At 62.6% G+C, this 55,296-nt stretch carries 55 protein-coding genes, 1 pseudogene and 2 riboswitches (1 of these 58 cut by a window edge); of the genes and pseudogenes, 42 read left to right on the top strand and 14 right to left on the bottom strand.

Annotation, left to right across the window (positions count from 1 at the left end):
- Positions 1 to 56 carry the beginning of a Hint domain-containing protein gene (locus F8A10_RS21620; RefSeq protein WP_227493539.1) on the bottom strand. Its footprint begins 1,366 nt before the window's first position, so 56 of the gene's 1,422 nt are visible here — the first part of the coding sequence; the start codon lies at positions 54 to 56; its stop codon lies beyond the left edge, outside the window.
- 363 nt (positions 57 to 419) lie between these two features.
- Here F8A10_RS21620 and F8A10_RS21860 point away from each other — a divergent pair, with 363 nt between their 5' ends.
- Positions 420 to 1,112 carry a recombinase family protein gene (locus tag F8A10_RS21860; RefSeq protein WP_152368321.1) on the top strand — a complete coding sequence of 231 codons (693 nt, stop codon included), beginning with the start codon at positions 420 to 422 and terminating at the stop codon, positions 1,110 to 1,112.
- 414 nt (positions 1,113 to 1,526) lie between these two features.
- Here the strand turns inward: F8A10_RS21860 and ampC are convergent, their stop codons facing one another.
- Positions 1,527 to 2,681: a class C beta-lactamase gene (gene ampC / locus F8A10_RS20160; RefSeq protein ID WP_152368322.1), complete on the bottom strand. Its 1,155-nt coding sequence runs from the start codon at positions 2,679 to 2,681 to the stop codon at positions 1,527 to 1,529.
- Positions 2,682 to 2,808: 127 nt separating this feature from the next.
- Between ampC and F8A10_RS20165 the strand changes: the two genes are divergently transcribed.
- Complete coding sequence (locus F8A10_RS20165) at positions 2,809 to 3,696, top strand: LysR family transcriptional regulator (protein ID WP_085501608.1); 888 nt, start codon at positions 2,809 to 2,811, stop codon at positions 3,694 to 3,696.
- A gap of 20 nt (positions 3,697 to 3,716) precedes the next feature.
- Here F8A10_RS20165 and F8A10_RS20170 read toward each other — a convergent pair whose 3' ends face one another.
- Together F8A10_RS20170 and F8A10_RS20175 are read right to left on the bottom strand one after the other, a co-directional pair.
- The gene (locus F8A10_RS20170) at positions 3,717 to 4,574 is read right to left on the bottom strand and encodes a DUF2189 domain-containing protein (RefSeq protein WP_029372160.1); all 858 of its coding nucleotides are present in this window, start codon (positions 4,572 to 4,574) and stop codon (positions 3,717 to 3,719) included.
- Between the two features lie 238 nt (positions 4,575 to 4,812).
- Positions 4,813 to 5,070, bottom strand: coding sequence for a hypothetical protein (locus F8A10_RS20175; RefSeq protein ID WP_010396909.1), 258 nt, complete (start codon positions 5,068 to 5,070; stop codon positions 4,813 to 4,815).
- A 159-nt stretch (positions 5,071 to 5,229) separates the two neighbouring features.
- Here F8A10_RS20175 and F8A10_RS20180 point away from each other — a divergent pair, with 159 nt between their 5' ends.
- On the top strand, positions 5,230 to 6,135 hold the full coding sequence (locus F8A10_RS20180; RefSeq protein WP_176224518.1) for a LysR family transcriptional regulator: 906 nt from the start codon (positions 5,230 to 5,232) through the stop codon (positions 6,133 to 6,135).
- A gap of 23 nt (positions 6,136 to 6,158) precedes the next feature.
- Here the strand turns inward: F8A10_RS20180 and F8A10_RS20185 are convergent, their stop codons facing one another.
- Entirely contained in the window at positions 6,159 to 7,103 is a 945-nt protein-coding gene (locus tag F8A10_RS20185; protein ID WP_010396914.1) for a pirin family protein, read from the bottom strand.
- Positions 7,104 to 7,696: 593 nt separating this feature from the next.
- Between F8A10_RS20185 and F8A10_RS20190 the strand changes: the two genes are divergently transcribed.
- The 8 genes from F8A10_RS20190 (at position 7,697) to F8A10_RS20225 (ending at position 15,258) form a co-directional block, all read left to right on the top strand.
- Positions 7,697 to 8,911, top strand: coding sequence for a metallochaperone AztD (locus F8A10_RS20190; protein WP_152368323.1), 1,215 nt, complete (start codon positions 7,697 to 7,699; stop codon positions 8,909 to 8,911).
- Positions 8,912 to 9,116: 205 nt separating this feature from the next.
- A riboswitch (cobalamin riboswitch) is annotated at positions 9,117 to 9,317 on the top strand.
- A gap of 168 nt (positions 9,318 to 9,485) precedes the next feature.
- On the top strand, positions 9,486 to 10,505 hold the full coding sequence (locus F8A10_RS20195; protein WP_152368324.1) for an ABC transporter substrate-binding protein: 1,020 nt from the start codon (positions 9,486 to 9,488) through the stop codon (positions 10,503 to 10,505).
- Positions 10,502 to 11,542 carry a FecCD family ABC transporter permease gene (locus F8A10_RS20200; RefSeq protein ID WP_152368325.1) on the top strand — a complete coding sequence of 347 codons (1,041 nt, stop codon included), beginning with the start codon at positions 10,502 to 10,504 and terminating at the stop codon, positions 11,540 to 11,542. Before F8A10_RS20195 ends, F8A10_RS20200 begins: the two co-directional genes overlap by 4 nt.
- Entirely contained in the window at positions 11,539 to 12,306 is a 768-nt protein-coding gene (locus F8A10_RS20205) for an ABC transporter ATP-binding protein (RefSeq protein ID WP_152368326.1), read from the top strand. The genes F8A10_RS20200 and F8A10_RS20205 overlap by 4 nt, the downstream gene beginning before the upstream one ends.
- 3 nt (positions 12,307 to 12,309) lie before the next feature.
- A complete protein-coding gene (locus tag F8A10_RS20210) occupies positions 12,310 to 12,756 on the top strand; it encodes a pseudoazurin (protein WP_152368327.1) in 447 nt (148 codons plus the stop codon).
- 96 nt (positions 12,757 to 12,852) lie between these two features.
- On the top strand, positions 12,853 to 13,161 hold the full coding sequence (locus F8A10_RS20215; protein ID WP_193668351.1) for a cupin domain-containing protein: 309 nt from the start codon (positions 12,853 to 12,855) through the stop codon (positions 13,159 to 13,161).
- A 316-nt stretch (positions 13,162 to 13,477) separates the two neighbouring features.
- Positions 13,478 to 13,723: a glycoside hydrolase family protein gene (locus tag F8A10_RS21795; protein WP_010396939.1), complete on the top strand. Its 246-nt coding sequence runs from the start codon at positions 13,478 to 13,480 to the stop codon at positions 13,721 to 13,723.
- 23 nt (positions 13,724 to 13,746) lie between these two features.
- Entirely contained in the window at positions 13,747 to 15,258 is a 1,512-nt protein-coding gene (locus tag F8A10_RS20225) for a phosphomannomutase (RefSeq protein ID WP_010396941.1), read from the top strand.
- Positions 15,259 to 15,304: 46 nt separating this feature from the next.
- Here F8A10_RS20225 and F8A10_RS20230 read toward each other — a convergent pair whose 3' ends face one another.
- Together F8A10_RS20230 and F8A10_RS20235 are read right to left on the bottom strand one after the other, a co-directional pair.
- Positions 15,305 to 15,742, bottom strand: coding sequence for a 6,7-dimethyl-8-ribityllumazine synthase (locus F8A10_RS20230; protein WP_085501601.1), 438 nt, complete (start codon positions 15,740 to 15,742; stop codon positions 15,305 to 15,307).
- Between the two features lie 71 nt (positions 15,743 to 15,813).
- Positions 15,814 to 15,942: riboswitch (FMN riboswitch) on the bottom strand.
- Positions 15,943 to 16,023: 81 nt separating this feature from the next.
- Positions 16,024 to 16,425 (bottom strand): GFA family protein, encoded by a 402-nt coding sequence (locus F8A10_RS20235; protein WP_152368329.1) that lies wholly within the window; start codon positions 16,423 to 16,425, stop codon positions 16,024 to 16,026.
- 208 nt (positions 16,426 to 16,633) lie between these two features.
- On the opposite strand from F8A10_RS20235, the gene F8A10_RS20240 reads away from it, so the two are divergent.
- The 12 genes from F8A10_RS20240 to F8A10_RS20295 all read left to right on the top strand — a co-directional run bounded on the left by F8A10_RS20240 (position 16,634) and on the right by F8A10_RS20295 (position 28,936).
- Positions 16,634 to 18,109: a nucleobase:cation symporter-2 family protein gene (locus tag F8A10_RS20240; protein ID WP_010396947.1), complete on the top strand. Its 1,476-nt coding sequence runs from the start codon at positions 16,634 to 16,636 to the stop codon at positions 18,107 to 18,109.
- A gap of 533 nt (positions 18,110 to 18,642) precedes the next feature.
- Complete coding sequence (gene repA, locus F8A10_RS20245; RefSeq protein WP_010396950.1) at positions 18,643 to 19,830, top strand: plasmid partitioning protein RepA; 1,188 nt, start codon at positions 18,643 to 18,645, stop codon at positions 19,828 to 19,830.
- Complete coding sequence (gene repB / locus F8A10_RS20250) at positions 19,827 to 20,795, top strand: plasmid partitioning protein RepB (RefSeq protein ID WP_152368330.1); 969 nt, start codon at positions 19,827 to 19,829, stop codon at positions 20,793 to 20,795. Before repA ends, repB begins: the two co-directional genes overlap by 4 nt.
- A 185-nt stretch (positions 20,796 to 20,980) precedes the next feature.
- Positions 20,981 to 22,138 carry a plasmid replication protein RepC gene (gene repC / locus F8A10_RS20255; protein ID WP_152368331.1) on the top strand — a complete coding sequence of 386 codons (1,158 nt, stop codon included), beginning with the start codon at positions 20,981 to 20,983 and terminating at the stop codon, positions 22,136 to 22,138.
- A gap of 177 nt (positions 22,139 to 22,315) precedes the next feature.
- The gene (locus F8A10_RS20260) at positions 22,316 to 23,329 is read left to right on the top strand and encodes a LacI family DNA-binding transcriptional regulator (RefSeq protein ID WP_085501598.1); all 1,014 of its coding nucleotides are present in this window, start codon (positions 22,316 to 22,318) and stop codon (positions 23,327 to 23,329) included.
- A 68-nt stretch (positions 23,330 to 23,397) separates the two neighbouring features.
- Positions 23,398 to 24,066, top strand: coding sequence for an amino acid ABC transporter permease (locus F8A10_RS20265; RefSeq protein ID WP_152368332.1), 669 nt, complete (start codon positions 23,398 to 23,400; stop codon positions 24,064 to 24,066).
- A 1-nt stretch (position 24,067) separates the two neighbouring features.
- Positions 24,068 to 24,724 carry an amino acid ABC transporter permease gene (locus tag F8A10_RS20270; RefSeq protein ID WP_085501596.1) on the top strand — a complete coding sequence of 219 codons (657 nt, stop codon included), beginning with the start codon at positions 24,068 to 24,070 and terminating at the stop codon, positions 24,722 to 24,724.
- A 35-nt stretch (positions 24,725 to 24,759) separates the two neighbouring features.
- On the top strand, positions 24,760 to 25,557 hold the full coding sequence (locus F8A10_RS20275; RefSeq protein WP_085501595.1) for a transporter substrate-binding domain-containing protein: 798 nt from the start codon (positions 24,760 to 24,762) through the stop codon (positions 25,555 to 25,557).
- Positions 25,558 to 25,613: 56 nt separating this feature from the next.
- Positions 25,614 to 26,348, top strand: a complete 735-nt coding sequence (locus F8A10_RS20280) for an amino acid ABC transporter ATP-binding protein (RefSeq protein WP_010396966.1) — start codon at positions 25,614 to 25,616, stop codon at positions 26,346 to 26,348.
- Positions 26,345 to 27,265 carry an NAD(P)-dependent oxidoreductase gene (locus tag F8A10_RS20285; RefSeq protein WP_152368333.1) on the top strand — a complete coding sequence of 307 codons (921 nt, stop codon included), beginning with the start codon at positions 26,345 to 26,347 and terminating at the stop codon, positions 27,263 to 27,265. The genes F8A10_RS20280 and F8A10_RS20285 overlap by 4 nt, the downstream gene beginning before the upstream one ends.
- A 1-nt stretch (position 27,266) precedes the next feature.
- Positions 27,267 to 28,202, top strand: coding sequence for a sugar kinase (locus tag F8A10_RS20290; RefSeq protein ID WP_152368334.1), 936 nt, complete (start codon positions 27,267 to 27,269; stop codon positions 28,200 to 28,202).
- Positions 28,199 to 28,936 (top strand): fumarylacetoacetate hydrolase family protein, encoded by a 738-nt coding sequence (locus F8A10_RS20295; protein ID WP_010396975.1) that lies wholly within the window; start codon positions 28,199 to 28,201, stop codon positions 28,934 to 28,936. The genes F8A10_RS20290 and F8A10_RS20295 overlap by 4 nt, the downstream gene beginning before the upstream one ends.
- A 6-nt stretch (positions 28,937 to 28,942) precedes the next feature.
- Here F8A10_RS20295 and F8A10_RS20300 read toward each other — a convergent pair whose 3' ends face one another.
- Positions 28,943 to 30,058: a 3-hydroxyacyl-CoA dehydrogenase gene (locus F8A10_RS20300; RefSeq protein ID WP_152368335.1), complete on the bottom strand. Its 1,116-nt coding sequence runs from the start codon at positions 30,056 to 30,058 to the stop codon at positions 28,943 to 28,945.
- Positions 30,059 to 30,191: 133 nt separating this feature from the next.
- On the opposite strand from F8A10_RS20300, the gene F8A10_RS20305 reads away from it, so the two are divergent.
- The 14 genes from F8A10_RS20305 to F8A10_RS20370 all read left to right on the top strand — a co-directional run bounded on the left by F8A10_RS20305 (position 30,192) and on the right by F8A10_RS20370 (position 43,608).
- A complete protein-coding gene (locus F8A10_RS20305; RefSeq protein ID WP_029372173.1) occupies positions 30,192 to 32,477 on the top strand; it encodes a bifunctional salicylyl-CoA 5-hydroxylase/oxidoreductase in 2,286 nt (761 codons plus the stop codon).
- A complete protein-coding gene (locus tag F8A10_RS20310) occupies positions 32,474 to 33,214 on the top strand; it encodes an SDR family NAD(P)-dependent oxidoreductase (protein WP_152368336.1) in 741 nt (246 codons plus the stop codon). The genes F8A10_RS20305 and F8A10_RS20310 overlap by 4 nt, the downstream gene beginning before the upstream one ends.
- Complete coding sequence (locus tag F8A10_RS20315) at positions 33,211 to 33,648, top strand: MarR family winged helix-turn-helix transcriptional regulator (RefSeq protein ID WP_010396985.1); 438 nt, start codon at positions 33,211 to 33,213, stop codon at positions 33,646 to 33,648. Before F8A10_RS20310 ends, F8A10_RS20315 begins: the two co-directional genes overlap by 4 nt.
- A complete protein-coding gene (locus F8A10_RS20320) occupies positions 33,645 to 34,457 on the top strand; it encodes an enoyl-CoA hydratase family protein (RefSeq protein ID WP_152368337.1) in 813 nt (270 codons plus the stop codon). The genes F8A10_RS20315 and F8A10_RS20320 overlap by 4 nt, the downstream gene beginning before the upstream one ends.
- Positions 34,458 to 34,487: 30 nt before the next feature.
- Positions 34,488 to 35,636 (top strand): acyl-CoA dehydrogenase family protein, encoded by a 1,149-nt coding sequence (locus F8A10_RS20325; RefSeq protein ID WP_010396993.1) that lies wholly within the window; start codon positions 34,488 to 34,490, stop codon positions 35,634 to 35,636.
- A complete protein-coding gene (locus tag F8A10_RS20330; protein ID WP_010396995.1) occupies positions 35,633 to 36,052 on the top strand; it encodes an acyl-CoA thioesterase in 420 nt (139 codons plus the stop codon). The genes F8A10_RS20325 and F8A10_RS20330 overlap by 4 nt, the downstream gene beginning before the upstream one ends.
- Positions 36,042 to 36,440 (top strand): RidA family protein, encoded by a 399-nt coding sequence (locus F8A10_RS20335; protein WP_217809582.1) that lies wholly within the window; start codon positions 36,042 to 36,044, stop codon positions 36,438 to 36,440. The genes F8A10_RS20330 and F8A10_RS20335 overlap by 11 nt, the downstream gene beginning before the upstream one ends.
- Positions 36,441 to 36,506: 66 nt before the next feature.
- Positions 36,507 to 38,147 carry an AMP-binding protein gene (locus tag F8A10_RS20340; RefSeq protein ID WP_085501589.1) on the top strand — a complete coding sequence of 547 codons (1,641 nt, stop codon included), beginning with the start codon at positions 36,507 to 36,509 and terminating at the stop codon, positions 38,145 to 38,147.
- Between the two features lie 94 nt (positions 38,148 to 38,241).
- Positions 38,242 to 39,387: an ABC transporter substrate-binding protein gene (locus tag F8A10_RS20345; RefSeq protein ID WP_085501588.1), complete on the top strand. Its 1,146-nt coding sequence runs from the start codon at positions 38,242 to 38,244 to the stop codon at positions 39,385 to 39,387.
- A 60-nt stretch (positions 39,388 to 39,447) separates the two neighbouring features.
- Complete coding sequence (locus tag F8A10_RS20350) at positions 39,448 to 40,359, top strand: branched-chain amino acid ABC transporter permease (RefSeq protein WP_010397004.1); 912 nt, start codon at positions 39,448 to 39,450, stop codon at positions 40,357 to 40,359.
- Positions 40,360 to 40,362: 3 nt separating this feature from the next.
- Positions 40,363 to 41,355 (top strand): branched-chain amino acid ABC transporter permease, encoded by a 993-nt coding sequence (locus F8A10_RS20355; RefSeq protein ID WP_010397007.1) that lies wholly within the window; start codon positions 40,363 to 40,365, stop codon positions 41,353 to 41,355.
- Positions 41,348 to 42,112: an ABC transporter ATP-binding protein gene (locus F8A10_RS20360; protein ID WP_010397009.1), complete on the top strand. Its 765-nt coding sequence runs from the start codon at positions 41,348 to 41,350 to the stop codon at positions 42,110 to 42,112. The genes F8A10_RS20355 and F8A10_RS20360 overlap by 8 nt, the downstream gene beginning before the upstream one ends.
- On the top strand, positions 42,109 to 42,798 hold the full coding sequence (locus F8A10_RS20365; protein ID WP_010397011.1) for an ABC transporter ATP-binding protein: 690 nt from the start codon (positions 42,109 to 42,111) through the stop codon (positions 42,796 to 42,798). Before F8A10_RS20360 ends, F8A10_RS20365 begins: the two co-directional genes overlap by 4 nt.
- Positions 42,799 to 42,804: 6 nt before the next feature.
- Positions 42,805 to 43,608 (top strand): alpha/beta hydrolase, encoded by an 804-nt coding sequence (locus F8A10_RS20370; RefSeq protein ID WP_010397013.1) that lies wholly within the window; start codon positions 42,805 to 42,807, stop codon positions 43,606 to 43,608.
- A gap of 65 nt (positions 43,609 to 43,673) precedes the next feature.
- Here F8A10_RS20370 and F8A10_RS20375 read toward each other — a convergent pair whose 3' ends face one another.
- Positions 43,674 to 44,192, bottom strand: coding sequence for a MarR family winged helix-turn-helix transcriptional regulator (locus tag F8A10_RS20375; protein ID WP_085501587.1), 519 nt, complete (start codon positions 44,190 to 44,192; stop codon positions 43,674 to 43,676).
- Positions 44,193 to 44,324: 132 nt separating this feature from the next.
- Here F8A10_RS20375 and F8A10_RS20380 point away from each other — a divergent pair, with 132 nt between their 5' ends.
- A complete protein-coding gene (locus tag F8A10_RS20380; protein WP_227493540.1) occupies positions 44,325 to 45,884 on the top strand; it encodes an MDR family MFS transporter in 1,560 nt (519 codons plus the stop codon).
- A 47-nt stretch (positions 45,885 to 45,931) separates the two neighbouring features.
- Here F8A10_RS20380 and F8A10_RS20385 read toward each other — a convergent pair whose 3' ends face one another.
- Positions 45,932 to 46,996 carry a 3-deoxy-7-phosphoheptulonate synthase gene (locus F8A10_RS20385; protein WP_010397021.1) on the bottom strand — a complete coding sequence of 355 codons (1,065 nt, stop codon included), beginning with the start codon at positions 46,994 to 46,996 and terminating at the stop codon, positions 45,932 to 45,934.
- 365 nt (positions 46,997 to 47,361) lie between these two features.
- On the opposite strand from F8A10_RS20385, the gene F8A10_RS20390 reads away from it, so the two are divergent.
- Positions 47,362 to 48,795: an NAD-dependent succinate-semialdehyde dehydrogenase gene (locus tag F8A10_RS20390; RefSeq protein WP_085501586.1), complete on the top strand. Its 1,434-nt coding sequence runs from the start codon at positions 47,362 to 47,364 to the stop codon at positions 48,793 to 48,795.
- Here the strand turns inward: F8A10_RS20390 and F8A10_RS20395 are convergent.
- Positions 48,792 to 49,307, bottom strand: coding sequence for a cupin domain-containing protein (locus F8A10_RS20395; RefSeq protein ID WP_152368339.1), 516 nt, complete (start codon positions 49,305 to 49,307; stop codon positions 48,792 to 48,794). The genes F8A10_RS20390 and F8A10_RS20395 overlap by 4 nt on opposite strands.
- A gap of 263 nt (positions 49,308 to 49,570) precedes the next feature.
- Here F8A10_RS20395 and F8A10_RS20400 point away from each other — a divergent pair.
- Positions 49,571 to 50,727: pseudogene (locus F8A10_RS20400) on the top strand (aspartate aminotransferase family protein).
- Here F8A10_RS20400 and F8A10_RS20405 read toward each other — a convergent pair.
- Positions 50,664 to 51,635 carry a LysR family transcriptional regulator gene (locus F8A10_RS20405; protein WP_227493541.1) on the bottom strand — a complete coding sequence of 324 codons (972 nt, stop codon included), beginning with the start codon at positions 51,633 to 51,635 and terminating at the stop codon, positions 50,664 to 50,666. The pseudogene F8A10_RS20400 and the gene F8A10_RS20405 overlap by 64 nt on opposite strands.
- Before the next feature lie 90 nt (positions 51,636 to 51,725).
- Between F8A10_RS20405 and F8A10_RS20410 the strand changes: the two genes are divergently transcribed.
- Positions 51,726 to 52,937 (top strand): acyl-CoA dehydrogenase, encoded by a 1,212-nt coding sequence (locus F8A10_RS20410; RefSeq protein WP_152368341.1) that lies wholly within the window; start codon positions 51,726 to 51,728, stop codon positions 52,935 to 52,937.
- Positions 52,937 to 54,082 (top strand): CaiB/BaiF CoA transferase family protein, encoded by a 1,146-nt coding sequence (locus tag F8A10_RS20415; protein WP_152368342.1) that lies wholly within the window; start codon positions 52,937 to 52,939, stop codon positions 54,080 to 54,082. The genes F8A10_RS20410 and F8A10_RS20415 overlap by 1 nt, the downstream gene beginning before the upstream one ends.
- On the opposite strand, the gene F8A10_RS20420 is transcribed toward F8A10_RS20415, so the two are convergent.
- Both F8A10_RS20420 and F8A10_RS21630 read right to left on the bottom strand, forming a co-directional pair.
- On the bottom strand, positions 54,027 to 54,755 hold the full coding sequence (locus F8A10_RS20420) for an AraC-like ligand-binding domain-containing protein (protein ID WP_227493552.1): 729 nt from the start codon (positions 54,753 to 54,755) through the stop codon (positions 54,027 to 54,029). The genes F8A10_RS20415 and F8A10_RS20420 overlap by 56 nt on opposite strands.
- Before the next feature lie 12 nt (positions 54,756 to 54,767).
- Positions 54,768 to 54,977, bottom strand: coding sequence for a cupin domain-containing protein (locus F8A10_RS21630; protein WP_227493542.1), 210 nt, complete (start codon positions 54,975 to 54,977; stop codon positions 54,768 to 54,770).
- Positions 54,978 to 55,296: the final 319 nt, after the last annotated feature.

Raw genomic sequence — 55,296 nt, forward strand, 5'->3', positions numbered from 1 at the left:
CCCCACAACCATCGGCACCGCCGTGCCGAGAAACTCGTTACGATCTTGACAAGCACACTTCAGCCGCCAGCCGGATGAACTGGCAGGTCAGCTATTTTTCGAACAAAAAACTACGAGGCCACCGTCAGAGCAGACCCAAAAAATGCCGATTTCTGGCAAAATTTAGCCGGCATCCGTCCGCAGGCCCAAGGCCCGGAGCATTCATAAACGGTGGTTTTTGGCAATTGAGAAAAATCAGGTGTCAGCGAAAGGAATCGCTTGTGAAAACCGAAATTTTGGCGCGCGCGGCAAGACCGCCAAAAACCACCGTTTAAGTCAAGCCGACCCCTCAATTTACATTTTTAAAATACTTAGTATTAACAATTTCCTTGCTCTTGCATGTTTTGAAAATATGCCGTGCAGTATGGAGATATTTCTCAATGATCATTGGTTATGCCCGTGTTTCGACCGACGACCAGCGCCTGGATTTGCAGCTTGCCGCGCTGAAAGAGGCGGGTTGCAAAAATATCTTCCAGGACCACGGCGCCACCGGTTCACACATGGATCGTCCGGGGCTGGAAAACGTGCTGAGAGCGCTGAAACCCGGCGATACGCTGGTGGTCTGGCGGCTCGACCGCCTTGGCCGGTCGCTGACCGATCTGGTGAAATTCGTCGAAGAGCTGGGCAGAAAAGGGTGCGAGTTCCGGTCGCTCAACGAATCCATCGACACCCGCACCTCGGGCGGGCGGCTGATCTTTCACATCATGGCCGCCTTTGCCGAGTTCGAGCGCAATCTGATCAGCGAGCGCACCCGCGCGGGTCTGGTGGCCGCCCGCCAGCGCGGCAGCCGGCTTGGCCGTCCGCGCATCGTGCTGACCGAGGCGGAAATCAACGAGGCACGGCGCGCCATCAAGGAAAAGCGGCAGACGTTGGGCGAAATTGCCGCAGGTTATCAGATATCATCCACCACCCTGAGGCGGCGGCTGGACGCCAGCGCAGAGGGAAAACGCAAGCTTGTCAGACCCTTGCTGAGGGAAACAAAGGCATCTCACCTCCCAGCGCCCCATAAGCAGATGAGAAACGAAATGACTGGCAGGACACCACATAAGGTCGGCCCCTCGCGCCAGAGCTGAACAGCGACCTCGGTTTTCGCCACCAGGGAGGCTATTGCAAAGCCGGTCCTCGAATGGCGCGCAGCCGTATCCTCTGTTCCCGGGCAGGTTCATACCCTGGAAGGCCGATACAATGGGCTGACCCCGCGCCATGAGGTTGCAGGTGGCGAGAGGCCAAGTACCGGCCATACCTCTGTAAAGAGCAATGGCCGGACCGCCTGATACGTCACCGCCGCCGATCAGGTGGGATAAGGCACGGCACCCGGGACGCATAACAAAGCCGGGCCCGGCGGCCCGGCAACGGGCGCCCCTCGGGCTGAGAGTGACCGCAGGCACGCAGGATGCACCTCGGCCAGCAGAACCTAACGGCACGGCCCCTCACGTAATGAGGGGCCGGTCCATCCAGAGCCGACGCATCGCCGCAGGAACCTTGGGTTATTGGCCCGCCGGCAACACCGCCTTGATCAGCGCCAGCCCCGCCTCGACCCGAGCCGGGTTCGGGATGCTGCGGTTGGCAAGGATCACCAGACCCAGATCCTCACCCGGGACCAGCGCGACATAACCGCCAAAACCGTTCGTCGAGCCGGTCTTGCCAAGCAGCACCTCACCGCCCGGGGCTGGCTTCGGCAATCGCGTCGCAGGTTGGCTTTTCATCGCCATCCCGGGCGCGGCCCCGGCCAGAATCTGATCTAGCGGCATCGGCCACGGATAGCGTTCCCAGATCATCGCCTGCTGAAAATACTGCGTTTCCGTCTGGCCCGCATGGGTCTGTGCCATCGCCTTGCGCAGCTCAGGCGGCGCCCCGGACCCATCCAGGTTAAGGTGCAGAAAGCGCAGCATATCGCGCAGGTCGGACTTTATCCCGTAAGCCTCGTCATCCAGCATCCCCGGATTGACGCGGACAGCCCGATCATCCTGACGCGAGTAGCCCCAGGCATAGCGCGACATCTCGGCCTGCGGCACATCGACAAAAGTGCTGCCAAGCCCCAGCGGTTTCAGGACATGATCCTGCAGCGCCTTATCGTAAGTCGCGCCAAAGGACTGGGCTGAGATACGACCCAAAAGGCCGATACTGATATTGGAATAGGACCTCTCACCCCCCGGCACGGGCTGCCAGTCGTGCAGCCAGCGCATCAGGCTGGCGTCATCGCTGGCCTCATCGGGGACCTGAATGGGCAGGCCGCTGGTCTGATGGGTGGCAAGATCCATCAACGAAACCTTTCCGATCGCACTGCCCTTCAGGTCGGGCAGATGGGTCGCGACGGAATCGGAAAGTGACAGGCGCCCCTCGACCTCAGCCAAAGCGGCAAGGGTCACGTTAAAGGTCTTGCTGATCGAGCCCAGCTCGAAGATCGTCCGGTCCGTCACCGCGACACCGCCATCGCGGTCGGCGACACCGGCGGTAAAGACATAGTCCTGTCCCTGCCAGGTCACACCGACAGCAAGCCCGGGAATGTCGTATTCTGACATGACGGGGGCGAAAATCTCGCTTGCCACCTGCTGAAACTCTGCCTCGGTCATAGCCGATGCGGGCACGGCCAAGGCCGCTGCGATCAGGCCAATGCCCGCACATCCATAATTCATTTTCATGTTTCTGCTCTGTTAAAATTGGGGCAAACGCTGTGCCGCGTGCCATGTCTGCCAGTTAAGACAAAGCAAACGGCGGGCACAAACGATCATATTTCACTTTCGTCATGAGATAATCTAATCTCATCTCATGGACCGACCACAACTGCCCCTGAATGCCCTGCGCGCCTTTGAGGTGGCCTCGCGCCACCTGAACCTGACCCGCGCCGCCATCGAGCTTTGCGTGACGCAAGCCGCGCTTAGCCACCAGATCCGCGGGTTGGAAGAGCGACTGGGCGTCACCCTGTTTCGCCGCGTACCGCGCGGGCTGGTCCTGACCGAAGAGGGGATCATGCTCGCCCCGGTTCTGACCCGGATCTTTGACGAAATGTCGGGCGCTCTCGATCGCTTTTCCTCGGGACATTATCATGAGACGATCAACCTTGGCGTCGTGAGCAGCTTTGCGACCGAATGGCTGATCCCGCGGATCGAGGATTTCCAGCGCCTCCACCCCTCGGTTGACCTGCGCATCCACACCAACAACAACCGCGTCGACCTGGCTGGCGAAGGGCTGGATCTGGCGATCCGTTTCGGCGACGGCAGCTGGCATGGCGTGGCCGCGACCCGGCTGATGAGTGGCGCGATGATGCTGGTCTGCAGCCCCGAGACAGCAGGCCGCCTGCGCCGGATCGAGGACTTACCTTCGATACCCCTGCTGCGATCCTACCGCGCCAGCGAATGGGAACGCTGGTTCGCCAGTCAGGGCCTGCCCGCGCCACTGTTACGCGGGCCGGTCTTTGACAGCTCACTGGCGATTGCCGAAATGGCCGCGCGCTCGTATGGCGCGGGGCTGGTGCCGGTTGTTTTGTTTGCGCCATGGCTGCAGAACGGGCGGCTGGTGCGACCCTTTGATACCGTGCTTGCCGCTGGTGACTACTGGCTGACACGGCTGCATGCCAGCCCCGAAACCGCGGGGCAGGCCGCATTCCGCGAATGGCTGACCGCAGCCTGCGCAGAAGATGAGAGCGGCGCAATCTGAAAACACGCCGCCCCCAGAAGTCAGGCGACCGCGCGGCGGTACAGGTGCCAGGTCGCGTGGCCAAGGATGGGCAGCACGACGATCAGCCCGGCAAAAAACGGAATCATCCCAAGAAGCAGCGAGACGGCAACGATCACCCCCCATAGCAGGGTCGCGCCCGGGTTGCGGCGCGCGACGGCAAGCGAGGTCGCCAGCGCCACAGGCACGCCCACCGATCGGTCAATCAGCATCGGAAATGACACAAGGCTGACGCAAAGCACCACCGCCGCAAAGACAAATCCGACAAGAATGCCGATCACGGCCATGGTCCAGCCCGCCTCGGTGGTAAAGGTGGCGGTCAGGAATGCGCGCAGGCTTTCCTGTGGCATCGGCCCCAGCGTCGCGGCCCAGATCTCATGCGCGGCGAATAGCCACAGCACAAAGATCGCGACCAGCAGCATGCCCAATGCCAGAACAGGCCCCAGCACCCGACCAGTCAGGGCAGAGAGGGCCGCGCCCCAGCCGACCTCTTCGCCCCGTTCGCGCCTGCGGCTCATCTCATACAGGCCGATTGCCGCGACGGGGCCGATCAGCGGAAAGCCAGCGGCCAGCGGGAAAAGCAGATGCATTTGCCCTGCGTGAAAGGCCCAGACCGCCAGGACAAAGCCGATCACAGGATAAAGCGCGACGGCCGTGATCACATCTGTTCTCAGAGCGGCAAAATCGGCGATGCCCTTGCGCAACGCGATGCCGATATCCTCGGCGTCGATCTTGTTGACGGCGGGTGGGGCCATCTCATGGCTGCCGATCCCATCGACCGCCGCGCCGACGCCACGACCCACAAGGGCCAGCCTCTGCGCGCTCCAGCTTAACGGATTTCCTATAGTTTCTCGGTGCATGGCTGCATCCTCCCTTTCCCGAAGGGCCCGGAACCGGGCAAGGCATCAGCCAGAGAACCCGGCCCCCGCCCGTGCATATGCCGGGCCGAACCGTCCTCAGTATCAGTCTAGCAGATACAGCCGGAAATTGCATCCATCTAATCGGATGCCCATGCCATGGCAGCATGAATGCTGCGATTTTCTGAAATCAGACGGGCACAGCCAGCAGCCATGCCCGCGCAAGGCCCTTTGTTGCCAGCTACTTGCCCGCCGCCCGCAGGCTGGCGTCGATGTAGCACAGCGCCTCAAGCGCCATATCGGTGTTGACCCGCGTGGTCAGCTGTCCCGTCCCCGATGCAATCTGAGAGAGATACCGGCGCATGGCCTCCAGCGAAATTTCCCCATCCTCGGCGATGGATGCAAGGGCGATCTGCCCAACCGTAAAGGCGACCATGTCCGGGCTGCCCAGAAACTCGGGCGACCGGCGACGTGCGCGCAGGCTTACCGCTTCAATCATTAATCTCTCCTCGCATTGCAAAATATCGTTCGAAAAAGTGAAGGCATGGCCGCAAAGATGCGCCCAGGCCGAAAGTTCATATACTGCAGAAGCATCACTCTCTTGCAGCAGCTTGTTAACGAATTCAAATGAAGTAACGTTGCATGCGGAATGCACAAAATGAATAATAAGCGCCTGGACCTGAATCTGCTGACCGTGCTTGATGCCGTGGCCAGACGTGGCTCGGTCTCGGACGCAGCGCGGGAACTGCACCTTAGCCAGCCTGCTGTCAGCCATGCCCTTGGACGTTTGCGCAACCTGACCAAGGACCGGCTGTTCGTCAGGTCAGGCAACCGGCTTGTCCCCACATCGCGCACGCTGGCGATGATCAACCCGGTGCGCAGCCTTTTGCAGCAGGCCGCCGTCATGCTGGCGCCAGAACAGTTCGATCCACAGGCAAGTAAGCGCAGCTTTCGCATCGCGGCCTCGGATTATCCGCTGCTGTCGATCGTTCCGGGTTTTTCCGCTCGCCTGCGGCGCGAGGCGCCAGGCGTCAAACTGGCACTGCAACCCGCCAATCCCGAAAACCTTGCCGATCTGTCGGCAGGCAATCTTGATGCAAGTTTCTGGACCGGAGGCCCGCCGGGGGAGGGTTGGTCGCTGACCCCCCTGCTGGATGAAACGCTGATCGGGGTCTGCGGGCCGGACCATCCCTTTGCTGGTGGACAAGAAATCGGCATCGAGACCTGGGTCGCGCAGTCCCATGCCATCGTCGCCTATGGCAGCATGTCGCATAATCCGATCAACAGGGCGCTGGCGGCGCTGGGGATATCGGAACAGATCACCCTGATCAGCCCCTCATATTCGGGGGCAATGGCGGCGCTGGCGCCCGCGCGGCTGATCATGGCCCTGCCCCGCCGGCTTTTGCCGATCGCCAAGACCTTCCGCCTTGCGGCCTTCCCTCTGCCGGTCGAAATCCCGAGCTTTCCCTATGGCCTGTTACGCCATCGCCGGACGCTAGAGGACCCGGGCCTCGACTGGCTGACGAACCTGCTGGTCACGCATGTCCAGCAAGAGATCTGGTGACAGCGCAGCCTGCCGACAGCCGCTTAACGCAGGCTGTCAGGCAATGGGATGAATTCATTCTCATCACCCGGGGGCAGGCGAAAGCGGCCGTGATCCCAATCGCCCTCGGCCCAGGCCTGCTTGGCTGAATCTATCCGTTCGCGTGACGAGGCGACAAAGTTCCACGAAATATAGCGCGGCCCGTTCATCGTCTCGCCGCCCAGAACCATCAGCCGCGCGCCCGTCTCGCCCGCCTTCAGGCTGATGTGGTCACCGGGGCGGAACACCATCATCCGACCGGCCTCAAAGGTCTCTCCCGCTACCAGAATACTGCCTTCGACGACATAGACACCGCGGTCCTCATGCTCATCCGGCAGTGGCAATGCGGCACCCGCAGACAGGATCACATCGGCATAAAAGGTCTCGGTAAAGGTCTTGACCGGGGCGCGTTCACCCCACGCCGTCCCAAGGATCAGGCGGGCCTGCTTGCCCTCGGCCTCAAGGAAAGGCAGCGCTTCTTTGCCGTGATGTTCAAAGGCGGCGGGGCGGTCCTCCTGGCTTTCAGGCAGCGCAACCCAGGTCTGGATCCCAAAGAGCGAACCGGGACGCTGGCGCATCTCAGCGCTGGTGCGTTCGGAATGGGTGACGCCATTGCCGGCGATCATCCAGTTCACCTCGCCCGGATAAACCATCTGATCGGCCCCGGTGCTGTCGCGGTGGTGAAACTCGCCCTGATAAAGATAGGTCACCGTCGCCAGCCCGATATGAGGGTGGGGCCGCACGTCGATGCCGCCCCCGGTCAGGAACTCGGCCGGGCCCATCTGGTCAAAAAAGATGAACGGCCCCACCATCTGCCGGCGCGGCGCGGGCAAAGCGCGACGCACCTCGAACCCGCCCAGATCGCGGGCGCGCGGGATGATCAGCGTCTCGATCGAGTCGAGACCCATGTTTTCGGGGCAATCCGGGTTCTGAGTGGGGTTCCAGCTCATCCGAGCCTCCTGCTCTTGCTATGACGATGTCCGGGCCAGCCTAGCAGGTCTTGCAACGGACCGCATCAGCGTGGTCGAGATCGTAGCCAAACCGCCGCCATTGCCCGCACCGCCGGACAGCGACGCCCGCTTCTCGACCAGCATTCGGCGGCTCTGTGGCCTATCCCCGGCAAGCCTTTGTGCGGTAATTGGCACTGAACCGCCGCTGGCGCGGAAATGCTCCTGATCGGCCCTGCCCGTCAGGTCATGCGTGATGCTGTATCACGATCATGGTGAAAGGCGGGCTCAGAACCTCGCTACAGCGAACACATGTTGTCCGCCGCATGGAAGCTCCGATGGCGATCTCTGTTTTGTCCGGGAGTAAGCGGCGCTCCCCCTGATCCGCAGATCCGGCGGCATTTTCCCGAGGCAAGTCTCTTGTCGTTCCATTTTGTTAATGTAATAACATTACTAAACTGAGTCCGTCGCCAGCGATGCTCCGGTCCCGCCCCGGAACTGCAGTTTTCTGCAGCCGGTCCCTGCTGCCCTGCAGGGACCAGCGGAAACCGGGCAAGCTAACCGCAACCCATTCCGAACGACCAAGGAGGCTAATCATGCTCAGACAATTTGCGGGTGCCAGCGCCCTGACCCTGATCCTTGCTGGCACCGGCATTGCCCATGACCACAAGGATGACACCGTTTACCGTGTCTTTGTGGGCGATCATGAGAAAGGACAGATCACCGCCTTTGACCTGTCCAAGCCCGCGCATCGCTGGACTTTCCAGACCACTGGACAGGTCAAGCTTTATCCGGTCGCGGGCGGTGCGGTGGTCGCCGCAGTCCAGTCCGAGGCCGATACCGTGCAATTCATCCGCAGCGGTATCTCACTGCACGATCATGGCGATCATCAGGACCTTGAGGTCAAAGAACCCGCAGCCATCGACCTGCACCTGTCGGGACCCCGGCCCTTTCACCTTGTCGCCCATGACGGCAAGGTGGTGCTGAATTATGACAAGGGCAGCTATGCCGAGATTCTCGACAGCGCCGCGCTGGCCGCGGGCAAGGTCGAGCCGGTGAAGTTCCCACAGGCCCGCGCCCATCATGGCTTTGTCACGCCACTGGGAAAAAGCTGGCTTTCGACCGTCACCTCGGACGAACCGGTCGAGGGCGATGCCTCGGTACCGCGTCTGGGCCTGCAAGCCTTTGACGCCAAAGGCAACCCCACGGGCAATCTGGCCACCTGCACCGCCATCCATGGCGAGGCTTTCTCGGGCGCCTATCTGGCCGCCGGTTGCAAAGAGGGCGTGCTGACCGTCAAGGCGGGTGATCAGGGGCCGGAATACAGGCTTTTGCCCTATCCCGAGGATCTGCCCAAAGATGTGACCACCGGGACCCTGCTTGGCTCATCCGGGATGCAGATCTTTCTGGGCAATTTCGGACCCAAGGGCCTGGTTGTCATCGACCCCGAAGAGGCCCCGCATTATCGCTATATCGACCTGCCGTTCCGCCGGGTGGATTTCGCGCTAGACCCAGCCAGCCCCGCGACAGGCTATGTCCTGACCGAAGATGGCAGCCTGCACCGTGTGAACCTGCTTGACGCCGCTCTCAGCGACAGCACCAAGGTCACCGCGCCATATTCGATGGACGGCCACTGGAACGATCCGCGCCCGCGCATTGCCGTCGCCGGGGACGAGATCGTGCTGAGCGACCCGAATGCCGGGCTGATCCGGCGCATCTCGACCAAGGATTTCAGCGAGGTCGGCACCGTACCGGTCGAAGGCAGGCCATATAACATTGCCGTGGTCGGCGGCAGTGGCGTAACCCACTGATATAACAGCTGATCCGCTTTCATGACCTGACAATTTCAGATGCGCCGGCCGGGCTCTATGTGACGCGCATCATGCGAGGGCCGGAAAGGCCACGACAGGATACACCACTCCCCCATCCTGACGCGGTTTTCCTTGGCCCTTCCCGGCCTGTGGGGGCGGTCCCTGCCATGGAAGCCAGATTTACCTTGTTCATCCGCAATTTGGCGGGTAGTTGCCCGGTGTCGGTTTCCATATGGAATTGAAAGGGAATCCGCCACCGGACCTGTCCGGTGAACCGGAACTGCCCCCGCAACTGTAGGCGGCGAGGACATCCACGAGAATGCCACTGTGGCCATGCGCCACGGGAAGGCCGTGGAAAGCCCCGCGACCCGCCAGTCAGGAGACCTGCCGACACCCGTTTCAACGCAGCCCGGGCGGGGTGTCCGGGGAGGTGTTCGATGAATTTGCCCAAAGGGTGCCTTGCCGCGCCCGTCCCAGCCAGCATCAGGCCCTGCCGCAAGGCAAGGGCGCTTGTCAGTTTTTGGGCCGCTCCTCTCCTCCCGTCCCTGGCTGCCCTCACAACCGGAGACAATTCATGTTTGCCCGCACACTGACTGCCGCGCTGCTTGGCGCGGCCACCATGATCCTTGCCACCCTGCCCGCAGGCGCACAGACCCAATATCCGCTGAGGCTGCAAAACTGCGGCGTCGATCTGACCATCAGCCATGCACCTGACAGCGTGGTCAGTGTCGGACAGGCCGCGACCGAGATCCTTTATTCGCTGGGGCTGGCCGACAAGGTCCAGGGCACTGCCGTCTGGTTCAGCGAGGTCCTGCCCGAATACCGCGAGGTGAATGCCTCGATCGAGCGGCTGGCCGACAACGATCCGAGCTTTGAATCGGTGGTGGCGAAAAAGCCCGGCCTGGTCACTGTGCAATACGAATGGCACATCGGTCCCCAAGGAATCGTCGCCACGCGTGAGCAATTTGCCGATGTCGGCATCCCGACCTATGTGCTGCCCGCGGACTGCTGGAACAAAGACAACAGCAGCGGCTCGGACGGGACCCGCAATGCCATGTTCCAGATGGAATCCGTTCATGCCGGCGTTCTTGAACTGGCACAGATTTTTGACGTGCCGGAACGGGGTGAGGCACTGGTCGCCGATCTGAAGGCGCGCGAGGCGGCGGCAGTTGAAAACGCCCGGTCGCTGAACCTGAAAGATGCCTCGGCCGTGTTCTGGTTCTCGTCGGCCGAGATGGACGTTGATCCCTATGTCGCGGGCCGCAAGGGACCACCCGCCTATATGATGGAAAAACTGGGGCTGAAGAACGTCATCGAAAGCGATGAGGAATGGCCGACCGTCAGCTGGGAGACCATCGCCCGCGCCAATCCTTCGGTCATCGTCATCGCCCGGATGGACCGTCGCCGGTTCGAGGCTGACGATTACGAACGGAAGCTCGAGTTCCTGAAGTCCGACCCGGTAACCAGCCAGATGGAGGCGGTTCGCAATGACCGGATCGTGGTGCTTGACGCCCATTCGATGGACCCCTCGATCCGCAATGTCTCGGCGCTTGAAACACTGGCCGGGGCACTGCCGGCCTTTAACCTCGAATGACGGTCGCGACGGTCCGCAGCTATCGCCCGCGCGCGCCCGCGTGGCGATGGATCTTGGCAGGCAGCCTTTTGACGGTGGCGATCCTTGCCGGGGTTATCATCGGCGAAATGCCCCTGCCGCCTGATACCGTGCTGGCGGTGCTGGCCAACAAGCTGTTTGGTGCCGGATATCCGGTGGATTCGATCAATGCGGCGATCATCTGGAATTATCGCATGCCGCGCACTTTGGTCGCGGCTGCCTGCGGCGCGGGACTGGCGCTGTCCGGGGTGGTTTTGCAGGCGTTGATCCGCAACGCGCTGGCTGACCCCTATCTGCTGGGGGTATCAGCAGGGGCGTCGACCGGCGCGGTCGCGGTGACGATCCTTGGCCTTGGCGGCGGCGCGCTGGGCCTGTCATCGGGCGCCTTTGCCGGGGCGCTGTTGGCCTTTGGCCTGGTCGCGGCGCTGGCCCGAGCTGCCGGAGGCGGCCCCGCCCAGCTGGTATTGGCGGGGATCGCGGGTTCGCAGCTGTTCAACGCGCTGACCAGCTTTTTCATCGCCAGGTCGGCCAATGCCGAACAGGCAAGGGGCATCATGTTCTGGCTGCTCGGCAATCTGTCGGGCGTGCGCTGGCCGGATGTGTCGCTGGCGGCTCCGGCAGCCCTGATCGGCTTTCTGGCCTGCCTTTGGCATGTAAGGGCGCTGGATGCCTTTTCCTTTGGTGCGCAATCGGCAGCGGCACTGGGCATTTCCCTGCGCCGGGTGCAGGGGGTGCTGATCGGCACGACCACGCTGATGACCGCGACCATGGTCAGCCTTGTCGGCTCGATCGGTTTCGTCGGGCTGGTCGTGCCCCATGCCATGCGCTTTGCCGTCGGCCCCCGGCATGGCCGGCTGGTGCCATGGTCGGCGCTTGCAGGCGCGGTCTTTCTGATCGCGGCCGACATTGTGTCGCGCATACTGATCCCCGGTCAGGTGGTAGCCATCGGCGTGGTAACTGCGCTGGTCGGAGCACCGGGCTTTGCCCTGATCCTGATCCGCAACCGGGGCCGGACATGAGACTGAGGACCGCCAATCTGGGCTGGAGGGCCGGTGTCCGTCCCATTGTCGAGGGTGTGACGCTGGAAATCGCGCCGGGCGAGACCTTTGGCCTGATCGGGCCGAACGGCTCGGGCAAATCCACGCTGCTGCGGCTGATTGCCGGGCTGTTGCCCCCCTCAGCCGGAAGGGTGTGGCTGGGTGAGACCCCGCTTGCCAGCCTGTCCCGGCGCGAGGTCGCGCGCCGGATCGCCTTTGTCGAGCAACAGGCCGAAACGACCGAGGCACTTACCGTCCGCGACGCGGTCGGGCTGGGTCGAACACCATGGCTGGCAGCACTGTCCCCCTTTGGCGCGGGCGATGCGGCCATCGTTGAGCATGCGCTATGTGCGGTTGGAATGGAGCATATGGCCGGGGCGCAATGGCAAACCCTTTCAGGCGGAGAGCGCCAGCGTGTCCATATCGCCCGCGCTCTGGCCCAGCGCCCACGCCTGCTGCTGCTGGACGAACCGACAAACCATCTGGACATCCATCACCAGCTTGCACTGCTGCGGCTGGTCCACCGCCTGCCAGTAACCGTGGTTCTGGCGCTGCATGACCTTAATCAGGCATTGGGCTGTGACCGTATCGGCGTCATGGCCCAGGGCCGGCTGATCGCCTGCGGTCCGCCCGCCAAAGTCCTGACCCCTGAACAGCTGGCCAAAACCTTTCGCGTTGGCGCGACAGCTTTGACCGATCCTGTCGACGACACCGTCCTTTTCCGTTTCCGCTGTCTTGAGGAGTGACTGATGAAATCCGCCCTTCTTGCCTTCATGCTGCTGGGCACACCCGTCCTTGCCGAAACCCATGAGGTGCGGATGTTCAACCGTTCGGACCGGGGCGTGATGGTCTATGAGCCATCGTTTCTGCGGATTGCGCCGGGCGACACGGTACGCTTTGTCCCGACCCAGCCTGGCCATAATGCCGCGTCCATCGACGGGATGATCCCCGAAGGGGCCAAGCCTTTCAAATCCCGGATCAATGAGGATTTCAGCGTCACCCTGACCGTCCCCGGCAGCTATGGCATCAAGTGCAGCCCGCATTTCGCCATGGGCATGGTGATGCTGATCGAGGTGGGCGAGGCCCCTGCCCCCGCCCTGCCCGACGATCTGCCGCCAAAGTCACGCGCGCGGTTTGATGAGATATTGGCACGCCGTACGCCAGGGGCGCCCCCTCCCCCTCCTGAAAAAGGCTGACCGGCCACCATCTTAGGCCCGGATGGCAGGATTATCCTGCGATTCCAATCTCTTCATGTTCGTCATCCACCATCATCTGTTTGGGAGACCGGGCCGATGCTGATCGAGACGCACAAGACAAGGACCGAATTTCACCCTCCATCCTCAACCCTTTCCCATCGTGCAAAGCGGCTGACGCCGCAATATTGGGCAAAGCCCTGGGGCCGCGATGACGGTATTCCGGCCCCTTCGGACGCCCAGCCGCTGGGCGAGATGATCTTTGACGCAGCCAAGACGGGGCTGGTCGTCAAATGGCTGCAAACCAATGAGCCGCTTTCCATTCAGGTGCACCCACAGCGGGGCGCGGGGCGAAAGCACGGATGGTGGATGTCGCCGATACCCCGCCCCGGCGCCTTACGCCTATAGCGGCACAGCCATCGCTTCAGAGCTGCTTATCACCCATGATTTCCGCCGGTTCCGGCTGCGGCCTCTGACCGGTCCGGCCAGCGGCAACAAGGGGACGGCGCAGTTCCCCGCCGGCTGGACGGGCAGTTCGCCATGATTGCGCGGCAGGACAATGAAAACCTGTTCCCGATCCGCTCGGACGACCTGTTTCACAGGCACGAAGGCGAAAGGATCGCAGCCCCCCTGCACCCATGGGAACTGGTGCAGATCGGCAATTGCAGGGCCTCCGGTCGAACTGGACGAGGGTTGGCTGATCCTGACCCATGGCGTCGGGGCCATGCGTAAATATTGCATCGGGGCGATGCTGCTGGACAAGGCCGATCCCACCCGCGTATTGGGTCGGTCACGGGTGCCGCTGCTTTCGCCTTCGGATGCCGGGCGCGAAGTCATGTGCCCAATATCGTTTATACCTGCGGCGCACTGGTCCATGCCCGGGCATCTGTTCATGCCCTATGACATTGCCGACAGCGCCGTCGGTTTCGCCACTGTCCGGCCCGGCGCGCTTGTCGAATCGCTGGACTGACCGTCCTGCATCGAGGTTCGACCATGACTGAAAAACCCTTTACCACCAGCGACCTGATGGCGGAAAGCGGCGTGGGTTTCGGCACAAGCGGAGCGCGCGGACTGGTCAGCGCCCTGACCGACCGCGTCGCCTATGGCTATACGCAGGGCTTTTTGCGTCACCTGCGTGATGTCGGCGAGTTCCGGCCCGGCACCAAGGTCGCATTGGCGGGCGATCTGCGCCCCTCGACCCCGCACATCCTGCGCGCCTGTGCCGCGGCCATCCGCGACGAAGGCGGCGAGCCGGTCTTTTGTGGTCATGTCCCGACCCCCGCGCTGGCCGATTACGCCTTTGCCCGCGCCATCCCCTCGCTGATGGTCACGGGCAGCCATATCCCCGACGACCGCAATGGCATCAAGTTCCACCGCGCGAAAGGCGAGATTCTGAAACCTGACGAGGCCGGAATGACCCGTCAGGTGCTGACGCTGGACCGCGCGCGCTTTGATGCGGACGGCGCGCTGATCAACCCGCCCCCCCTGGGCGAGCCTGTCGATATCACACAGGGCTATGTCCGCCGCTATGTCGACTTCTTTGGACCCGAGGCACTGGCGGGGCTGAGGCTTGGGCTATACCAGCACTCGGCCGTGGGGCGCGATATTATCGCCCGGATCCTTGCCGCTCTTGGGGCCGAGGTCGTGCCTTTGGGCCGATCGGACAGTTTCATCCCCGTTGACACCGAGGCGCTGCGTCCCGAGGATATCGCACTTGCCCGCGAATGGGCCTCCGAGCATCAACTTGACGCCATCATCTCGACGGATGGCGATTCCGACCGGCCTTTGCTTGCCGATCATCGTGGGGAATGGTTGCGCGGCGATATCCTTGGGCTGCTTTGCGCCCGGGCGCTTGGCGCGGATTGCGTGGTCACCCCGGTCAGCAGCAATACTGCGCTGGAGCTGAGCGGCGCTTTCGCCCGCACCATCCGCACCCGCATCGGATCGCCCTATGTCATCGCCGCGATGGATGAGGCCGGACAGGACGGCGCAGGCATCGTCTGCGGTTATGAGGCGAACGGCGGCTTTCTGCTTGGTAGTGATATCGCCCGTGACGGACAAGAAATCCCGGCCCTGCCGACGCGCGATGCAGTCCTGCCCGTCGTCAGCGTCCTGGCTGCTGCAAAGCAGCGCAGTCTGGCCGAGCTTTGCGCCGATCTGCCCCCACGTGTGACCTTCAGCGACCGGCTGAAGGACTTTCCGACCAGCGACTCTCAGGCGATCCTTGCCTGGCTGACCTTGGGATCCGAGACCGAACAGCGCGCCCGGATCGACGCAGAATTCGCGGGCCTTGCTGGTGGGGCCCTGTCCCGTATCGACCAGACCGACGGGCTGCGTATGCATTTCGAGGGCGGCGCGATCATCCACCTGCGGCCCTCGGGCAATGCACCCGAACTGCGTGTCTATACCGAGGCAGAGAGTGAGGCACGGGCCAGCGCGCTGAACGCCCAGGCGCTGGCGCTGGTCCGCGACCGGCTGGCCCCGCGGGCGCGGCAGGGGACCTGATCCCCGCCGCCGGGCAACCCGAGCGGCGGGGATCAGGTTTTCAGGATCAGATTTTCAGATCAGCGATCTGGCGGACGGCCTGAGCCGCCTCGGCGCCCTTTTTCACGAAATGAGCATGGAAAAAGCCGTGATGCTCGGCGCTTGGCTGAAAGTTATGCGGGGTCAGGCTGACCGAGAATGTCGGTATCCCCGTTTCCATCTGCGCCTGCATCAGCCCCGAAACCACCGCTTGCGCGACAAAATCATGGCGATAGATGCCGCCATCAACCACCAGCGCGGCAGCGACGATGGCATCAAAATCGCCCGACTGGCCAAGCTTTTTAGCCAGCAGCGGCATTTCGAACGCGCCAGGCACGTCATAGGTCACAATCTCGGTCTCCCGGCCCGATTGCTGCATATCCTGCCGAAAGCCGATCAGCGCCTGATCGACGATATCAGCGTGCCAACGCGCCTTGATAAAGGCAATTTTCAGTTTTTGGGTCATTTAGGAACCTCCTGTATCCAGAACGGTCCCAAGGCGATCGCGGCCGGTGCCGACACGCAAAGCGTCGGTCCGTCCATTCTCTTTCATCCGGACTATACCGTCGGCCCCGGAATTTCGCCGGATCTGCTGACCCTGCGGAATGCAGGCGCTCGCGGGCTATCACCGCCGGTGGGGAGTTTCACCCCGCCCCGAGAACAGGCGCAATATTGCGGCCCGTGCCGGCAAAGGCAAGAGCCGCCGCAACACGGATATCGGACCGGATCGTCAATCACATGGATCGTTCACGACGCCCCGCCTTCGTCATGACTGATCGGATCGCGGTCACGGGGATAACCCTTTAGCTTTGGGAACGGCGGCAGCCAGGATTCGCGCCGGATGGTCCATAGCTCATAGCTGGGGCCAAGCTGGCCGGGACTGTCGAGAGCACCAAGACTGATTTCGACCTCATCGCCGGTGCGCGCAAAGACCGAAGAGCCGCAGCGCGGGCAAAAGAACCGCCCGGCAAAGTCGCGGGTTTTCCCCCTGACCGTCACCGCCGCATCCGGAAAGATCGCATAGGCGGCGAAAACCGCACCATGATGCTTGCGACAGTCAAGACAGTGGCATAGGCCGACGCGGTAAGGCTGGCCCCTTGCCTCGATGCGGACATCTCCGCACAGGCAACCGCCGGTGAATCGCTCCATGATTTCCTCCATCAACAGGCAGCCTGGCACTGCGCGCACGGCTTGCCAACCGGGAGCGGGGCCGGGCGCCGCGAGGTGAACAGTTCAGTTTTTAATAAATCTTAACTCAGCATAAAGGTTTCCTTTAAGGTCGTCCCCGCCGGATCCCTATAAGTTCCCCAAACCTCAAGGGGAGAGAGCAAATTTGCGGAAAGAGGGGGAGAACGCCTTGGAACACCCAGCGACTGCCAGGACCAAAATTGCATTACGGCCAGAGGATGAAAGGCTGAGCCTTTTTGCGAATCTGGCCTATGGCATCCAGCACATCCTGACCATGTACGGCGGCATCGTCGCCGTTCCCCTGATCGTCGGGCAAGCAGCGGGGCTATCGGCAAGCGACATCGGCCTGCTGATCACGGCCTCGCTTTTTGCCGGCGGAGCCGCGACCATCCTGCAAACCATCGGCCTGCCGTTCTTTGGCTGCCAGTTGCCGCTGGTGCAGGGCGTGTCCTTTGCAGGTGTCGCCACAATGATCGCGATTTCGGGCAATGGCGGGATACAGGCGATCTTTGGCGCGGTCATCGCCTCATCCCTGTTGGGGCTGCTGATCACACCTGTCTTTTCCCGCATCACGCGGTTTTTTCCGCCATTGGTCGCGGGCATCGTCATCACCACCATCGGTCTGACGCTGATGCCGGTCGCGGGGTCATGGGCCATGGGCGGCAATCGCGCCGCAGCCGATTTCGGCAGTCAGGCCAATATCCTGCTTGCCGCCGTGACCATGGTGATCGTGCTATTGCTAAGCAAGGTCGGCAACGCGGCGATTTCGCGGCTGTCCATCCTGCTGGCATTGGTGATCGGTACGCTGATCGCCTATGCTTTTGGCATGACCGATTTCTCGCGCGTGTCCGAAGGACCGGTCTTTGCCCTGCCCCAGATCTTTCACTTTGGCTATCCGACCTTTGGCGTGGCAGCGATCATTTCGATGTTCATCGTCATCCTCGTGACACTGGTCGAGACCTCGGCCGATATTTTTGCCGTGGGCGAGATCGTCGGCACCAAGGTCGATTCGCGGCGTCTGGGGGACGGGCTGCGTGCAGATATGCTGTCGAGCATGCTCGCGCCGGTCTTTGGCTCTTTCACGCAAAGCGCATTCGCCCAGAACGTCGGCCTTGTCGCCGTCACCGGGGTCAAGAGCCGCTATGTCGTCGCCACCGGCGGGCTGATCCTTGTCGCGCTGGGACTTTTCCCGATCATGGGCCGGGTCGTCGCGGCCATCCCCAGCCCGGTTCTGGGCGGCGCGGGGATCGTTCTTTTCGGCACCGTCACCGCCAGCGGTATCCGCACCCTGTCGCGGGTGGATTACGCCAACAACATGAACCTGATCATCGTCGCGACATCAATCGGCTTTGGCACCATCCCGATCGTGCTGCCTGGTTTTTATGATCAGTTCCCGGCCTGGGTCGAGACGATCTTCCATTCAGGGATCAGCTCTTCGGCGCTTATGGCGATCACGCTGAACCTGCTCTTCAACCACTTCACCTCGGGCAACCCCGATCAGCCCTCGGTCTTTGGCGCGGCTTCTGAACGGACGATCCGCTATGCCGATATCGCGCAGCTGCAGGACGGGGATTATTATGTCAACGGCAAACTTTACGACGCCGAAGGCAATGAGGTACCGCTGATTGCCGTTGGCCATCACTGAAGATGTCCGCAGGCGGATTGCAGAGGACCGAGGAGGCGTACCTCCCCGGTCCTTTGCTTTTGTGGCGACTGATTCACGAATCGGATTAGTTAAGATCAATGGGGGGTGGCGTCGGCTTTGCGACAAAGGGCCCGACTGAAAGTCCGGGCACCAGAACTCACAACTTCAGTTCCTTGCTGGCGCTTTCTGATGAGGGATGTTATTCTGTCTGCAACGCTGCGCGCCCCTTTCTGTGGCTTTCTTACTCAATCGGCTGCGTTTTAAATTCAGCATATTTACAATATCTTATATGCTCATATCCGCAGTTTTCAGCCTGTTTGCATTTCACATGAACCCAGGCCTGAATCCGCCCCGGACAGGCCCTGCCCTGCCCGTCTGATCGGGCTGATCGCGCGGCGGATGAGATGCTCTCCCACCCCCTGCCCGGCTGTCTGGGCAAAAATGCTTGCAACAATGGGTGAATCAAGGAATAGTCACGAAAAAGCGCGGCCAAACGACAAAAACCGTGAACACGCCGCAACCGGAGCAGGCAGATGAGCAAGGACAGCGGTCAGGAAGACCTGAATTCCGTGATCCGTCAACATTCGGAATGGCTGGCGGCGCAGTTGCATGCCCAGCGGGAAAGTCTGTTCCCGCCGGATGCCCACAAGTCGATGCGGAAATTCACCTCGGGCGAGGCAGCGGCGCTGCTCGGGATCAATGACAGCTATTTGCGCAAACTGCATCTGGACGGCAAAGGCCCTTCGCCCGAACTGACGGCTGGAAACCGGCGGCTTTATTCCGCGCAGGATATCCAGGACCTGCGGCAACTACTTGAAAAGACCGCAAGAAAGCCGGGTGACTATCTGCCCGGGCGGCGACCGGGGGACCACCTTCAGATCATCGGGGTGATGAACTTCAAGGGGGGCTCGGGCAAGACCACCACCTCGGCGCATCTCGCGCAGCGGCTGGCGCTCAAGGGTTACCGGGTGCTTGCAATCGACCTTGACCCGCAGGCGTCGATGACGGCGCTGCATGGCGTTCAGCCCGAGTTCGACCTGCTGGACGGCGGCACGCTTTACGACGCTATCCGCTATGACGACCCTGCCCCGATCCGTTCGGTGATCCGCAAGACCTATATCCCGAATCTGGACCTGATTCCGGGTAACCTTGAGCTGATGGAGTTTGAGCACGAGACCCCTCGCGCCCTGTCGCAAGGCAACGCCGGCCTGTTCTTTTTCCGTGTCCGGGAGGCGCTGGCTCAGGTCGACGATGATTACGATGTGGTGGTGATAGACTGCCCGCCGCAACTGGGGTTCCTGACCATGTCGGCACTATCGGCATCGACCGGAGTGCTTGTCACCATCCACCCCGAAATGCTGGACGTCATGTCGATGAGCCAGTTCCTGCGCATGACAGCCGATCTGATGGACGTGATCGCGGAAAGCGGCGCCGATATGTCGCATGACTGGATGCGCTATCTGCTGACCCGCTATGAGCCGACGGACGCACCGCAAAACCGCATCGTCGCCTTTTTGCGCACCATGTATGGCGACAAGGTGCTGAATGCACCGATGCTGAAATCGACGGCGATTTCGGATGCCGGGCTGACCAAGCAGACGCTTTATGAGGTGGACCGCACGGCCTTCACCCGGTCGACCTATGACCGCGCGATTGAAAGCCTGAACGCAGTCAATGACGAGATCGCCCAGCTTATCCAGAAGACCTGGGGGCGTTCATGACCGACAGCAAGAAAAGGCGCATGTCGTTGTTGGACAATCTGGCACAGGCCAGTGCCGGAGGCGGCGTCAGCTCGATGATGACCACCAATAGGGCCCTGCGTTCGGCCCGTGATGCCGTGGACAGCCACCGGATCTGGGAGCTGGATCCCAAGCAGATCACCGATGATCGGGCAGCCGACCGTCTGGACCCAAAAGACATCGACGATCTGCGCGCCTCGATCGAGGCAGTGGGACAAACCGTGCCAATTCTGGTGCGTCGTGACCCGTCTGATCCTGATCGCTATCTGCTGGTCTATGGCCGCAGGCGGCTGGAGGCAGTGCGCGCATCAGAGCGGGTCAGCAAGGTCCGCGCCATGATCGCCGCGATGGATGACAAGGCAGCGCTGAGGGCGCAAGCATCTGAAAACACAGCAAGACGTGATCTGAGTTTCATAGAACGAGCGCTGTTCGCCCAAGAGCTGACCGAGAACGGATTCGGCTCGCAAGCCGAGGTCGCTGAGGTCTTGAACGTGACCAAATCGGCGATTTCGATGGCCCTTTCAGTGGCGCGCGCTGTCGGTCAGGACCTTGCCCGCGCGATTGGTCCGGCCCATGGTATCGGCCGTCCACGTTGGGAAGCCCTGGTCAAGGATATGCAGGCCACGGGGCTTGATACCGCCGAACTGATCGCCATTGCTGAGCGGACGCATCGCGAATCTGGCCCCGATGTTGCCGATCCGTCGGTTGCAGCGTTCGAGGCGGTTACCCGTCGTTTAAGAAAGGCTGCCACCCTGCCCTCTTCGACGACTCGTCCCACGTCACGGTCGCTGACGCTTGCCGGCAAGGCCGCGGGCCGCGTCACCCGCACCAGGGATGGGCTTCGGTTAGAGATCAGGACCCAGGATCAGGATTTTGCGGACTGGCTGCAGGAACAGGCCAATACCGCATTAGAAGAGCTTCACGCCCGCTGGAAAAATAAGGGCTGAGGAGAGAGCAGTAGTAAAAAGAAAACAGGCAAGGAGGCACGAGCAGGCAAAAGAAAAGGTCCCGCAAAGCATACACCTTACGAGACCCCTTTGATCGTAGCAAATCCAAGGTAGTCGTCGTTGGCGTCAACTGCAAGTCCGAAGTGATTCGCAGTACGGGATTTTTTTGTCTTCGTGATAGAAAAATGGGTTATATTCCCATAACGTCGTTTCGGCGAATGGTGGATGCTGTCCAATTGCAGCATCTTGGGCAGCAGGCGCAGCCCCTGCCCGCGCGTCCGGTGGACAAATGGCAGGTATTGCGCGAACTTGCGATAGCTCGCAGCCGGTTTGGACTGTCTGACCGGGACATTACGGTGTTGCAGGCTTTGCTGAGCTTTCACCCCGGGAATGAGCTTGCCGCCCCCGAAAAGCCGGTCGTTCATCCTTCAAACGCTACGATCTGCGAACGGCTGAATGGCATGCCCTGTTCGACCATGCGGCGGCATCTCGGCAATCTGGTCGATGCGGGCGTAATTCTGCGCCGCGACAGCCCTAACGGCAAACGCTATGTGCGGCGTGGACCAACGGGACCGCATGCCTTTGGCTTTGACCTCTCACCGCTCGTGCGTCGCTTTGCCGAAATCAGTGCCGCAGCCGATGAAGTGCGCGCAGAAGAACAACAGCTTGCCGCACTGCGCGAAACCATCAGCCTGATGCGACGTGATTTGCGCGGACTGCTTGACTACATAGCTGCCGAAAACTTTCCTTCCCACGCGGATCGCTTTCACGACCTCTTGTCTCTGACCGGTCGTGCTCTGCGCCGCAAGCTGGACTGTGATGAGCTAAAGCAAATCGAAACGCAGCTTCAGCAGGCCCTGGACATGCTGCACGACCAGCTAGATCCGCCTGCCATCGTGTCCCCAACAGAGGAAATGAGCAGCAATGACATCGAAAATGAGCAGCACTATCAGAATTCAAACTCTGAATCCTATGAATCTGAAAAAGGCGAAAATACTTGTGTGACATCAGCTGAACAGAGACGGATGCCACTTGGGTTGGTACTGTCAGCGTGCCAGGAGATAAGAGGCTATTCATCCGAACCAATTCAGCACTGGACCGATTTCGTAAAGCTTGCCGAGAAAGTCAGACCCATGATGGGGATATGCTCATCAGCCTGGGATGAGGCAAAGCGCAGAATGGGCGCAGAGGAGGCCTCGGTTACGCTTGCTGCAATGCTTGAGAGGTTCGCCGCTATCCGCTCACCAGGGGCATATTTGCGAAGCCTTTCTGCAAAGGCAGCGGCAGGAGCTTTCTCTTCAATGCCCATGGTGCGTGCTTTGGATCGGTGTCTGGCGGCCTGAGTTCACAACTGTGAACCTTGGCGGCAGGCAGGGAAACCGTGTGATTATTCCTGGCATGCCTGATCCACACGCACCAAAGCTTCGGTATGAACATCCACCACCTGTTGCTCGGTCGCCCTAGTCTTGACATCAGCCCTTCAGGGGAAGGCAGATAGCAACAATAAATGGGAGGAAAGAATGCAGCGCAAACGAGTCACGCTTGGCCAAGTTGCACAAGTTGCCGGGGTTTCGCGGGCTACCGTCTCGCTGGTGGTTCGAAAATCACCCCTGGTCGCTGAGCAAACCCGGGAACGGGTCGAGCAAGTCATGGCCGAACTTGATTACGTCCGCGATATTGGTGCGGCGCGGCTTCGCAATAACAGCAGCCGTACGGTGGGCGTCATTGTACCAAACCTCGTGAACTCATTCTTCACCGAATTTCTGGCTGGCGTCGAACAGGTGATGGGCGAAGAAGATCGCGTTGTGCTGCTTGCCAATAGCCAGGACGATTTGCACCGTCAGCGCGAGATACTTCAGCGGTTTCGCGGCCATGGTGTTGATGGCGTAATCCTGTGCCCGGCAGAGGGGACCAGTGCGGACCTTCCGGCACAACTGCACAGCTGGGGATTGCCGGTGGTGCAGTCGCTGCGTGAAGTAGGACAGGGCAGCACCGATTACGCCGGCGCGGATTATGTCGAGGGTGTTAGATTAGCAGTCCAGCATCTGGTTCACCTTGGACGCCGCCGCATCACCTTCCTCTCAGTCGCTGCAAAAACCTCCGCACGAGAAGAGCGGCTTATCGGTTTTGCCCGTGCTATAGCCGAAACCTGTGCCGAAGATGGCGGCATTGTCGAGACTGATCTGAGTTGGGAGGGTAGCGCCAATTCCGCCGCCGCAGTGCTTGCACTCGACAATCGCCCCGATGCCGTTCTGTGCTTTAATGATATTCTTGCCGCAGGGTTGATGCTGGGTCTGCGCGATGCCGGAGTAGAGCCGGGCCGTGATCTGGCGGTAGTCGGTCTGGACGATCTGCCATTGGCAAAGCTGACCTATCCGCCTTTGACCAGTGTCGCCATGAACCCCGCAGGGATTGGGGCCGCTGCAGCAAGATTGCTGGCACGCCGCCTTGCAGATGCTGATGCCCCGGTTGAACGTTCCATCATAGCTCCACGACTGATTGTCCGGGACAGCAGCGCGCTAAACGTGAATTGACTTTTTTCTTCATCTTGTTTTAGAACGATCTAAATTAAGGGAATCGAGGCATCCGCAAGGGAGGGCAGATGTATCAGTTCAACTTCCAGCCAGTACTCGCCAATCTGGATCTGCTGATCCATGGCGCGTGGCTGACGGTGAAACTGTCGCTGATGGCGATGATGCTCGGGCTGATCGTTTCGGTCCTTGGTGCGGTGGCGAAAACCTCGGGCATCCGGCCTTTGCGGTGGGTGGCCGACATCTATGTCGAGGTGATCCGGAATACGCCGTTCCTCGTGCAGATCTTCTTTATCTTTTTCGGCCTTCCTGCGGCGGGGATCAGCCTGTCACCGAATGTCGCGGCCTTGGTCGCGTTGGTGGTCAATGTCGGTGCCTATGGAACCGAGATCATCCGCACCGGTATCGAGTCCATCCCCCGCGGTCAGGTCGAGGCGGGCAGGGCGCTTGGCCTGAGCCCCGTGCAGATATTTCGTTATGTCATCATGGTTCCAGCGCTGCGGAACATCTATCCCTCGCTGACCAGCCAGTTCATCTACCTGATGCTGACCTCAAGCGTCGTTTCGGTGATTTCTGCAAATGATCTTGCCGCGGCCGGGGCCGATCTGAGCGCGCGTACCTTTGCCAATTTTGAAATATATCTGGTCCTGACGATCATGTACTTTCTGCTGGCTCTGGGATTTTCGACCCTGTTTGCGGGCATTCGGCGCATCTTTTTCTCTTACCCTGCGAGCCGCTGAGATGATCCGCGCGTTTTCCTCTGCCGACCTCTTCTTCATCATTTCGGCTGTGCGCTGGACGCTGATCCTGTCAGTCATCGCCTTTCTGGGCGGGGCCGTTGGCGGAATGGTTGTCGCATTGGCACGAACTGCACAGGGAGGGATGCGACGGCGGGTGGCCGCGGCCTTTATTCAGGTGTTTCAGGGCACGCCTCTGCTGATGCAGCTGTTTCTGGTCTATTTCGGCCTTGCGGTGATCGGCCTGCCCATAGATCCGCTTTTGGCGGCAACTGTGGCGCTGACCCTTCATGCCAGCGCCTACTTGGGCGAAATCTGGCGCGGCGCGATCGAGGCTGTCCCTTCGGGCCAGACCGAGGCTGCGACTGCGCTTTCCCTGTCCTATATCGACCGGATGCGCTATGTCGTGCTGCCGCAGGCGATGCGGCTTGCGACTGCGCCAACCGTGGGTTTCCTTGTCCAGCTGATCAAGGGCACCTCGCTTGCCTCGATCATTGGCTTTACCGAGCTGACCCGGGCCGGACAGATCATCAACAACGCGACCTTCAAGCCGTTTCTGGTCTTTGGCACGGTGGCCGCGCTTTATTTCATCCTGTGCTGGCCGCTGTCGCTTCTGGCCCGGCGTATCGAGGCACGTATGCGGCTGGCTGTCACCCGATGACACGTCCCGCAAGATATCATGAAAGGGAGGAGACCATGAAACTGAACCGCCGCACTTTTGCCGTGCTTGCCGCCGGGGCCTTGGCCATGGGGATGGGCCTGTCCGCCAGTGCTGCCGATCTTGAGACGATCAAGCGGGCAGGGGCCATTCGCATCGGTATGCTTGTCGATTTTCCGCCCTTTGGCGTCCAGGATGTCTCGGGCAAGCCCGATGGCTATGACGCCGATGTGGCCAAGGCGCTTGGCGAATTTCTGGGGGTCCAGGCCCAGATCGTGCCGGTGACCGGGCCGAACCGCATTCCCTATCTGCTTTCGGGACAGGTCGATGTGCTGGTCGCCTCGCTTGGCATCACGGCAGAACGGGCCGAAAAGGTCTCTTTCTCAAAGCCCTATGCAGGGATCAGCATCGCCATTTATGGCGACAGCGGGCTGGAGGTTAAGGACGCAGCTGGGCTTGCCGGACAGTCGGTCGCCGTGGCCCGGGCCTCGACCCAGGATACCGGTGTGACCGAGGTGGCGCCGCAGGGCACCGACATCCGCCGCTTTGACGATGACGCCAGCGCCGTACAGGCCCTGATGTCGGGTCAGGTCAAGCTGATCGGCCTGTCCAACGTGGTGTTCTCGCAGCTTACCGGCGTTGCCGGGGACCGTTTCGATAAAAAGTTTGACCTGTCGAGCCAGGTTCAGGGCATTGCGGTCGCGCCGGGATCGGATGCGCTGCTTGAACAGATCAACGCGTTTGTCGAGCAGGCGAAATCCGACGGCACGCTGGACCAGATCCATGAAAAATGGCTGGGTGAGCCGCTTCCCGATTTCGTCAAGAACGCCCAGTGACACCCGCCGCGCGGCCTCGGCAGGGCCGCGCGCCATCCGAAGGGGAGAGAGCAGCTATGACCGAAGCCGCCATCATCATGCGCTCTGTGAACAAATATTACGGTGCCTATCATGCGCTGGTCGACATCAATCTGACCGTTGCGCGGGGCGAACGTATCGTCATCTGCGGGCCGTCTGGTTCGGGAAAATCGACACTTATCCGCACCATCAATCAGCTTGAGCCGATTGAATCCGGCACGATCGTTGTCGACGGGGTCGAGCTGACGGCAGGGGGCGAAAACGTGGCCCGGGTGCGTCAGGATGTCGGCATGGTCTTTCAGTCCTTCAACCTGTTTCCGCATATGACCGTGCTGGAAAACTGCGTCCTCGCACCGATGAAGACGCGCAAGATCCCGCGTGCCGAGGCCGAGGCGACGGCGCGAAAATATCTTGAGCGGGTGCGCATCCCGGAACAGGCCGACAAATATCCCGCCCAGCTGTCCGGCGGTCAGCAACAGCGCGTCGCTATCGCACGGGCATTGTGCATGAAACCGCGGATCATGCTCTTTGATGAACCCACCTCGGCCCTTGACCCCGAGATGGTCAAAGAGGTCCTCGACACGATGATCGACCTTGCCCGCGAAGGGATGACCATGCTGTGCGTTACCCATGAGATGGACTTTGCCCGTGCGGTCGCGGACCGGGTCATCTTTATGGACAAGGGTGTGATCGTTGAGGAAAACGCCCCGGAAGAGTTTTTTAACAACCCAAAGAATGAGCGGTTGCAGAATTTTCTGGGACAGATCGCATGACCCGTCCCCGCGTCCTCGCCCTGGCTGAGATAAAGCCCCCGGAAATGGCTGCGCGGCTTGATGCCGATTATCATGTCATCCACGACCTTACCGAGGCAGCGGATGCCGAGGTGGTCCTGACTGCGGGCAATGTCGGTATTTCGGCGCAGCAGATGGCGCAGCTGCCGGCGTTGCGGCTGATCGCTGTGAACGGGGTCGGCGTTGATGTCGTCGATCTGGCCGAGGCACAGCGACGCGGCATTGCAGTTACCACCACCCCGGATGTTCTGTCGCTTGCAGTGGCTGAAACCGCGCTTGCGCTGGCATTGGCCGCAGGTCGCCGCATTGCCGAGGGCGACCGCTTTGTGCGTGCAGGCAAATGGGCTTTGGGCGGCAAGCTTCCGCTGGGTCTTTCCGTGCTTGAGCGGCGCGCGGGCATCCTCGGCTATGGCCGCATCGGGCGGCGGCTCGCCGATCTGCTGCGTGGCATGGGGATGGAGGTTCTGTATACCGCTCGCAGCGAAAGGGCAGACAGTCCCGACACCTTTCGCCCCGATGCGCTGATGCTGGCGCAAGATTGCGACCTGCTTTTTGTGACCGCAGCCGGGGGCAGCGAGACGCGCGGCCTTGTCGATGCCAAAGTGCTGGCTGCGCTGGGGCAGGGGGGGATTGTTGTCAATGTCGCACGCGGCCCGGTGGTTGAGACTGCCGCACTTGTTGCGGCGTTGAATGCCGGGACCATCGCCGGGGCCGGTCTGGATGTTTTTGATGATGAGCCGCATGTGCCGCAGGCACTACGGGACGCGCCAAATTGTGTGCTGACCCCGCATATCGGTTCGGCCACTGCCGAGGCGCGACGCGCCATGGCGCAGTTGGTTCTGGACAATATCGCGGCTTATTTCGCAGGCCAGCCGCTGCTTACCCCCTATGAGGTATAAGATGCGCTACCTTTGCATCGGTGAACCGCTGGTCGAGTTCACAGCCCGTCGCGATACCCCTTCGACCTTTGACCGGCGTGCCGGGGGTGACACGCTGAACAGCGCGATTTATCTCGCGCGGCTTTTGCCTCCGGGTTCGGTCGGTTACCTGTCGCGCCTTGGCGATGACGCGATGAGCATATGGCTGCGCAGCGTCATGACGACCGAAGGTATCCGCGATCTGTGCTCGACCGAGGCGGGCGGGCGTCCCGGGCTTAGCTTCATCTCGACCGATGCGAGGGGTGAGCGCAGCTTTCTTTATTGGCGCGAACAAGCCCCGGCGCGGCGCATGTTTCTGAATGGCGGGGACGCGCGTGATGCTGTCGCCAATGCCGGAACCGTTCTTCTGTCCGGGATCACTCTGGCGATCCTTGAACCTGAAAGCCGCGAACAGCTTTTCTGGGCACTGGAGCAACGCAGCGGGGCAGGGGGGCGCATTGTCCTTGATACCAATTATCGCCCCGCGCTTTGGCCCGATGTTGCGACGGCACAGGCGGTGATCGGGCGGGCAGCTTCGCTGGCAAGCCTGATCCTGCCCTCGCTTGACGATCTGGCGGGTTGTTTTGGCGCTACTGATCTTGCCGCTGCGATGAATGCGCTGACCAGCCTTGGCGGGGCCGAAATCGCCCTGACCACCGGGGGCGGTGAGGTGATGTATCGCCCGCCCGGCCAGGACGCGATCCAGACCTATCCGCTGCCGCCCATGGTCGCGGCTGTCGATACCACAGGTGCGGGCGACAGCTTCAACGCCGGCTGGCTTGTCGCGCGGGATGCGGGTCTGCCCCCTGATCGGGCGGTGGCTTTGGCGGCGCAGCTTGCCTCGGTCGTCGTCACACATCCCGGTGCGGTGATCCCGCGCGATGCGATGCCCGATCTGGGGCTGAGGATCAGCGCATGAACTCGGGCTTTGATGCCGTGGCCGCTGCGCAAGCTCTGCTAGCGGTTCATCGCGGTGCGGCGCGCTTCCCGGGTTTAGTGCCGCCGCCCCCTGATCCAGACGCGGCCTATGCGGTTCAGCGCCATGTCATTCAGGGGCTGGGCAAAGCGGGCGCGTGGAAAATGGCGCTTCTTGCCGGACGGGACCGTCATGCGGCCGCCTTGCCGGGGCGGATGGTCTGGCCCGCAGGGGTCAGACTGCCACGCTTGCCATCAGATGCCTGCATCGAGGTCGAAACGGCACTGATCCTTGGTGCTGATCTGCCCGCAGGCGTGTCTGCATTGACGGCGATGGATGCGATTGCTGAGGTCAGATTGGCCTTTGAGCTGATCGCCCCGCGCCTTGCCGACCGCAGAACGGCAAGCCCGCTTGAGCTGATGGCTGACGGGTTTGCCTCGGCCGGGATCGTGCTTGGCGATCCGCTGCCCGGCTGGCGCGACGGGATGCGCGATCCGCTGGGGATCACGCTCTGGCTCGACGACCGGCAGGTTACCGCGCCCGAAGTGGCAGCAAGCCTGGCCGAGGCGGTGGATTTTCTGGCCTGGCTTTCCAGTCACGCGGCTGCGCAGGGGCTGCCGCTTGGCCGGGGTGACGTGATCATCACCGGGGCGCGGATCGGGCCGCTGCCCCTTGGCGATGCGCGGACAGCCCGGGCAACAGTGGATGGGGCAGGGGTGTTTGCCCGTCTTACCTGAACCGGCCTATTGCATTAGCACCGGCGCGGGCAGATAGCGGCCATTCAGATAGGCCGGTGCCGCCGAGGCAAGCGCCTCAAGCTGTCCCAGCACCTCGGCGTGGCCGCGCGCATTCAGGATATCGAACGGTCCGCGCGGGAAGTTCAGGCCCAGCTTCAGCGCGGTGTCGATGCCTTCGCGCGTGGTGCCACCCTCGGCCAGCAACCAGCCTGCTTCGTTGACCAGGGCGGCCTCGATGCGCAGAACGATGGCTTCCGCGTCCGAGGGGGCGGGACCGGGTTGTCCGGGATGGATAAAGCCCCGGCCGGTCTTGCGGCCCAGATTGCCCTCGGCGACCTGTCGCCGCAGCGCGTCAAAAACGTGATAACGCGGATGACCCTGCATCGCCGTTGCAAGGCTTTCGGTGGCCGCCAGATTGATATCGGCACCGACCAGATCTATCAGCCCAAAGGGACCCAGCCGATAGCCAGCCGCCTGCATTGCTGCGTCGATTTCGGCCGGGTTGCGGCCCTCTTCCAACATCGCCAGTGCCTCGCCATAGAATGGCCGGGCACAGCGGTTGACGATAAAGCCGGGCCGGTCGGGACATTGGATCACCGTCTTGCCAGCGGCCTCGGTCAGGTCGCGGGCGCGGGCAAGCGCAGTGGGGGCTGTGCCGGGATGGGCAACCAGTTCGACCAGTTTCATCACCGGTGCGGGGTTGAAGAAATGCAGCCCCAGCAAGCGTTCGGGCCGGGCAAGCTGTTCGGCCATGGCCTCGACTGACAGCGAGGAGGTATTGGTTGCCAGCACCGCATCGGGTGCAACCACCGCCTCCAGCGCGGCAAAAAGCGTGCGCTTGACCTCCATCCGTTCGACCACCGCTTCGATGGCCAGATCGGCTGTACCCATTGCCTCGGGACCCTCAACGATGGTGAGACGGGATAAAATCGCCTCCATTTCGGGCTCTGTCAGCTTGCCGGCCTGAACCCGGGGTGTCAGGGCGGCGCGCAAACGGCCGGGTGCGGTCGCGCGTGCCTCGGACATGGCATCGGTCGCCAGAACGGCAAAGCCTGCGGCTGCATAGGTCTGGGCAATGCCCAGACCCATCGTGCCCAGGCCGATGACGGCAATGGTGGTCATAGCGGAACCTCATTTTTTTCACATATCATGCCGTCCGCGTAAAATCTTTCAAGTTTGAAATTTTAAACTTGAAATGTTTCCGATTCGCAGGCAGCTTTTCTTCAAGGGTCGTCGTTGCACGGGGAGGTGCCGGATGAAAATCTTGTGTATGGGTGGGGGACCTGCGGGCCTCTATTTCGCCATCTCGATGAAACTGCGCGACCCGTCGCATCAGATCACGGTGCTGGAGCGGAACAAGGCCAATGACACCTTTGGCTGGGGCGTGGTTCTGTCCGACGACGCGCTGGGGCGGATGCAAAAGAACGATCCCGTCAGCACCGAGGCGATCCGCAGCCATTTTGCCTATTGGGACGATATCGCCGTCGTACATGACGGCGTGCGGACCGTTTCGGGCGGGCATGGCTTTGCCGGTATCGGCCGCAAGCAGATGCTGATCCTGCTGCAAGAGCGTGCCCGCGAACTGGGCGTCGATCTGCGGTTTGAGGCCGAGTTCCGCTCGGCCGAGGAATATCGCAAGGAATATGACCTCGTCGTAGGGTGCGACGGCATCAACAGCCTTGTGCGCAAGGAATATTCCGATGTCTTCCAGCCCGACATCGACCTGCGCCGCTGCAAGTTTATCTGGCTGGGCACGCATCAGAAATTCGACGACGCCTTTACCTTTATCTTTGAACGGACCGAGCATGGCTGGGTCTGGGCGCATGTCTATCAGTTCGATGACAACACCGCGACCTTTATCGTCGAAACCCTGCCCGAGACCTGGGACAAGCTTGGTTTTGCCGACATGTCCAAAGAGGAATCGGTTGAAACCTGCCGCCGGATCTTTGAACGTCATCTCGGCGGCCATGAGCTGATGTCGAATGCGGCGCATTTGCGCGGCTCGGCAGTCTGGATCCAGTTTCCGCGCGTCATCTGCGAAAAGTGGTATCACGAGAATGTCGTCCTGATGGGCGATGCGGCAGCCACCGGGCATTTCTCGATCGGTTCCGGCTCGCGACTGGCCTTTGACAGCGCCATCGCGCTGGCTGAATACCTGCATTCCGAACCAACCATGGAGCGCGCCTTTGAGCGCTATCAGGAAGAGCGCCGGGTTGAGGTTCTGCGCCTGCAATCGGCGGCGCGCAACAGCCTTGAATGGTTTGAGCAGGTCGAGCGTTACCTTGACATGGAGCCGGTGCAGTTCGCTTATTCCCTGCTGACCCGCTCGCAACGGATCAGCCATGAAAACCTGCGCCTGCGTGATCCTGAATGGCTTGGTCAGGCCGAGGACTGGTTTCAGGAACGCGCAGGCGGGCAAAAGGGACGGCGGCCGATGTTCGCGCCTTTCAAACTGCGCGATATGCAATTGGAAAACCGCGTCGTCGTCTCGCCTATGGCGCAATATAAGGCGGTGGACGGCTGTCCGACCGATTGGCACTTTGTCCATTATGCCGAACGTGCCAAGGGTGGCGCGGGGCTGGTCTATACCGAGATGACCTGCGTTTCGCCCGAGGGGCGGATCACCCCCGGATGTCCTGGCCTCTATGCCCCCGAACATGAGGCGGCGTGGAAACGCATCGTCGATTTCACCCATGCCGAGACACGGGCCAGGATCTGCATGCAGATCGGTCACTCGGGTCGCAAAGGCTCGACCCAGGTCGGGTGGGAGGACGCTGACCGCCCGCTGCTCTCGGGGAACTGGCCGCTGCTTTCGGCAAGTGCGATCCCGTGGCAAGACGGGAACGCGGTACCCAAGGCCATGGACCGCGCTGATATGGACATGGTGCGCGATCAGTTCGTCGCCGCGACGCGGATGGCGGCGCGTGCGGGCTTTGACATGGTCGAGCTTCACGCCGCGCATGGCTATCTGATCTCAAGCTTCATCTCGCCGCTGTCGAACCGGCGCGAGGATGAATACGGCGGCAGTCTTGAAAACCGGATGCGCTATCCGCTTGAGGTATTCCGTGCCATGCGCGCGGTCTGGCCAGACCAAAAGCCGATATCGGTACGTATCTCGGCTAATGACTGGGTCGGCGATGAAGGCGTGACACCCGAAGAAGCGGTCGAGATCGCGCGGATGTTCTCGGATGCCGGTGCCGATATCATCGACGTATCGGCCGGCCAGACCAGCACCGGGGCGCGGCCCATCTATGGCCGGATGTTCCAGACCCCCTTCAGCGACCGTATCCGCAACGAGGCGGGGCTTGCCACCATGGCTGTCGGCAATATCACCGAGGCCGATCAGGTGAACGGCATCCTGCTGGCTGGCCGGGCCGATCTGGTCTGTCTCGCCCGACCGCATCTGACCGATCCTTACTGGACGCTGCATGCCGCCATCGAGGCCGGGGACGACGCGACGCAATGGCCCTTGCCCTATCTGGCGGGCCGCAGTCAGGCGCTGCGCCTGCGCAGCCGCGCACAAGAGGCGATCCGGGTATGACATCGGTCGCGGGGAAACGGGTGCTGATCACCGGAGGCGGCACCGGCGTCGGTGCCGATCTGGCGCGCGCCTTTGCCGGGGCAGGGGCCGAGGTGGTGATCTGTGGTCGCCGCATGGTGCCCTTGCAGGCGGTCTCGGAACGCACCGGCGTCCGCGCTGTCACCGCCGATGTGACGGATGAGGCCAGCGTCAAGGCGATGTTCGCCGAGGCTGGCCCCTGCGATATCGTCATCGCCAACGCCGGGGCGGCGGACAGCGCGCCGTTGGGCCGTACCTCGCTTGACCAGTGGAACGCCATGCTGGCGGTGAATCTGACCGGCACCTTTCTGACCTTTCGCGAGGGGTTGGCGCAACTGCCCGGCTGGGGCCGGCTGATCGCCGTTGCCTCGACCGCCGGGCTGCGCGGCTATGCCTATGTCGCGCCCTATGCGGCTGCCAAACATGGCGTTGTTGGTCTTGTGCGCAGCCTTGCGCTGGAGGTGGCGAAAAAGCCCGTGACCGTGAACGCGCTTTGCCCCGGTTTCCTTGAGACCGAGATGACCGAACGCTCGATCGCCAATATCATGGACAAGACCGGGAAAAGCCGCGATCAGGCGCTTGCCGCCCTGACAGCGACCAATCCGCAGGAACGGCTGATCCAGCCTGCCGAGGTCAGTGCCGCGGCGCTGTGGCTTTGCGCCCCGGGGTCAGAAGGGATCAACGGTCAGGCCATCGCTATCGCGGGGGGTGAGACATGACCGACCCTCTGTCAAAGCGGCGGCTGAAACTGTGGATCCGCCTTTTGGGCGTTACCCGCGCGGCCGAGGGTGAGCTGCGCGAATTCCTGCGCCTGCGCCATGACACGACATTGCCGCGTTTTGACGTGATGGCGGCGCTGTATCGTCGGCGCGAAGGTATCACCATGGGTGAGCTTAGCCGGATGCTGCTCGTCTCGAACGGCAATGCGACGGCAGTGGTGGACCGGCTGGAAAAGGACGGGCTGGCGCGGCGCACCCCATCCGAAACGGACCGGCGCACGGTGCTGGTCGCGCTGACGCCCGAAGGGCTGGCGGCCTTTGAAGGCTTTGCTGCCGATCACGAGGCCGAGGTGAACCGCATCTTTGCCAACCTGACCGAAGAAGACATCGACCAGCTCACCGAGATCCTCAAGCGTATGGGAGGCGCGAAATGACCGAACTGGCCGGGCTGAAACCCCAGCATTTCCTGTGGGAGGTGCAGGACCGCATCGCCACCATCCGCCTGAACCGCCCCGAGCGAAAGAACCCGCTGACCTTTGAAAGCTATGCCGAGCTGCGCGATACTTTCCGCGCGCTGCCCTATGCCGCCGATGTCGATGTGGTGGTGCTGGCCTCGAACGGCGGGAATTTCTGTTCGGGCGGGGATGTGCATGACATCATCGGCCCGCTTGTTGGCATGGATATGAAAGGGCTGCTGGCATTCACCCGCATGACCGGTGATCTGGTCAAGGCGATGATTGCTTGCAGCAAGCCGATCATCGCAGCGGTGGACGGGATCTGCGTCGGGGCGGGTGCGATCCTTGCCATGGCCTCGGATCTGCGGCTGGCGACGCCCGAGGCGAAATGCGCCTTTCTTTTTACCCGGGTCGGGCTTGCGGGCTGCGACATGGGTGCCTGTGCCATGCTGCCGCGTATCATCGGTCAGGGCTGCGCGGCCGAGCTGCTTTACACCGGCCGGGTGATGAATGCCGAGGAGGGCCACGCCTGGGGCTTCTGGAACACCCTGCACGAGCCGGGCGCGCTGGAGGACGCTGCCCAGACCATGGCGCGGCGTCTGGCTGCCGGGCCGGTCTTTGCCCATGGCATCACCAAGACCCAGCTTAATCAGGAATGGAGCATGGGGCTTGAGCAGGCCATCGAGGCCGAGGCGCAGGCGCAGGCGATCTGCATGCAGACCCGCGACTTTGAGCGCGCCTATCGTGCCTTCGTCGCCAAGGAAAAGCCGGTGTTTCAGGGGGACTGACCGGCAGAAGCCAAGGGCTGCTCATACGAGATGGGAACGCGCAAGATGGACAAGAGCTTTCTGGACTGGCCGTTTTTCGAGGCCCGCCACCGTGAACTGGCAGCGGCGCTTGAAGATTGGAGCGTGAAGCATTTGCCCGCCGATCACGGCGACACCGACGCTGCCTGCAAGGGGCTGGTCGCCGCGCTGGGCCAGGCAGGGTTCCTGCGTCACAGCGGTGCGAACGAGGGTGAGCGGCTGGACGTTCGCAGCCTTTGCCTGATCCGCGAAACGCTGGCGCGCCACGACCCTCTGGCCGATTTCGCCTTTGCCATGCAGGGGCTTGGCATGGGGGCGGTCACGCTGTTTGGTACGCCAGACCAGCGCAAATGGCTTGAGCGGACCCGGGCGGGACAGGCAATCTCGGCCTTTGCGCTGACCGAGCCGGGCGCGGGTTCGGATGTTGCCAGCACCGCGACCACGGCCGAGCGCACCCCCGGCGGCTGGCGGTTGAGCGGCGAGAAAACCTATATCTCGAACGGCGGGATTGCCGATCTGTATGTGATCTTTGCCCGTACGGGTGAGGCGCCGGGTGCGCGGGGCCTGTCGGCCTTTCTGATGCCCGCCGACAGCACCGGACTGTCGGTTGCCGAACGGATCGAGGTGATCGCCCCTCATCCGCTGGCGCGGCTGAAGCTTGCCGGGGTCGAGCTGCCCGAGGCGGCGCTGATCGGCCAGCCGGGTGAGGGGTTCAAGATCGCCATGTCCGTCCTTGACGTCTTTCGCCCGACCGTGGGTGCTGCGGCGCTCGGCATGGCGCGGCGCGCGCTTGATGAGGCGCTGGCGCGGGTTGCCCGCCCGCGCGCCGGTGGCGGTACGCTGGCCGATTACCAGATCGTACAGGGCCATCTGGCCGATATGGCGCTGAAGGTCGATGCGGCGGCGCTGCTGATCTATCGCGCCGCATGGACCAAGGATCAGGGCGCGACCCGCATCACCCGCGAAGCGGCCATGGCCAAGCTTTATGCCACAGAGGCTGCGCAAGAGGTGATCGATACCGCCTTGCAGCTGCATGGCGGGGACGGGGTGCGCTGCGGCAGCACGGTCGAGGCGCTTTATCGCGATATCCGCGCCCTGCGCATCTACGAAGGGGCAAGCGACGTCCAGCGGGTGGTCATCGCGCGGAGTGTACTGGCATGATCTATCGTCGCCGTATCCAGATCGAATTCAACCATTGCGATCCGGCGGGGATCGTCTTTTACCCCCGTTACTTTGAAATGCTGAACTCGGTGATCGAGAATTTTTTCGCCGAAGTCCTGACCTATCCCTTTACCCGCATTCATATCGAGGAAAACTGCGCCGTTCCCACCGTGCGTATCGAGGCGAGCTTTCATGCCCCCTCGCGTCTGGGTGAGATCGTCGAATTCACGCTGGCGGTCGAAGATGTCGGCCGCTCCAGTGCAAAGCTGGCTCTTGAGGCAAGTGCGGGCGGCCAGGTCCGTCTGAACTGTGCCTCGACCCTTGTATGGGTTAAGCCCGAGGGCCGCGCGGCGCCCTGGCCCGAGCCGATCCGCCGCAAGATGATCGCGTTCATGGAGGCAAGCGATGGTGCATGAGGTTCTGCATCCGAAAAACTGGAAGGCGACGCCGGGATATTCCAACGGCGTGGCCGCTACCGGACGGATGGTGTTCACCGGTGGCATGATCGGCTGGAACGATCAGCAAGAATTCGAGACCGATGATTTCGCCGGACAGGTGCGCACGGCGCTGCAATCCATCGTCGCGGTTCTGGCCGAGGCCGGTGCGCGCCCTGAACATCTGGTGCGCCTGACCTGGTATGTGACCGACAAGCGCGAATATCTCGCGGCGCTCAAGGATATAGGCCAGGCCTACAAGGATGTCATCGGCCGACACTACCCGGCCATGGCTTTGGTTCAGGTCGTGGCCCTGGTCGAGGACCGGGCCAAGGTCGAGATCGAGGCGACCGCCGTGATCCCCGCCTGACAACAACAGCATGTCCGCGGGCCAAGGCACGTCAAGATGTCCGCCCGCCCAACAGGGAGACAGAAAATGACCGGCAATCCACCGCTTGGACCCTCGGCCCATGTCGATACTTTTCCACGCGACAACCTGCCGCCGGCCGAGCTGTGGCCGCAGCTGTTGCTCGATGGTTTTGATTATCCCGAATACCTGAACGCCGCGGTCGAACTGACCGACCGCATGGTCGAAAAGGGCTTTGGCGACAATGTCGCGCTGATCGGCAATGGCCGTATCCGCAGCTACAAGGAACTGACCGACTGGACCAACCGCATCGCTCATGCGCTGGTCGAGGATTTCGGCGTCAAGCCCGGCAACCGGGTGCTGATCCGCTCGGCCAACAACCCGGCGATGGTGGCCTGTTGGCTGGCCGCGACCAAGGCTGGGGCGGTGGTCATCAACACCATGCCGATGCTGCGCGCGGGCGAGCTGGAAAAGATCATCGACAAGGCGCAGGTCACCCACGCGCTTTGCGATACCCGGCTGATGGACGAACTGGCGCTGGCCGCCAAGGACAGCCGCTATCTGAAAACCGTGGTCGGTTTTGACGGCTCCGCCAATCACGATGCCGAACTGGACCGCGCGGCCCTGTCCCATTCCGTACGGTTCGGGGCAGTGCGCACCGGGCGGGACGATGTGGCGCTGTTGGGTTTTACCTCGGGCACCACGGGCGAGCCCAAGGCGACCATGCATTTCCACCGCGATATCCTGATTATCGCTGATGGCTATGCCAAAGAGGTATTAAACGTCACGCCCGAGGATGTGTTTATCGGCAGCCCGCCTTTGGCCTTTACCTTTGGTCTTGGGGGGCTTGCGGTCTTTCCGCTGCGCTTTGGCGCCTCGGCGACCTTGCTAGAGAATGCAACCCCCGCGAACATGATCGAGATCATCCAGAAATACCGCGCCACCATCTGCTTTACCGCGCCGACCGCCTATCGCGTGATGATGCAGGCAATGGATCAGGGGGCGGATCTGTCCAGTCTGCGTGCCGCCGTCTCGGCGGGCGAGACGCTGCCCGCTCCGGTCTATGATGAATGGATGGCGCGGACCGGCAAGCCCATGCTCGACGGTATCGGTTCGACCGAGATGCTGCATATCTTTCTGACCAACCGTTTCGGGGACAGCCGGCCCGCTTGTACGGGCCGCCCGGTCAAGGGCTATGAGGCCCGCATCATCGGTCCGGACGGCAAAGAGGTACCAGCGGGTGAGACGGGACGGCTGGCGGTGCGCGGCCCGGTCGGCTGTCGCTATCTGTCGGATCACAAGAACCAGCGCGCCTATGTGCAGGATGGCTGGAACCTGACCGGCGACAGTTTCTGGCGCGACGAACAGGGCTATTACCACTTTGCCGCCCGTACCGACGGTATCATCGTCTCATCGGGCTACAACATCGCCGGTCCCGAGGTCGAGGCGGCGTTGCTTGCCCATCCCGATGTTCTGGAATGCGCCGTGGTAGGCGCCCCCGACGAGGCGCGTGGTCAGATCGTCGAGGCGCATGTTGTTCTGCGCTCTGGTGTCCTGGCGGATGAGCTGATGATAAAATGCCTGCAGGATCACGTGAAATCCGTGATCGCTCCGTTCAAATATCCGCGCCGCGTGGTCTTTACCGAGGGTTTGCCCAAAACCGACAGCGGCAAGATCCAACGCTTTCGCCTGTTGCAGGGGCGGGTGTGACAAAGAACGGATGCGGGCTGGAAAGGCGTTGCAGCCCGCGACCGCATCATAAAAACATGTGACGACAATCGTCGCTTCAAACAGGGAGTCCAAGATGAAACTGAAAAGGTTGCTGATCTGCGGCGTTGCGGCCGTGGCCCTTGCGGGGGCTGCGCAGGCCGAAGGCGTCAAGGTCGGGATGATCACCACTCTGTCGGGCGGCGGTGCCGGTCTGGGCGTCGATACGCGTGACGGCTTTCTGCTGGCGCTGAAAAATGCTGGCGATGCCGCCAAACAGGTCGAGCTGGTGATCGAGGACGACCAGCAGAAACCGGATGTCGCGGTTCAGATCGCTGACAAGATGATCCAGTCCGAACAGGTGGACGTGCTGACCGGCATCGTCTGGTCTAACCTTGCCATGGCGGTGGTTCCCGCAGCGGTGGCGCAGGGCAAGTTCTACCTTTCGACCAATGCCGCGCCGTCGCAGCTGGCCGGTGCGGGGTGCAACCCGAAATATTTCTCGGTCTCGTATCAGAACGACAACCTGCATGAGGCGGCTGGCGCCTATGCGACCGATGCCGGCATCGGCAAGATGTTCATCATGGCCCCGAACTATCCGGCCGGACAGGATTCCCTGTCTGGCTTCAAGCGTTATTATAAGGGCGAGGTTGCCAACGAGGTTTATACCCAGGTCGGTCAGACCGACTATGCCGCCGAGATCGCCCAGATCCGCAACAGCGACGCGGATGCTGTGTTCTTTTTCCTGCCCGGGGGCATGGGCATCGCCTTTATGAAGCAATATGCCGAATCCGGTGTCGGCAAGCCGGTGATCGGCCCTGCCTTCAGCTTTAGCCAGGACATCCTGCCTGCGGTCGGGGATGCGGCGCTGGGGGTCAGGAACACCGCGCAATGGTCGCATGATCTTGACAACCCGGCGAACAAGGCCTTTGTCGAAAGCTTCCAGGCGGAATATGGCCGGTTGCCCTCGCTTTACGCGGCGCAGGCCTATGACACCGCGAACCTGCTGCTTTCGGCGGTCGCCAAGGCGGATGTGGCGGATGCCGACGCCTTTCGCGCGGCTCTGACCGAGGCCGATTTTCCCAGCGTGCGCGGCAAGTTCAGCTTTGGCCCGAACCAGCACCCGATCCAGGACTACTACGTTCGCGAGGTGGTGAAAGAGGGCGATGTTCTCACCAACAAGATCATCGGCCCCGCCATGACCGATCATGGCGATGCCTACGCCGAGCAGTGCAAGATGTAAGCTTGGCTGGGTCGGGTCCCTGCGATCCGGCCCCCCGGCAAATCGGGAGAGAGTACGGTGATGCTTCTGGCCGAGCAGGCGCTGAACGGCCTGCAATACGGAATGATGCTGTTTTTGATGGCGGCAGGGCTGACGCTGGTTTTCGGCGTCATGGGCCTGATCAACCTTGCCCACGGATCGCTTTACATGACCGGCGCTTTTGCCTGTGCGGCGGTGGCGGCGGCCACCGGCTCGTTCTGGCTGGGGCTGGTCGCCAGTCTGGCCGCAGCGGCGGCGGCAGGCGCGCTGGTCGAGGTCGCGGTGATCCGCAGGTTATACGCCCGCGACCATCTTGATCAGGTTCTGGCAACCTTTGCGCTGATCCTGATCTTTTCCGAAGGGGCGAGGTGGCTCTTTGGCTCGTTCCCGCTGTATCTCAAGCTGCCGCCGTCGCTGTCGGGCGCGGTGGTGCTGCCGGGCGGGCTGCATTATCCGCTGTTCCGGCTGGTCATCATCGGCTTTGGCGCTGCGGTGGCAGTGGGGTTGTGGTGGCTCATCACCCGTACCCGGCTGGGCATTCGCATCCGCGCGGGGGAGGCTGACCGCGAGATGATCGGCGCTTTGGGCGTCGATATCGCCCGGCTCTACACCATCGTCTTTGCGCTTGGCGCGGCGCTGGCGGGCTTTGCCGGGGCGCTGGTCGGCTCGATCCAGTCGGTGCAGGTCGGTATGGGCGAGCCGGTGCTGATCCTTGCCTTTGTCGTGGTGGTGATCGGCGGTATCGGTTCGATCAAGGGCGCGTTTGTCGGGGCGCTGCTTGTCGGGATGACCGACACGCTGGGCAAGGCGCTTTTGCCCGGGCTTTTGTCGCAGGTCGTCGAGGCATCAAGCGCCAAGACCGTCGGCGCCTCGCTGGCCTCGGTGCTGATCTATGTGCTGATGGCCGTGGTGCTGATCATGCGGCCGCAGGGACTTTTCGGGGCAAGGGGCTGAACCATGGGCGAACTGCTGAACCGCGACGCCATCATCAATCTGGTGATCTTTGCCCTGCTGGTCGCCGTGGCGCTGGGTGCGCATCTGGCCGGGGATGGCTTTACCGTCACGCTGGCAACCAAGGCCGCGATATTCGGCCTTGCCGGGGTCGGGCTGAACCTTGCGTTGGGCTATGGCGGACTGATCTCGTTCGGGCATGCCGCCTTTTTCGGGATCGGGGGCTATGTGACCGGTATCCTTGCCAGCCATGCCAGCAGCGGCATGCCGGTCGTGACGCTGCCCTTTACCATCATGGGCAGTAACGAGATGCTGGGCATCTGGCCTGTGGCTATGCTTGCGGGCGGGGTGGCTGCACTGGCGATCGGGGCGCTGTCGCTGCGCACCTCGGGCGTCTATTTCATCATGGTCACGCTGGCCTTTGCGCAGATGCTTTACTATTTCGCCATCAGCTGGTCGCGCTATGGCGGCGAGGACGGGCTAAGCTTTTATGTCCGCAACACGTTCCCGGGGCTGAACACCTTTGCCCCGATCCAGTATTTCGCCATCTGTGCCGTGCTGCTGGCGCTGGCGCTGGTCTTTACCGCTGTGGTTACGCAGTCGCGCTTTGGCCTTGCCTTGCAGGCGGCGCGGCAGAACAGCCAGCGCGCCGTCGCGGTCGGCATCCGGCCCTATGCGATCCGGCTGACGGCCTTTGTGCTGTCGGGGATGATCGTCGGCCTGGCGGGGTCGCTTTATGCCGACCTGAACCGCTTTGTCAGTCCGGCCATGCTGTCCTGGCACATGTCGGGCGAGATCATGGTCTTTGTCATCCTGGGCGGAGTCGGACGCCTGTGCGGTCCGGTGGCCGGCGCGGCGATCTATATTCTGCTGGAGCATGTTCTGGGCGGGATCAGCGATTACTGGCAGGCGCTTCTGGGTCTGCTGCTGCTTGGCATCGTACTGTTTGCACCCGGCGGCCTGATCGGCATTGTCACGCGGAGGGGCCGTCATGCCTGAGCCCAAGCTGAACGAACCCATTCTTGAAATCCGGGGCCTGCGCAAAGCTTTTGGCGCGCTGGTCGCCACCGATGACGTCAGCCTTGATCTGCGCCCGGGTGAAATTCACGCCCTGATCGGCCCCAACGGTGCCGGAAAATCCACGCTGATCAAGCAGATCGTCGGAGAGATCCGGCCCAACTCCGGCTCCATCCGGTTCGAGGGGCAGGTGATCGACGGGCTTGATGCCGCCGCGCGGGCGCGGTTGGGGCTTGCGCGCAGCTTTCAGGTGTCATCCGTGATCCCGGATTTTACCGTGCTGCAAAACGTCATGCTGGCGGTTGCCGGTGCCAGCGGTGCGGTGTTCCGCTTTCACCGCCCGGCGCTTTCCGATCGCAAGCTGACCGAGCCGGCGTTGTTCCATATCGAGCAGGCCGGCCTTGCCGACCGCCATCTGGTTCAGGCGGCGAAGCTGTCGCATGGCGAGCGGCGCAAGCTGGAAATCGCAATGGCGCTGGCGTTGCGGCCGCGCGCCTTTCTGCTGGATGAGCCGATGGCGGGTATGGGGCTGGAGGGCGGGCGCCAGCTGACCTCGATCCTGTCCGAGCTGCGCAACGAGGCCCCGATCCTGCTGGTCGAACATGACATGGACGCGGTCTTTGCGCTGGCCGACCGCATCTCGGTGCTGGTCTATGGCCGTATCATCGCCACCGGCAGCGTGGCCGAGATCCGCGCCAACCCCGAGGTGCGGCGCTCTTATCTGGGAGAGGACGCATGACCCGGCTGCTGGAACTGCGCGACCTGACGGCCTCTTACGGTCCGGTGCAGGCGCTCTTTGGCATCTCGCTTGACCTTGACGAAGGGCAGGTGGTGGCGCTGATGGGCCGCAATGGCATGGGCAAGACCACCACTATCCGCTGTATCAGCCGCCTGCTGCCCCATTCCGGGGGTGAGCTGCGGTTTGCGGATCGTGACCTTGCGTCCCTGTCGGCTCCGCGGGTGGCGCGGCTGGGTGTCGGGCTGGTGCCCGAAGGGCGGCGCTGTTTCGGTCCGCTGACCGTGGCCGAAAATCTGACCGTTGCCGCCCGGCCCGGCCCCTGGGACATGGCGCGGGTCTGTGCGCTGTTCCCGCGCCTGCAAGAGCGTATGGGCCAGATCGCGCGCACCCTGTCAGGCGGAGAGCAGCAGATGCTGGCGATTGGCCGCGCCCTGATGACCAACCCGCGGCTTCTGATCCTTGATGAGGCGACCGAGGGGCTGGCCCCGGTGGTGCGGCAAGAGATCTGGGCGGGCGTGCGTCAGCTCAAGGCCGAAGGGCTGTCGATCCTGCTTGTGGACAAGTCACTTTCCGAGATTGCATCGGTTGCAGATCGCGCAGTGGTTGTTGAACGTGGCGCGACGGTCTGGCAAGGCGGTATCACCGACCTCACGCCGGACCTGACTGATCGTTATCTAGGAGTGTAAAAAGTTATGGCAATCTATCGTGGTATGAACCGGCAACAGCTGGATGCGGCCTATAACAACTCGGCCCGGGTTGCGGATTTCCCGGGGCTGATGCGTGAATTGCGTGCCCGCAGCGAGGTGTTCTATTCCACGCAGGATTGCCGCCGGGACCTGCGCTATGGCACCAGCGCCCGCCAGACCTATGACTGGATTTCGTGCGGCAAGCCGAATGCGCCGGTCTTTGTCTTTATCCACGGCGGCTATTGGCAGAACTGCGTCAAAGAGGATTTCGCCTATTCCGCCGCCGGTCCTCTGGCGCATGGCTATGACGTGATCCTGGCCGAATACACGCTGGCGCCCGAGGCCTCGATGACCCGGATCGTGACCGAGATCGGTCAGCTTCTGGACCATCTTGTCCCTCAGATCGCCGGACGGCCGCTGTGTCTGTCCGGTCATTCGGCGGGCGGGCATCTGGCCGCCAGCCATCGCAGCCATCCCGCCGTGACCCGGGTCATGCCGATCAGCGGGCTTTACGATCTTGAGCCGATCAGCCTTGGTCAGCTGAACGACAATCTGCGCCTCACTCCGGAAGAAATCGCTGCCTACAGTCCCCAGCATCACATCGGCCCCGGTGCGCCGATGCTGATCACGGTCGGCGGTGGAGAGCTGCCCGAACTGATCCGCCAATCCGACGAATATGCCGCCGCCTGTCAGCAGGCGGGCGAACAGGCCGGGCTGCTGCATGTCAAGGATTGTGACCACTTTCAGGTGCTCGACGATCTCGCCGATCCTGCCGGTGCGCAACTGACCGCCCTGACCGCAAGGCCCTGACCCGTATCATGAAACCCGCCGCCTGACCGCAGGTGGCCGGTTTCGCATATTGGCGGGACGGGGGATCAGGTCGCTTTCCTGCCGTCGCTGTTCTGACGGGAAAGCTGCGCCTCAAGCGCCTCGGCGAAACGGTCGAAATCCTCGGCAAAGGCGGTCAGCCGCGGTTCGGCCCAATCCGAGACCACCTCTCGGATCAGCTCGTGTTTGACGCGCTGGATCTCGGCAAAGATGCGGTCGCCCGACTTGGTGCGTCGCAGGACTGCGCGGCGCGCATCCTCTTGCGCAACCTCGCGGATCAGAAAGCCTTGCCGGACCAGTTCCGCCACCAGCCGGCTGGCGCGTGAGGGATCAATGCGCAGCTGTCGGGCGATATCGCCAACCGAAACCTCGGCCGAAGGGTCAGGCCCCTTGCTGCCCGGCTGCCCGGGCACCAGCCCCAGCGCATCGAGGTCAGAAATATCCAGCATTGGCGCGACGTTCTGCAAGGCAAGCCGACCAATGATGCGCCGCCTGATCAGCGTGCGCATCCGCCCCATCGCGGTCGAGATGCGGGCGATCCCCTCTGTCCGGCTGGTGTCCTGCATCAGTGCCTTTCCGCTGACTTTCCTGCGGCTAAATATGTGCTATTGACATATATATGCCAAAGTCACATATTCTGCAACGCATAGTTTTGGTCCGCGACCGGTTTCGTGGCGTTCAGTCAGGTTTTTCCAGTTATGTTACAATCCGCAGCACCCGGCCCCGCCGGGATCGGCCATCGGCGCCGTACGATCATTTTTTGTTTCCTCATGCTCAGCATGTTCATGGCGACGCTGGACAACCAGGTTGTTTCGACCGCGTTGCCGACCATCGTGGGCGAGTTCGGCGCCATTGAGCGTTTTGGCTGGGTTGGCTCGGCCTATCTGCTGGCACAGGCGGCGATCATGCCGGTTTATGGCAAGCTGGGCGATCTGTTCGGGCGCAAATATGTGATGATCTTTGCGGTCGCGCTTTTCACGCTTGGCTCGGTCGTTTGCGGGCTTGCATGGTCGATGAACAGCCTGATTGCCGCGCGGGCCTTTCAGGGGCTGGGCGCGGGCGGGATCATGGTTTCGATCTTTTCGATCAACGCCGACCTGTTCGAGCCGCGCCAGCGCGCACGGTATCAAAGCTTTTCCAGTCTGGTGCTGATGGCCTCGGGCTCGGTCGGGCCGACGCTTGGCGGCATGATGAGCCAGCATCTGGGCTGGCGCTCGATCTTTCTTATCAACTTGCCGATTGGGATGGTGGCGCTGCTGGGTCTAGCGCTGCTGCTGCCGCAAAGAAGGCCCCAACGCCAGCCCAGGGTTGATTATCTGGGCGCGCTGACGCTAGCCGTCGCGATTGCGGGGATCGTGCTATGGGCCGACAGCCAGTCTCTGTTCGGCTCGCTCACCTCGGTCCCGGCGCTGGCGCTGCCGGTGATTTCAGCCGGGGCTCTGGCGCTGTGGCTGGCGATCGAGCGCCGGGTGCCCGAGCCTATCATCCCGCTAAACCTGTTCCGCGACCGCAACTTTTCGCTGTTGCTGATCGTCGCGGCCACCAGTGGCGGTATCGCAATCGGCATGGTCAATTATCACGCGCTGTTCTTGCAGATGACAACCGGGCTGTCGCCGGCGTCGGCGGGGCTGTTCTTTATCGCCGTCACCACCGGGATTGCCATCGGCTCGCTGACGGCGGGGCGGCTGATCTCGGCCACCGGGCGTTACAAGCCCTGGCTGGTGCTTGGCCTCAGCCTGGCGCTGGCCAGCCTGACCGGGCTTGCCAGTCTGCCGCTGCATGTGCCGTTCTGGGCGGTCGCAGCATTGCTGATGGGGCAGGGCATGGCCATTGGGCTGGGCCAGCAGGCGCCGATTATCGGCGTGCAGATTGCATCTCCGTCCCAGGATGTGGGTGCGGCGACAGGGGCCGTGACCCTGACCCGTATGGCAGGCGCATCGCTTGCGATCTCGGTCTATGGGGCCATCCTGTCGGACCGGCTGGCACAGACCACCATCCAAGGCGCTGGCGCGCTGGCCGAGATGACGCCTGATCGGATGGCGATGCTGGCCGCCCCGCAACGCGAGGCAGTGGCGGCGGCGTTCCGCGACGCTTTTGTCTGGGTATATCTGTCGGCGGTAGTGATCGCGGCGGTCGGGCTGTTGGCGGCCGCGATGCTGCGCCCGACGATGCTTGCCCCCAGTCGACCTGCCGGACCTGTCATGGGCGGCGTGCGGCCCGAGCTGGGTGCGGCCCCGATCGCCCATTCTTCGCGATAAAGGGCCACACCGGCACGGGGCCGCACCGGCGCGCCTTTGCTGCCCTGTTAAGCTGCGCGGCGCAGCCGGGTCGCGGCTGCCTCGGCCAGATCAATGAGCAGGGTCCGGCTTTCCTCCCACCCAAGGCAACCGTCGGTAATGCTTTGGCCATAGACAGGCGGCGCGCCGGGAACCAGATCCTGCCGGCCCGCGACCAGATTGCTTTCCAGCATCAGGCCGCGAATGCGATGCTCGCCCCCGCGGATCTGGGCCGCGACATCGGCGCTGACCTCGATCTGCCGGGCGGGGTCCTTGCTGCTGTTGGCGTGGCTGGCGTCGATAACGATGCCCGGATCAATGCCAGCCCGCCTGGCGGCCTCGGCAACCTGCGCGACATGGGCGGTGCTGTAATTCGGCCCGTCATGACCACCGCGCAGCACGACATGGCAGGCGTCATTGCCGGTGGTGGTGGCGATGGCGGCGCGGCCTTCGGCGGTGATGGCCGGGAAGCTGTGCGGGCGCGCGGCCGAGCGGATCGCATCCAGCGCCACCTGCACCCCGCCATCCGTGCCGTTTTTGAACCCGACCGGACAGGACAGCCCTGAGGCAAGCTGTCGATGTATCTGGCTTTCGGTGGTGCGTGCGCCAATTGCGCCCCAGGCGATCAGATCGGCAAGGTACTGCGGCAGGATCGGGTCCAGGAATTCGGTCGCCGCTGGCAGGCCCATGCGGTTGATATCCAAAAGCAGGCGCCGGGCCATCGGCAGACCGTCCTCGATCCGGTCCGAGCCGTCCAGATGGGGGTCGTTGATCAACCCCTTCCAGCCGACGGTCGTACGCGGCTTTTCGAAATAGACCCGCATGACGATCTCCAGCCGGTCGCCAAGCGCGCGGCGCAGCTCGGCCAGACGTGCGGCGTAATCCAGCGCCGCCTTGGTGTCGTGGATCGAGCAGGGCCCGGCAATGACCAGCAGACGCTCATCCTGTCCCGACAGAATGGCACGGATCGCAGCGCGGCTGTCAGCCACAGTACGCGAGATGGCCTCGTCCCGGGGCAGGGCGGCCGCCAATGCGGCTGGCTCGGGCAAAGGACGAAGGGTGACGATATGCAGGTTTTCGGTCTGGATGGTCATGGTTCTTTCCTGGAGAGAAAGGCCGGACCGGAAGCGTATCAAACAGAAAAGCCGCCGGTCTTGGCCAGCGGCTTCGGGGTTTGTGATCGCGCCTGAGCGCTACACGGCCACCCACGTCCGCTGGGGACAGCGGAACCAATAAAACGAGGTGGTGTAGGGCTTCATCTGCGACATGCCTTCTGCATAGCCGCGCCGTAACCGCTTGTCACGCGAAATCTGATGGGAACAGTCTGCCAGATATCTGCGTCATTTCCTGCAATCTACGTGTTCAGGATTTTGAGCAATTCAGGTTGAGAATCGTCCGGCCCTGCGCCAGATCTGTCAGCCGTCGCGGATAGGCGGCGGCATGGATCGGCGGGGGCAGGATGAATTACCCGGACACGCAGCTTTTGATTGATGGAACCTGGCGGCCGGCGCGCGATGGGCGTGGCCTGCCGGTGTTGAACCCGGCCACGGGGGCCGAGATCGGCCGCGTCGCCTGTGCCGGTATCGCCGATCTGGACGAGGCGCTGGCCGCCGCGAACCGCGCCTTTGCGGAATGGCGGCTCAGCTCTCCGCTGTATCGTTCGGATCTGATGCGCAAGGCGGCGGCGCTGCTGCGTGAGCGGGCCGAGGCGATTGCCGCGATCATGGTGGCCGAACAGGGCAAGCCATTGGCTCAGGCCCGGATCGAGACGATGGCCGGGGCCGAGATCATCGAATGGTTCGCCGAAGAGGCGCGGCGCTGCTATGGGCAGGTCATTGCGCCACGTATCCCCGGCGTGACCCAACTGACGGTGAAAGAGCCCTTGGGCCCCGTCGCGGCCTTTACCCCGTGGAATTTTCCGATCAATCAGGCAGTTCGCAAGGTTTCGGCGGCGCTGGCAGCAGGCTGTACGATTATCGTCAAGGCGGCCGAGGAAACGCCCGCCTCTCCGGCTGAGCTGATCCGTTGCTTTGTCGATGCGGGTGTACCGGCGGGGGTGGTGAACCTTGTCTATGGCGACCCGGCCGAAATTTCGTCCTATCTGATCCCGCATCCGGTGATCCGCAAGGTTTCGTTCACCGGTTCGACGGCGGTGGGCAAGCAGCTTGCCGCGCTGGCCGGGCTGCATATGAAGCCAGCGACGATGGAGCTGGGCGGTCATGCGCCCGTGCTGGTCTTTGACGATGCCGATGTCGAGGCGGCGATCTCGGCCATGGCGGCGTCCAAGCTGCGCAATGCCGGGCAGGTCTGCATCTCGCCCACCCGTTTTCTGGTGCAGGAAGCGGTGGCGGATCGTTTTACCGAAGGTTTTACCGCCACGCTTGCCTCGGCCAGGGTGGGGCCCGGAACCGACCCTGACAGCGCCATGGGTCCGCTGGCGAACGAACGCCGGATCCCGGCTATCGAGCGGCTGATCCGCGATGCGCTGGATCGCGGCGCGCGGCTGGCGACCGGGGGTGAGCGGATCGGCAATGAGGGCTGGTTCTTTGCCCCGACCGTGCTGACCGATGTGCCCGCCGATGCTGCCGTGATGAACGAAGAGCCCTTTGGTCCCATTGCTGTCATCAACCGTTTCCGCGCCGATGACGAAGCATTTGCCGAGGCGAACCGGCTGCCTTACGGGCTGGCCGCCTACGCCTGGACACGCAGCTCGGCGCGGGTGCAGCGTTTGCAGGATGAGGTTCAGGCGGGGATGCTGACCATCAACCATATCGGGCTGTCGCTGCCCGAGGTGCCTTTTGGCGGCATCGGCGATTCCGGCATGGGGACCGAGGGCGGGTCCGAGGCGATCAACGCCTATCTGCAAACCCGCTTTGTCACCCGCAAGGGTTAAAGATAGGGCGGCGTACAGGCCGAGACGACGACCGACTCTCGGTCCGGGATATTGCGAAAGCGGTGCGGCTGGTTCGACGCGAACAGATAGCTGTCGCCCGCTTTCAGCACCCGGCTTTGATCGCCAACGGTCAATTCGACTTCTCCGGCGATGACGATGCCGCCCTCGCTGCCGTGATGGGCCAGCATGGTCTCGCCGGTATCGGCGCCGGGTTCATAGCGTTCATGCAGGATTTGCAGATTGTACAGCCGCGAGGTCAGGTCGCGCAATTCAGCCGGGGTAAAGAAGGGCTGCGGGCTTTGCGGCAGGTCGGGTTCAAAGAATTCGGACATGGTGACGCTTAGCCCGCTAAGGATCTTGCGCAGCGAGGCGACCGAGGGGCTGGATCGTCCAGTCTCGATCATCGAGATCTGGCCATGCGGCACGCCCGAGGCTTCGGCCAGCTGCCGCTGGGACATGCCCGCAGCGGTGCGCAATTCCCTGAGCCGTGCGCCGGCGTCGAAATCGCTCATCCTTGCCCCTATCCTTTTTTGCGCAGCTTATCAGGGCGGGGTGATGCGTTCCAACTCCATACCGATACGAGATTTCCTGAAAATCTATGCTCAATATATCGAGCATGAAATAAGCCGATTCCATCAGTTCGGAGATCTGGACATGGAATCAACGCAGTTGAGCACCCCCGTCAGGCGGCGGTCGCGCGCGCGGGGTCGGTACGCGGGATATCTATGCCGTCCGGGCCGGGAATGCCGGGCTATGGACCGCCGAGGGGCGGCGGATGCTGGGTTTCGCCGCCGGGATTGCCGCGACCAGCACCGGCCACCGCCACCCTAAGGTGATCGAGGCGGTTCAGCGCCAGATGCAGGTCTTTACCCATACCTGCTTTCATGTCGCGCCCTATGAAACCTATGTCGATCTGGCCGAGCGGCTGAATGCCCTGACCCCCGGTGATTTCGCCAGAAAAACCATGCCTGCCACCACCGGGGCCGAGGCGGTCGAGAATGCGGTTAAGATGGCGCGTGCCTTTACCGGGCGTTCGGGGGTGATCGCCTTTAACGGTGCTTTCCATGGGCGCATGTCGCTGGGCATGGCGCTGACCGGCAAGGTTGCGCCCTATAGCAGGTTTCGGCGCCATGCCGCCCGTGGTCCATCACGGCCTTTTCCCCAACCCATGACCAGGGTTTCGGTTGCGCAGGCAGTCGCGCATCTTGAGGCGCTTTTCGCCTCATCCGCCGATCCCCGCCGTGTTGCCGCGATCATCGTTGAGCCGGTACAGGGCGAGGGCGGGTTTAACATAGCTCCGCCCGAGTTTCTGGCAGCGCTGCGCCGCATCTGCGACACCCATGACATCGTGCTGATCGGGGATGAAATTCAGGCGGGTATGGCGCGGACCGGGCGCATGTTCGGTTTTCAGCATTCCGGTATCGCGCCGGATCTTGTGACCATGGCCAAGGGTCTGGCAGGGGGCGTTCCCTTGCCGGCGGTGACGGGCCGGCCGGGATCGTCGATGCGCCGGCCCCCGGCGGATTGGGTGGCACCTATGCCGGCAACCCTCTGGCAGTTGCGGCGGCGCTGGTAGTGCCGGAGGTGATCGCGGCCGAGGATCTCTGCGCCCGCGCCGAAGAGATCGGTCTGGCGATCCGTGGGCGGTTACAAAAGCTCGCCGGGCGCTTCCCTGCTATCGGTGACGTGCGCGGGCTTGGCGCGATGAATGCGTTTGGGCTGGTGCGGACAGATGACCCCAGCCAGCCCGATCCGCAGCTGACCGCCGTCATTGTTGCCGAGGCCGAGGCGAGGGGGCTGATCCTGCTGTCTTGCGGCACGCGTTACAATGTCATCCGCCTGCTGCCGCCGCTGACCATCCCCGAGGATCAGTTGTCCGAGGCGCTGGACATCCTTGAAGCCTCGATCGAGGCGGCATTGGTCCCGGCCTGATCATCAAGACCTTCGCCGTCCCGCGCCATGCGGACGGCGATCCAGTCCCGAAAGGCGGCCAGCGGTTTCAGCCCCGATTTGCGGGTGGGCCATGCCAGCCAATAAGCGCCGCTGCCCGGCACCCCCTGCCGCAGCAACGGCGCAAGCCTGCCCTCGGCGATTTCGACGCGGGCCAGATAATCGGGCAACAGCGCCACCCCCAGACCCGAGATCGCCGCCTGAATCATCATCGAGAACTGGTCCATCATCATCCCGTTCAGCGGCTGGGGCGGTGGCGCGCCCTGTCCGCGAAACCATGCCTGCCACGCATCGGGTCGCGTCGGCAGCTGCAACAGCACCATCCCGGCCAGATCGGCGGCGCAGGCGACAGGCCGGCGGGCCAAAAACCCGGGCGCGGCGCAGGCGGTCAGTCTTTCATCGAAAAGCTTCAGATGCTCGGCCCCGGGCCAGTCGTCCTGGCCATAATAGATCATCGCGTCAAACGGCTCTTCATCAAAGCTGAAGCGGCGAAAGCGGGTCGTCAGGTTGATCGAGACGCCGGGATGTGCCGACAGGAAATCGGGCAGGCGTGGCGCAAGCCAGCGCGTGGCAAAGGTCGGCAGCACCGCCAGATCCAGGCTGCCGCCATCGGGATTGGCAATCAGCGACATGCTGGCGCGCTGGACCAGATCCAGCGCCGCTGCAATGTCGCGGAAATAACGCTCGGCCGCTTCGGTCGGGGTCAGGCGCTTTTTGTGGCGGATAAACAGGGGCTGGCCCAGCTGCGCCTCAAGGCTCTGCAAAAGGCGGCTGACGGTGCTTTGCGTCAGCCCCAGATCCTGCGCCGCCCCGGTGACCGAGCCGGTGCGCATCACCGCGTCAAAGGCCAGCAGCAGGCTGAGGTTGGGAAGAAAGCGTCTTTGCCGCAAGAACATTCATCCTATGCATGAACTAATGAGGATTATCCATTTTCCGGCCGGGTTTGAAAGCGGTAATGAATAAAGTGACAGCATTATTGCATGAGGCATGACGTGACGACGAAATCGCATAAGGGCGGCGCCTTTTCCTGGTCCGATCCGTTCCTGCTTGACGATCAGCTGACCGAAGAAGAGCGGATGATCCGCGACACCGCTGCGGCTTTTGCCGCCGACCGGCTGGCTCCGCGGGTCGAGGCGGCTTATCTCAATGAGGAAACCGACCCCGAGATCTTTCGTGAGATGGGGGCGTCGGGCCTTTTGGGCGTCACGGTTGACGAAGCTTACGGCGGTGTCGGCGCTTCTTACGTCTCTTACGGCCTTGTCGCGCGCGAGATCGAGCGTATCGATTCGGGCTATCGCTCGATGGCCTCGGTACAAAGCTCTCTCGTCATGTTCCCGATCGAGGCCTATGGCAGCGAAGAGCAAAAGCAGAAGTACCTGCCCAAGCTTGCCACAGGCGAATTCATCGGTTGTTTCGGCCTGACCGAACCTGATGCGGGTTCGGACCCCGCTGGCATGAAAACCCGCGCCCGCAAGGTTGACGGTGGCTATGTGCTGAACGGGTCCAAGATGTGGATCTCGAACGCGCCCATCGCCGATGTCTTTGTGGTCTGGGCCAAGTCCGAAGCCCATGGCGGCAAGGTGCGTGGCTTTGTGCTGGAAAAGGGCATGAAGGGCCTGTCCGCCCCCAAGATTGAGGGCAAGCTGTCCCTGCGCGCCTCGATCACTGGTGAAATCGTGATGGAGGATGTCGAGGTTGGCGAAGACGCGCTGTTGCCCAATGTCGAGGGGATGAGCGGCCCCTTTGGCTGTCTTAACCGGGCGCGCTATGGCATCAGCTGGGGCGCGATGGGTGCGGCCGAGGATTGCTGGCACCGTGCCCGCCAATACGGGCTTGACCGCCACCAGTTCAACCGCCCGCTGGCCGCGACGCAGCTTTACCAGAAAAAGCTGGCCGATATGCAGACCGAGATCACGCTGGGCCTGCAGGCCAGCCTGCGCGTCGGGCGGCTGCTTGATGAGGGCAGGTTCGCGCCCGAGATGATCTCGATCATCAAGCGCAACAACTGCGGCAAGGCGCTGGATATCGCCCGCATGGCCCGTGACATGCACGGCGGCAACGGTATCCAGATCGGCTATCACGTCATGCGCCATGCGCAAAACCTTGAGACGGTGAACACCTATGAGGGCACCCATGACGTGCATGCGCTGATTCTTGGCCGTGCCCAGACCGGCATTCAGGCCTTTTCCTGATGGCAGAGCCGGCACTCAGGGGGCTGCGCGTCGTCGAACTGGCGCGCATCCTTGCCGGACCGTGGATCGGCCAGACCCTGGCCGATCTGGGTGCCGAGGTGATCAAGGTCGAGGCGCCCGAGGGCGACGACACCCGCCGCTGGGGCCCACCTTTCATTGAGCGGGCGCGCGCCGATGGTACGACCGAACGGGTCGCGGCCTATTTCCACGCCGCCAATCGCGGCAAGCGCTCGGTCACCTGCGATTTCAACGATCCCGCTGATCTTGAGCGTCTGCGAGCGCTGATTGATCAGGCGGATGTGGTGGTCGAGAACTTCAAGCTGGGCGGCCTGCGCAAGTTCGGCCTTGATTACGAAACGCTGTCGGGGCGCAATCCCCGGCTGATCTATGCCTCGATTACCGGCTTTGGTCAGGATGGCCCACGCGCCGCCCAGCCGGGCTATGATTTCCTGATCCAGGGCATGTGCGGCATCATGGACCTGACCGGAGAGCCGCAGGGCGAGCCGCAAAAGGTCGGTGTCGCCTGGATCGACATCTTTACCGGCCTTTACGGCGTGATCGCGGTACAGGCGGCGCTGGCCGAACGCCAGCGTTCGGGCCTTGGTCAGCATCTGGACCTGTCACTGCTGGATTGCGGGGTGGCGGTGCTGGCCAATCAGGCGACGAATTACCTGTTGGGTGGGGTAGTGCCGCATCGGCTGGGCAATGCCCACCCGAATATCGTTCCCTATCAGCTGTTCCCGGCCTCGGACGGGCACCTGATTATTGCCTGCGGCAATGACCGCCAGTTCTCTGCCCTGTGCCGCGTGCTTGGGCTGACCGGTCTGGCGGACGATCCCGATTATGCGACCAACCCCGCACGGGTTGCAAACCGTGTCCGGCTGGTTCCGTTGCTGTCGGATGCCACCCGTCTTCGGACCCGGGCAGATCTGATCGCCGCGCTGGAGGGGGCAGGTGTCCCCGCCGGTCCGGTCAATGATCTGGCCGAGGCGCTGGCTGATCCGCAGGTTCAGGCGCGTGGTCTGCGCGTCGCCCCCGAAGGCATCGCCGGTCTGCGCAGCCCCTTGCGCTTTTCGCGCAGCCCGCTTGTTACCGACCGTGCCGCCCCGGCCTTGGGCGAGGGCGAATGGCGCTTTGAAAGCTAGTCGCTGCCGCGCCGCCCTTCACGAAAGGCGGTGCGGCAGCTGATTGGGGTCTGGCCGGACATGGCCCGGAACAGGCGCGAAAACTGCGCCTGATCGCTGAAGCCAAAGCGATAGGCGAGATCAAGGCCAGCGACAGACCTCCGGCATCTCGCGGGGCCTTGCGGATGAATTGCACCACCGTGGTTTCGGTATCGCCAAACAGGTCGTGCAGATCGTGTTTCCAGATGCCGCAGGCGGCTGCCACCGTCTCGGGCGCCAGCGAAGGGTTGGTGAGCTGGCTCAGGATAACATCCTGCGCACGCTTAAGATGGGCGGCGCGGATGACGGTGGCCGCCCCGCTATCGACCTCGGCATGTCGGTCAAGCGCCAGCAGCTCGATCAGATGCCGGCCAAGAACCTCGGCTGCGGCGGGGTCCGTCGGTATGGCATGGGCGCGGCGCACCGTCTTGGCAAACAGCCCGCCCAGTCCCTTGCGCCCGTCAAAAAACGTGGCGCACAGCCGTTCAGCCAGCGCGCTGCGCGCAATCTTCATCACCAGCAGATCGTTGCGGGCCTGACAGGCAAAGCGATAGGGTTCATCCCCGTGTCCGATGATAAAGCCGCCCGGCGTGCAGGTGATGTCGCGGCCAGGCTGGCGAAACAGGACCGGCGCAAGGCTGGGAATGGTGACCAGATATTCCCCGGCCTAGCCCTGACGGATCAACACCGGCACCCGTTCGTAACAGGTGGGTTCGGTGCACAGCCGCGACAGCGAGACACGACCGGTGCTGCGCCGCTCTAGCCGACCCTGAAAGGTAGCCGGGTCCCGATAGCTGAGCTGTAGCGGAAAATAAATATCCGCGATGATGGCAGACCGCTGCGCCGCGCGTTCGGTCGGCGTTGCTGTAGTTTTCAACGGCCATGATACGCCTCCCCGCATCGACTGGACGATTCGTGGCGCGCAGGACCCGTCGGGCAAAAGAAAACTCGCATACCGGGGTGGGGGATTGCCCATCTGCGCCCGATCCTGCCGCGCGGATGGGCGGTGGTGCACGCAAGACAAGTTTATCTGCACCCCGCGCCAAGACCGCCGCCCGCCTGCGGCGCAACATCGGCTGATCGGAAAGATGCCGCGTCAGACGGCACCCCGCGGAGATCATCGTGGACAGCCCTTTCGGCTGTCCTGCTGCGCGTGCCTGTGCGGCCCAGACAGGGAGCAGCCATGACCAGACCCC

Source organism: Paracoccus kondratievae, from assembly GCF_009301415.1.
GTDB lineage: Bacteria > Pseudomonadota > Alphaproteobacteria > Rhodobacterales > Rhodobacteraceae > Paracoccus > Paracoccus kondratievae.

Excerpts from the sequence above, each read along its gene's own strand:
- ampC (WP_152368322.1), bottom strand. The coding sequence starts at position 2,681 with ATGAAAATGAATTATGGATGTGCGGGCATTGGCCTGATCGCAGCGGCC.
- F8A10_RS20215 (WP_193668351.1), top strand. The coding sequence starts at position 12,853 with ATGCTGATCGAGACGCACAAGACAAGGACCGAATTTCACCCTCCATCC.
- F8A10_RS20170 (WP_029372160.1), bottom strand. The coding sequence starts at position 4,574 with ATGCACCGAGAAACTATAGGAAATCCGTTAAGCTGGAGCGCGCAGAGG.
- repA (WP_010396950.1), top strand. The coding sequence starts at position 18,643 with ATGAGCAAGGACAGCGGTCAGGAAGACCTGAATTCCGTGATCCGTCAA.
- F8A10_RS20340 (WP_085501589.1), top strand. The coding sequence starts at position 36,507 with ATGACCGGCAATCCACCGCTTGGACCCTCGGCCCATGTCGATACTTTT.
- F8A10_RS20285 (WP_152368333.1), top strand. The coding sequence starts at position 26,345 with ATGACCCGTCCCCGCGTCCTCGCCCTGGCTGAGATAAAGCCCCCGGAA.
- F8A10_RS20200 (WP_152368325.1), top strand. The coding sequence starts at position 10,502 with ATGACGGTCGCGACGGTCCGCAGCTATCGCCCGCGCGCGCCCGCGTGG.
- F8A10_RS20195 (WP_152368324.1), top strand. The coding sequence starts at position 9,486 with ATGTTTGCCCGCACACTGACTGCCGCGCTGCTTGGCGCGGCCACCATG.
- F8A10_RS20325 (WP_010396993.1), top strand. The coding sequence starts at position 34,488 with ATGGGAACGCGCAAGATGGACAAGAGCTTTCTGGACTGGCCGTTTTTC.
- F8A10_RS20180 (WP_176224518.1), top strand. The coding sequence starts at position 5,230 with ATGAATAATAAGCGCCTGGACCTGAATCTGCTGACCGTGCTTGATGCC.
- F8A10_RS20260 (WP_085501598.1), top strand. The coding sequence starts at position 22,316 with ATGCAGCGCAAACGAGTCACGCTTGGCCAAGTTGCACAAGTTGCCGGG.
- F8A10_RS20300 (WP_152368335.1), bottom strand. The coding sequence starts at position 30,058 with ATGACCACCATTGCCGTCATCGGCCTGGGCACGATGGGTCTGGGCATT.
- F8A10_RS20275 (WP_085501595.1), top strand. The coding sequence starts at position 24,760 with ATGAAACTGAACCGCCGCACTTTTGCCGTGCTTGCCGCCGGGGCCTTG.
- F8A10_RS20370 (WP_010397013.1), top strand. The coding sequence starts at position 42,805 with ATGGCAATCTATCGTGGTATGAACCGGCAACAGCTGGATGCGGCCTAT.
- F8A10_RS20205 (WP_152368326.1), top strand. The coding sequence starts at position 11,539 with ATGAGACTGAGGACCGCCAATCTGGGCTGGAGGGCCGGTGTCCGTCCC.
- F8A10_RS20335 (WP_217809582.1), top strand. The coding sequence starts at position 36,042 with ATGGTGCATGAGGTTCTGCATCCGAAAAACTGGAAGGCGACGCCGGGA.
- F8A10_RS20235 (WP_152368329.1), bottom strand. The coding sequence starts at position 16,425 with ATGGAGCGATTCACCGGCGGTTGCCTGTGCGGAGATGTCCGCATCGAG.
- F8A10_RS20330 (WP_010396995.1), top strand. The coding sequence starts at position 35,633 with ATGATCTATCGTCGCCGTATCCAGATCGAATTCAACCATTGCGATCCG.
- F8A10_RS20415 (WP_152368342.1), top strand. The coding sequence starts at position 52,937 with ATGGCAGAGCCGGCACTCAGGGGGCTGCGCGTCGTCGAACTGGCGCGC.
- F8A10_RS20165 (WP_085501608.1), top strand. The coding sequence starts at position 2,809 with ATGGACCGACCACAACTGCCCCTGAATGCCCTGCGCGCCTTTGAGGTG.
- F8A10_RS20365 (WP_010397011.1), top strand. The coding sequence starts at position 42,109 with ATGACCCGGCTGCTGGAACTGCGCGACCTGACGGCCTCTTACGGTCCG.
- F8A10_RS20410 (WP_152368341.1), top strand. The coding sequence starts at position 51,726 with ATGAGGCATGACGTGACGACGAAATCGCATAAGGGCGGCGCCTTTTCC.
- F8A10_RS20290 (WP_152368334.1), top strand. The coding sequence starts at position 27,267 with ATGCGCTACCTTTGCATCGGTGAACCGCTGGTCGAGTTCACAGCCCGT.
- F8A10_RS20280 (WP_010396966.1), top strand. The coding sequence starts at position 25,614 with ATGACCGAAGCCGCCATCATCATGCGCTCTGTGAACAAATATTACGGT.
- F8A10_RS20380 (WP_227493540.1), top strand. The coding sequence starts at position 44,325 with ATGTTACAATCCGCAGCACCCGGCCCCGCCGGGATCGGCCATCGGCGC.
- F8A10_RS20320 (WP_152368337.1), top strand. The coding sequence starts at position 33,645 with ATGACCGAACTGGCCGGGCTGAAACCCCAGCATTTCCTGTGGGAGGTG.
- F8A10_RS20225 (WP_010396941.1), top strand. The coding sequence starts at position 13,747 with ATGACTGAAAAACCCTTTACCACCAGCGACCTGATGGCGGAAAGCGGC.
- F8A10_RS20185 (WP_010396914.1), bottom strand. The coding sequence starts at position 7,103 with ATGAGCTGGAACCCCACTCAGAACCCGGATTGCCCCGAAAACATGGGT.
- F8A10_RS20375 (WP_085501587.1), bottom strand. The coding sequence starts at position 44,192 with ATGCAGGACACCAGCCGGACAGAGGGGATCGCCCGCATCTCGACCGCG.
- F8A10_RS20190 (WP_152368323.1), top strand. The coding sequence starts at position 7,697 with ATGCTCAGACAATTTGCGGGTGCCAGCGCCCTGACCCTGATCCTTGCT.
- repC (WP_152368331.1), top strand. The coding sequence starts at position 20,981 with ATGGGTTATATTCCCATAACGTCGTTTCGGCGAATGGTGGATGCTGTC.
- repB (WP_152368330.1), top strand. The coding sequence starts at position 19,827 with ATGACCGACAGCAAGAAAAGGCGCATGTCGTTGTTGGACAATCTGGCA.
- F8A10_RS21860 (WP_152368321.1), top strand. The coding sequence starts at position 420 with ATGATCATTGGTTATGCCCGTGTTTCGACCGACGACCAGCGCCTGGAT.
- F8A10_RS20305 (WP_029372173.1), top strand. The coding sequence starts at position 30,192 with ATGAAAATCTTGTGTATGGGTGGGGGACCTGCGGGCCTCTATTTCGCC.
- F8A10_RS20310 (WP_152368336.1), top strand. The coding sequence starts at position 32,474 with ATGACATCGGTCGCGGGGAAACGGGTGCTGATCACCGGAGGCGGCACC.
- F8A10_RS20385 (WP_010397021.1), bottom strand. The coding sequence starts at position 46,996 with ATGACCATCCAGACCGAAAACCTGCATATCGTCACCCTTCGTCCTTTG.
- F8A10_RS20355 (WP_010397007.1), top strand. The coding sequence starts at position 40,363 with ATGGGCGAACTGCTGAACCGCGACGCCATCATCAATCTGGTGATCTTT.
- F8A10_RS20295 (WP_010396975.1), top strand. The coding sequence starts at position 28,199 with ATGAACTCGGGCTTTGATGCCGTGGCCGCTGCGCAAGCTCTGCTAGCG.
- F8A10_RS20210 (WP_152368327.1), top strand. The coding sequence starts at position 12,310 with ATGAAATCCGCCCTTCTTGCCTTCATGCTGCTGGGCACACCCGTCCTT.
- F8A10_RS20390 (WP_085501586.1), top strand. The coding sequence starts at position 47,362 with ATGAATTACCCGGACACGCAGCTTTTGATTGATGGAACCTGGCGGCCG.
- F8A10_RS21795 (WP_010396939.1), top strand. The coding sequence starts at position 13,478 with ATGCGTAAATATTGCATCGGGGCGATGCTGCTGGACAAGGCCGATCCC.
- F8A10_RS20315 (WP_010396985.1), top strand. The coding sequence starts at position 33,211 with ATGACCGACCCTCTGTCAAAGCGGCGGCTGAAACTGTGGATCCGCCTT.
- F8A10_RS20350 (WP_010397004.1), top strand. The coding sequence starts at position 39,448 with ATGCTTCTGGCCGAGCAGGCGCTGAACGGCCTGCAATACGGAATGATG.
- F8A10_RS20175 (WP_010396909.1), bottom strand. The coding sequence starts at position 5,070 with ATGATTGAAGCGGTAAGCCTGCGCGCACGTCGCCGGTCGCCCGAGTTT.
- F8A10_RS20395 (WP_152368339.1), bottom strand. The coding sequence starts at position 49,307 with ATGAGCGATTTCGACGCCGGCGCACGGCTCAGGGAATTGCGCACCGCT.
- F8A10_RS20270 (WP_085501596.1), top strand. The coding sequence starts at position 24,068 with ATGATCCGCGCGTTTTCCTCTGCCGACCTCTTCTTCATCATTTCGGCT.
- F8A10_RS20230 (WP_085501601.1), bottom strand. The coding sequence starts at position 15,742 with ATGACCCAAAAACTGAAAATTGCCTTTATCAAGGCGCGTTGGCACGCT.
- F8A10_RS20360 (WP_010397009.1), top strand. The coding sequence starts at position 41,348 with ATGCCTGAGCCCAAGCTGAACGAACCCATTCTTGAAATCCGGGGCCTG.
- F8A10_RS20265 (WP_152368332.1), top strand. The coding sequence starts at position 23,398 with ATGTATCAGTTCAACTTCCAGCCAGTACTCGCCAATCTGGATCTGCTG.
- F8A10_RS20345 (WP_085501588.1), top strand. The coding sequence starts at position 38,242 with ATGAAACTGAAAAGGTTGCTGATCTGCGGCGTTGCGGCCGTGGCCCTT.